49 protein-coding genes (1 of these 49 only partly in view) are annotated in these 57,108 nt (G+C 71.9%); 27 read left to right on the top strand and 22 right to left on the bottom strand.

Features of this window, described 5'->3' with window-relative positions; genetic code table 11:
- A protein-coding gene (locus CF165_RS17215; RefSeq protein ID WP_093948547.1) for a helix-turn-helix transcriptional regulator crosses the window boundary here: on the bottom strand, positions 1-313 show its 5' portion. The gene continues 386 nt to the left of window position 1, outside the view; the window shows 313 of its 699 coding nt (coding positions 1-313); it begins with the start codon at positions 311-313; its stop codon lies beyond the left edge, outside the window.
- A 114-nt stretch (positions 314-427) separates the two neighbouring features.
- Between CF165_RS17215 and CF165_RS17210 the strand changes: the two genes are divergently transcribed.
- Entirely contained in the window at positions 428-952 is a 525-nt protein-coding gene (locus CF165_RS17210) for a DUF2231 domain-containing protein (RefSeq protein ID WP_093948546.1), read from the top strand.
- A 57-nt stretch (positions 953-1,009) separates the two neighbouring features.
- Here the strand turns inward: CF165_RS17210 and CF165_RS17205 are convergent, their stop codons facing one another.
- Both CF165_RS17205 and CF165_RS17200 read right to left on the bottom strand, forming a co-directional pair.
- Complete coding sequence (locus CF165_RS17205) at positions 1,010-1,291, bottom strand: hypothetical protein (protein ID WP_093948545.1); 282 nt, start codon at positions 1,289-1,291, stop codon at positions 1,010-1,012.
- A gap of 150 nt (positions 1,292-1,441) precedes the next feature.
- Positions 1,442-1,978 carry a helix-turn-helix domain-containing protein gene (locus CF165_RS17200; RefSeq protein ID WP_093948544.1) on the bottom strand — a complete coding sequence of 179 codons (537 nt, stop codon included), beginning with the start codon at positions 1,976-1,978 and terminating at the stop codon, positions 1,442-1,444.
- A gap of 61 nt (positions 1,979-2,039) precedes the next feature.
- Here CF165_RS17200 and CF165_RS17195 point away from each other — a divergent pair, with 61 nt between their 5' ends.
- From CF165_RS17195 to CF165_RS17175, 5 genes are all read left to right on the top strand, one after another.
- A complete protein-coding gene (locus CF165_RS17195) occupies positions 2,040-3,335 on the top strand; it encodes an alpha/beta hydrolase (RefSeq protein ID WP_093948543.1) in 1,296 nt (431 codons plus the stop codon).
- A gap of 217 nt (positions 3,336-3,552) precedes the next feature.
- Positions 3,553-5,055, top strand: coding sequence for a cellulase family glycosylhydrolase (locus CF165_RS17190; RefSeq protein ID WP_093948542.1), 1,503 nt, complete (start codon positions 3,553-3,555; stop codon positions 5,053-5,055).
- A 140-nt stretch (positions 5,056-5,195) separates the two neighbouring features.
- Entirely contained in the window at positions 5,196-6,011 is an 816-nt protein-coding gene (locus CF165_RS17185) for a serine hydrolase (protein WP_093948541.1), read from the top strand.
- 275 nt (positions 6,012-6,286) lie between these two features.
- A complete protein-coding gene (locus CF165_RS17180; protein WP_093948540.1) occupies positions 6,287-7,441 on the top strand; it encodes a thioester domain-containing protein in 1,155 nt (384 codons plus the stop codon).
- Positions 7,442-7,536: 95 nt separating this feature from the next.
- A complete protein-coding gene (locus tag CF165_RS17175; protein ID WP_093948539.1) occupies positions 7,537-8,283 on the top strand; it encodes a thioesterase II family protein in 747 nt (248 codons plus the stop codon).
- 39 nt (positions 8,284-8,322) lie between these two features.
- On the opposite strand, the gene CF165_RS17170 is transcribed toward CF165_RS17175, so the two are convergent.
- Positions 8,323-9,393 (bottom strand): glycoside hydrolase family 19 protein, encoded by a 1,071-nt coding sequence (locus tag CF165_RS17170; protein WP_205660884.1) that lies wholly within the window; start codon positions 9,391-9,393, stop codon positions 8,323-8,325.
- Positions 9,394-9,699: 306 nt separating this feature from the next.
- The gene (locus CF165_RS17165) at positions 9,700-9,948 is read right to left on the bottom strand and encodes a hypothetical protein (protein ID WP_093948538.1); all 249 of its coding nucleotides are present in this window, start codon (positions 9,946-9,948) and stop codon (positions 9,700-9,702) included.
- Positions 9,949-10,264: 316 nt separating this feature from the next.
- Between CF165_RS17165 and CF165_RS17160 the strand changes: the two genes are divergently transcribed.
- The gene (locus CF165_RS17160) at positions 10,265-10,441 is read left to right on the top strand and encodes a zf-HC2 domain-containing protein (RefSeq protein ID WP_093948537.1); all 177 of its coding nucleotides are present in this window, start codon (positions 10,265-10,267) and stop codon (positions 10,439-10,441) included.
- A gap of 83 nt (positions 10,442-10,524) precedes the next feature.
- On the opposite strand, the gene CF165_RS17155 is transcribed toward CF165_RS17160, so the two are convergent.
- A complete protein-coding gene (locus CF165_RS17155) occupies positions 10,525-11,472 on the bottom strand; it encodes an Lrp/AsnC family transcriptional regulator (protein WP_093948536.1) in 948 nt (315 codons plus the stop codon).
- Positions 11,473-11,581: 109 nt separating this feature from the next.
- On the opposite strand from CF165_RS17155, the gene CF165_RS17150 reads away from it, so the two are divergent.
- Positions 11,582-12,919 carry an MFS transporter gene (locus CF165_RS17150; RefSeq protein ID WP_093948535.1) on the top strand — a complete coding sequence of 446 codons (1,338 nt, stop codon included), beginning with the start codon at positions 11,582-11,584 and terminating at the stop codon, positions 12,917-12,919.
- Here the strand turns inward: CF165_RS17150 and CF165_RS17145 are convergent.
- The 5 genes from CF165_RS17145 to CF165_RS17125 form a co-directional block, all read right to left on the bottom strand.
- Positions 12,897-13,304, bottom strand: a complete 408-nt coding sequence (locus tag CF165_RS17145; protein WP_093948534.1) for a hypothetical protein — start codon at positions 13,302-13,304, stop codon at positions 12,897-12,899. The two genes, CF165_RS17150 and CF165_RS17145, sit on opposite strands and share 23 nt — an antisense overlap.
- 44 nt (positions 13,305-13,348) lie before the next feature.
- A complete protein-coding gene (locus CF165_RS17140) occupies positions 13,349-13,942 on the bottom strand; it encodes an aldo/keto reductase (RefSeq protein WP_093948533.1) in 594 nt (197 codons plus the stop codon).
- Positions 13,943-14,243: 301 nt separating this feature from the next.
- The gene (locus CF165_RS17135; RefSeq protein WP_093948532.1) at positions 14,244-14,957 is read right to left on the bottom strand and encodes a MerR family transcriptional regulator; all 714 of its coding nucleotides are present in this window, start codon (positions 14,955-14,957) and stop codon (positions 14,244-14,246) included.
- A gap of 33 nt (positions 14,958-14,990) precedes the next feature.
- A complete protein-coding gene (locus CF165_RS17130) occupies positions 14,991-16,415 on the bottom strand; it encodes a serine hydrolase domain-containing protein (protein WP_205660882.1) in 1,425 nt (474 codons plus the stop codon).
- Between the two features lie 57 nt (positions 16,416-16,472).
- Positions 16,473-17,663 carry a glycoside hydrolase family 3 N-terminal domain-containing protein gene (locus CF165_RS17125; RefSeq protein ID WP_093948530.1) on the bottom strand — a complete coding sequence of 397 codons (1,191 nt, stop codon included), beginning with the start codon at positions 17,661-17,663 and terminating at the stop codon, positions 16,473-16,475.
- Positions 17,664-17,812: 149 nt separating this feature from the next.
- Here CF165_RS17125 and CF165_RS17120 point away from each other — a divergent pair, with 149 nt between their 5' ends.
- The 5 genes from CF165_RS17120 to CF165_RS17100 are packed head-to-tail and all read left to right on the top strand — an operon-like array spanning position 17,813 to position 22,796.
- A complete protein-coding gene (locus tag CF165_RS17120; protein ID WP_093948529.1) occupies positions 17,813-18,391 on the top strand; it encodes a helix-turn-helix transcriptional regulator in 579 nt (192 codons plus the stop codon).
- Positions 18,392-18,400: 9 nt separating this feature from the next.
- Entirely contained in the window at positions 18,401-19,669 is a 1,269-nt protein-coding gene (locus tag CF165_RS17115; RefSeq protein ID WP_093948528.1) for an ABC transporter substrate-binding protein, read from the top strand.
- A 6-nt stretch (positions 19,670-19,675) separates the two neighbouring features.
- A complete protein-coding gene (locus CF165_RS17110; RefSeq protein WP_093948527.1) occupies positions 19,676-20,581 on the top strand; it encodes a carbohydrate ABC transporter permease in 906 nt (301 codons plus the stop codon).
- Entirely contained in the window at positions 20,578-21,402 is an 825-nt protein-coding gene (locus CF165_RS17105; protein ID WP_093948526.1) for a carbohydrate ABC transporter permease, read from the top strand. Before CF165_RS17110 ends, CF165_RS17105 begins: the two co-directional genes overlap by 4 nt.
- Entirely contained in the window at positions 21,399-22,796 is a 1,398-nt protein-coding gene (locus tag CF165_RS17100) for a GH1 family beta-glucosidase (protein WP_093948525.1), read from the top strand. Before CF165_RS17105 ends, CF165_RS17100 begins: the two co-directional genes overlap by 4 nt.
- Here CF165_RS17100 and CF165_RS17095 read toward each other — a convergent pair.
- A complete protein-coding gene (locus CF165_RS17095; RefSeq protein WP_240521642.1) occupies positions 22,755-26,384 on the bottom strand; it encodes a BTAD domain-containing putative transcriptional regulator in 3,630 nt (1,209 codons plus the stop codon). The genes CF165_RS17100 and CF165_RS17095 overlap by 42 nt on opposite strands.
- A 200-nt stretch (positions 26,385-26,584) precedes the next feature.
- Entirely contained in the window at positions 26,585-29,839 is a 3,255-nt protein-coding gene (locus CF165_RS17090) for an ATP-binding protein (protein ID WP_093948523.1), read from the bottom strand.
- Positions 29,840-30,014: 175 nt separating this feature from the next.
- Here CF165_RS17090 and CF165_RS17085 point away from each other — a divergent pair, with 175 nt between their 5' ends.
- Genes CF165_RS17085 through CF165_RS17070 form a run of 4 tightly spaced genes read left to right on the top strand, consistent with a single transcriptional unit; the run spans position 30,015 to position 32,544 of the window.
- On the top strand, positions 30,015-30,272 hold the full coding sequence (locus tag CF165_RS17085; protein WP_093948522.1) for a WXG100 family type VII secretion target: 258 nt from the start codon (positions 30,015-30,017) through the stop codon (positions 30,270-30,272).
- On the top strand, positions 30,269-30,532 hold the full coding sequence (locus CF165_RS17080) for a WXG100 family type VII secretion target (RefSeq protein WP_093948521.1): 264 nt from the start codon (positions 30,269-30,271) through the stop codon (positions 30,530-30,532). The genes CF165_RS17085 and CF165_RS17080 overlap by 4 nt, the downstream gene beginning before the upstream one ends.
- Before the next feature lie 35 nt (positions 30,533-30,567).
- Entirely contained in the window at positions 30,568-31,170 is a 603-nt protein-coding gene (locus CF165_RS17075; RefSeq protein ID WP_093948520.1) for a helix-turn-helix transcriptional regulator, read from the top strand.
- Between the two features lie 48 nt (positions 31,171-31,218).
- A complete protein-coding gene (locus tag CF165_RS17070; protein ID WP_093948519.1) occupies positions 31,219-32,544 on the top strand; it encodes an amidase in 1,326 nt (441 codons plus the stop codon).
- A gap of 145 nt (positions 32,545-32,689) precedes the next feature.
- On the opposite strand, the gene CF165_RS17065 is transcribed toward CF165_RS17070, so the two are convergent.
- The 4 genes from CF165_RS17065 to CF165_RS17050 all read right to left on the bottom strand — a co-directional run bounded on the left by CF165_RS17065 (position 32,690) and on the right by CF165_RS17050 (position 38,373).
- Positions 32,690-33,889, bottom strand: a complete 1,200-nt coding sequence (locus CF165_RS17065; RefSeq protein ID WP_093948518.1) for a coiled-coil domain-containing protein — start codon at positions 33,887-33,889, stop codon at positions 32,690-32,692.
- A 105-nt stretch (positions 33,890-33,994) separates the two neighbouring features.
- Entirely contained in the window at positions 33,995-35,989 is a 1,995-nt protein-coding gene (locus tag CF165_RS17060; protein ID WP_093948517.1) for an SDR family oxidoreductase, read from the bottom strand.
- Between the two features lie 102 nt (positions 35,990-36,091).
- On the bottom strand, positions 36,092-36,904 hold the full coding sequence (locus CF165_RS17055) for a class F sortase (RefSeq protein WP_093948516.1): 813 nt from the start codon (positions 36,902-36,904) through the stop codon (positions 36,092-36,094).
- Positions 36,905-36,909: 5 nt separating this feature from the next.
- Positions 36,910-38,373 (bottom strand): MSCRAMM family protein, encoded by a 1,464-nt coding sequence (locus CF165_RS17050; RefSeq protein WP_093948560.1) that lies wholly within the window; start codon positions 38,371-38,373, stop codon positions 36,910-36,912.
- Positions 38,374-38,691: 318 nt separating this feature from the next.
- On the opposite strand from CF165_RS17050, the gene CF165_RS17045 reads away from it, so the two are divergent.
- The gene (locus tag CF165_RS17045) at positions 38,692-39,525 is read left to right on the top strand and encodes a Bax inhibitor-1/YccA family protein (protein WP_093948515.1); all 834 of its coding nucleotides are present in this window, start codon (positions 38,692-38,694) and stop codon (positions 39,523-39,525) included.
- 155 nt (positions 39,526-39,680) lie between these two features.
- Positions 39,681-40,478, top strand: coding sequence for an LppU/SCO3897 family protein (locus CF165_RS17040; protein ID WP_240521641.1), 798 nt, complete (start codon positions 39,681-39,683; stop codon positions 40,476-40,478).
- A 60-nt stretch (positions 40,479-40,538) separates the two neighbouring features.
- Here the strand turns inward: CF165_RS17040 and CF165_RS17035 are convergent, their stop codons facing one another.
- The gene (locus tag CF165_RS17035) at positions 40,539-41,759 is read right to left on the bottom strand and encodes an acetyl-CoA C-acetyltransferase (RefSeq protein WP_093948513.1); all 1,221 of its coding nucleotides are present in this window, start codon (positions 41,757-41,759) and stop codon (positions 40,539-40,541) included.
- Positions 41,760-41,946: 187 nt separating this feature from the next.
- Here CF165_RS17035 and CF165_RS17030 point away from each other — a divergent pair, with 187 nt between their 5' ends.
- The 7 genes from CF165_RS17030 to CF165_RS17000 all read left to right on the top strand — a co-directional run bounded on the left by CF165_RS17030 (position 41,947) and on the right by CF165_RS17000 (position 51,428).
- Positions 41,947-44,571, top strand: a complete 2,625-nt coding sequence (locus CF165_RS17030) for a hypothetical protein (protein WP_143268604.1) — start codon at positions 41,947-41,949, stop codon at positions 44,569-44,571.
- Between the two features lie 45 nt (positions 44,572-44,616).
- Positions 44,617-45,561 carry a pentapeptide repeat-containing protein gene (locus CF165_RS17025; protein ID WP_093948511.1) on the top strand — a complete coding sequence of 315 codons (945 nt, stop codon included), beginning with the start codon at positions 44,617-44,619 and terminating at the stop codon, positions 45,559-45,561.
- Positions 45,562-45,901: 340 nt separating this feature from the next.
- Positions 45,902-47,272, top strand: a complete 1,371-nt coding sequence (locus tag CF165_RS17020) for a cystathionine beta-synthase (RefSeq protein WP_093948559.1) — start codon at positions 45,902-45,904, stop codon at positions 47,270-47,272.
- A gap of 190 nt (positions 47,273-47,462) precedes the next feature.
- Positions 47,463-48,974, top strand: coding sequence for a hypothetical protein (locus tag CF165_RS17015; protein ID WP_240521640.1), 1,512 nt, complete (start codon positions 47,463-47,465; stop codon positions 48,972-48,974).
- 346 nt (positions 48,975-49,320) lie between these two features.
- Positions 49,321-49,773: a hypothetical protein gene (locus CF165_RS17010; RefSeq protein ID WP_093948558.1), complete on the top strand. Its 453-nt coding sequence runs from the start codon at positions 49,321-49,323 to the stop codon at positions 49,771-49,773.
- The gene (locus tag CF165_RS17005; RefSeq protein WP_093948509.1) at positions 49,774-50,220 is read left to right on the top strand and encodes a hypothetical protein; all 447 of its coding nucleotides are present in this window, start codon (positions 49,774-49,776) and stop codon (positions 50,218-50,220) included.
- A gap of 50 nt (positions 50,221-50,270) precedes the next feature.
- Positions 50,271-51,428, top strand: coding sequence for a cystathionine gamma-synthase (locus tag CF165_RS17000; RefSeq protein ID WP_093948508.1), 1,158 nt, complete (start codon positions 50,271-50,273; stop codon positions 51,426-51,428).
- 58 nt (positions 51,429-51,486) lie between these two features.
- Here CF165_RS17000 and CF165_RS16995 read toward each other — a convergent pair whose 3' ends face one another.
- Entirely contained in the window at positions 51,487-51,759 is a 273-nt protein-coding gene (locus CF165_RS16995) for a hypothetical protein (RefSeq protein WP_093948507.1), read from the bottom strand.
- A 95-nt stretch (positions 51,760-51,854) separates the two neighbouring features.
- On the opposite strand from CF165_RS16995, the gene ilvA reads away from it, so the two are divergent.
- Complete coding sequence (gene ilvA / locus CF165_RS16990) at positions 51,855-53,057, top strand: threonine ammonia-lyase (protein WP_093948557.1); 1,203 nt, start codon at positions 51,855-51,857, stop codon at positions 53,055-53,057.
- Here the strand turns inward: ilvA and CF165_RS16985 are convergent.
- The 3 genes from CF165_RS16985 to CF165_RS52650 form a co-directional block, all read right to left on the bottom strand.
- Positions 53,054-53,881, bottom strand: coding sequence for a ferredoxin (locus CF165_RS16985; RefSeq protein WP_093948506.1), 828 nt, complete (start codon positions 53,879-53,881; stop codon positions 53,054-53,056). The two genes, ilvA and CF165_RS16985, sit on opposite strands and share 4 nt — an antisense overlap.
- Positions 53,882-53,910: 29 nt before the next feature.
- Positions 53,911-54,771, bottom strand: a complete 861-nt coding sequence (locus CF165_RS16980; protein WP_093948505.1) for an immunity 49 family protein — start codon at positions 54,769-54,771, stop codon at positions 53,911-53,913.
- 27 nt (positions 54,772-54,798) lie between these two features.
- The coding region (locus tag CF165_RS52650) for a DUF8616 domain-containing protein (protein WP_500676262.1) at positions 54,799-57,108 on the bottom strand (2,310 nt) is incomplete at its 5' end.

Below are 57,108 nucleotides of genomic sequence, written 5' to 3'. Positions count from 1 at the left end.
CCAGCAGGATCTCGGCCAGGACGTCGTGCCGGCGCGGCGGGACGCTGACGCGCACCTCCAAGCCGGAGGGCTCGTACACCTTGGGGGCGCGCCCGACCTTGCGGATCCCGCCGACGAACTCGTAGCGGGTCCGGAGCAACCCGGCCGCGACCAGCTTGTCCAGGTGGAACGCGGCCAGCTTGCGCGAGATGCCGACCACTTCGGCGGCTTCGTCGCGGGTGACCGGGTGGCGGGCGTGCCGGATGTGCTGGTACATGCCGCGCCGCAGGGGGTCGTCCAGCGCGGCGAGCGCGCTGATCGGCTCCGCTTCCATGGCGGCAGGCTACACCGAACTTCCTGGCCGCAACTCCGTTCGGGTAGTGCTCACCAGCTCAGCTTGACCCGCCGGGGTAATAAGACCAAACTTTATTGGCGAAAAGGAGGCGCCATGGCCAACGACATCGAGCAGGCGAAGCGGCCGGTGAGCGCAGTACTGGCCGGCCCGTACGGGCACCCGTTCCACCCGATCCTGGTGACCGTCCCGATCGGCGCCTGGGTCAGCGGCCTGGTGTTCGACATCGGTTCGCGGATCGTCGACGACCCGGGTTTCCTGGCCAGGGGATCGCTCTGGCTGAGCGCCATCGGCGTCGTCGGGGCGCTCGCCGCGGCGCTGGTCGGCACGCTCGACCTGCTGGCGATCCCCACCGGCACGCCGGCGTTCCGCACCGGGCTGACGCACATGAGCCTCAACGTCGCGGTCACGGCCGCCTACGCCATCGGGTTCTTCTGGCGCCGGGCGGCCGCGGACGGGCCGGGGCCGGTCGGGGCCGGCCCGCTCGTGCTGTCGGCGGTGTCGCTGGTCGTGCTGGCCGCGTCGGGGTACCTCGGCGGGAAGCTGGCCTACCACTACGGCGTCCGCGTCGCGGCCGAATCCACCCAGGCGGAGGGCTACCGGTCCGCGGCCGGAAGCTGATCCCGCGCGTTCGAGCCATCGCTGGGCGCCGGAAAGGGAATTCGCGGTTTCCCTGTCTCACGTCGCTTCGCGGGAGAGCCGTTCGACGATATTCGCCAGCTCTTGCCAGATCGCGGCATTGCGCCGGGCGATATCCGCGACGAGATTCGCGTACTGCGGAGGAACGGCGTCGAACACGTCGGTGTCCTCGGGACTCAGCGCGTGCGAGGCGAGCCACCGCAGAAGGGCACGGCCGGAATCGGTGAGTTTCACGGCCGGATCCTGGCCGAGCGAATCCAAGATGGCCGCCAAGCCGTCCGGATCCTCGTCGACCGCGTCCGGGCGCCAGTCGTTTTCCACGTTGAATCCCCCCACCGGACCCAGACATCGCAAACGAACGTGGTTACGTTAGTCGGTGGGGCATAGTCGGTGTCAAGCTGGCTTGAGCAAGAATTGAGTGCGCTCCCACAATGTTATCTCGCCGTAGTGGCTCGGCGCGTGGGTCCGGGCTCAGTTTTCCGCCTCTTCGCTGGGAAAGAGGATCGGGCTCAGCAGATACCGGGTACGGCCGGGCGCGGACGGGTTGGCCAGCCGGGGCAGGATCGCCGCGCGCAGTTCGCCGACCATCGCCGTGAGCTCGTCTTCGTTCAGCCAGACGGCGTGTTGCTGATAACCGACGGGATCGGTGGCCGGGTCGGCGGATTCGCGGTCGAGGTAGGCGGTGAACTCCGCCACCAGCGCGGCCACCGCCACGGTGAACGCGCGCCGGTGATCGTCGCGTGACAGGGACGCGGCCGTCGCGGGGTCGATGGAAGCCCGTTCGCGGCGCAGCCGGTAATGGCGCTCGACCGCGCCGCGTACGCGGCGTTCCTCCGCCACCTCCAGGACTTCGCCGGCGGCGAGCAGGTCGACGTGCCGGTACACCATGGCCTTCGAGACGTCCGGCAGCAGCGCGCAGAGCTGGGCGGTGGTGAGTGTCCGGCCGCCGCGCATGGCGTGCACGATCCGCAGCCGCACGGGGTGACCCAGCAGTTCCAACGTGTCCACTACCGAACGATCTCATACCGTGATACCTTTCGCAAAATACGAGAAAGGTTGGTGGGGGAGCATGCCGGAATCGGGGATGGTGGCCAGGACGGTCGTCGACATGGCGGCCGAGGGGCGCTTCGAGGACGTCGAGGCGCTGTTCGCGCCACGGCTGCGGGCGGCCGCGTCCGCCGGGACGCTGAGGGTCGGCTGGGAGACGGAGATCGCCAAGGCCGGGCCGGTCACGGCGGTCGGGGAGCCGGTGAGCGAGCCGGTCAAGGCGGGTCTGGTCCGGGTGAGCGTCCCGGTGACCTGCCGGCGCGGCGGGCTCACCGTCGTCATGTCGGTCGACAGCGACGGCCTGCTGCACGGCTTGCGGCTCGCGCCGCCGTCCGGCCTGACCTGGGAGCCGCCGGCCTACGCCGCCCCGGACCGGTTCACCGAGCACGAGGTCACCGTCGGTTCCGGCCCGCTCGCCGTGCCCGGCACGGTCACCCTGCCCAGGGGTCGCGGTCCCTGGCCGGCGGTGGTGCTGCTCGGCTCTGGCCCCTTCGACCGCGACCTGACGACCGGGCCGGGCAAGCCGTTCAAGGATCTGGCCTGGGGCCTGGGCAGCCGCGGCGTCGCGGTGGCCCGGTTCGACAAGGTGACCCACGTCCACCCCGGCGCCGGCTCCGAACCCGGCTTCACGATGGCCGGCGAATACCTGCCGCACGCCGTCGCCGCCGTTCACCTGCTCCAGCGCGAGCCGGACGTGGACCCCGCGCGGGTGTACCTCCTCGGCCACAGCGGCGGCGGCAAGGCCGCCGTGCGCGTCGCGGCCGCCGAGGCCTCGGTCGCCGGGCTGATCAGCCTCGCCGGGGACACTGTGCCGTTGAGCCGGGCCGCCGTCCGGGTCGCCCGCTACCTGGCCGAGCTGGACCCCGGCCCGGCCACGACGGCCGCCCTCGAGACGGTCTCGCGCCAGGCCGCGCTCGTCGAGAGCCCCGGTCTTTCACCCTCGGCCCCGGCGGCGGACCTGCTCTTCGGCTGGCCGGCCTCGTACTGGCTGGACCTGCGCGAGTACGACCCGGTCGCGACGGCGGCCGGGCTGGACAAGCCGATGCTCATCCTGCAGGGCGGGCGCGACTACCAGGTGACCGTGGCCGACGACCTCGCGCGCTGGCGAGCGGGCCTGGCGCACCGGCCCGACGTCACGATCCGCGTCCACGACGCCGACGACCACCTGTTCTTCCGCGGCGAAGGGTCGTCCAAGCCCGGATACTCCTCGCCGCAGCACGTTGACCCCGCCGTGGTCGCCGACATCGCCGATTGGCTGTCACCCCGCCGGCGCGGGATCGCCCGGTTCTTCTCCCGGCGGCGTCCGGTCGCCGGCTGACCCGGGGCGCGCAGCCGCTTGCGGTAGATGGCCGAACCCGCCGGGCGCTGTTCGCGTGAATCGGCACCCTTTCCCGACGTTGGTGATTGACAACCCGGGGCCGGGAAGCGACGGTGTGTCGGGCGACTGGGAACGCTCCCAGAATCTGCCGCCCGTGGCCGCCGTCAGTGTGCACAAGGGAGTGCCGATGTGGGTAAGAGCCGGAAAACGTCCTGCCGTGCTTGCGGTCGCGGGTCTCGCGGCCGCTGCCGCGTGCGTCGTCACGTCGACGACGGCCGTGTCGGCGGCGAATGAGACGAGTGCGGCGTTCGCCTGCCGCGTCACCTATTCGCCCAACGATTGGGGAAGCGGTTTCAGCCTTGCCGTCGGGATCGGCAACCTCGGTTCGTCGGCCGTCGACGGTTGGACGCTGACCTACTCCTACAGCGGAAACCAGACCCTCCAGCAGGGCTGGAGCGGGACGTGGACGCAGTCCGGCAAGCGGGTCACCGTGACCAACGCGAGCTGGAACGGCACCATCCCGGCCGGCGGAACCGTCAACACCGGCGCGAACTTCTCCTACAGCGGCACCAACACCACGCCGACCGACTTCGCGGTCAACGGCGCCGCGTGCACCGGGACGCCGCCGACCACGGCCACGACACCCATCACGCTCCCGACGACGCCCACCACGACCACGACCACGACGCCACCGCCGCCCGGCCCGGCGCCCGCGCTGCACGTGTCGGGCAACAAGCTGCTGACCGCCGACGGCAAGACCTACCGGCTGCTGGGCGTCAACCGGTCCAGCGGCGAGTTCGCCTGCGTGCAGGGCAAGGGCATGTGGGACAGCGGCCCGGTCGACCAGGCGTCGGTCGACGCGATGAAGGCCTGGAACATCCACGCGGTGCGGATCCCGCTGAACGAGGACTGCTGGCTCGGCCTGTCCGGCACGCCCAGCGGAGCTCCCTACCAGCAGGCCGTCAAGGACTACGCGAAGCTGTTGGAGGCCAACGGGATCAACCCGATCCTCGACCTGCACTGGACGCACGGCCAGTACACCGGCACCTCCTCGGCCTGCACCGACGTCAACGCGACCTGCCAGAAGCCGATGCCCGACCGGCAGTACGCGCCGGCCTTCTGGACGCAGGTGGCGACCGCGTTCAAGGGTGACGACGCCGTGGTGTTCGACCTGTTCAACGAGCCCTACCCGGACGCGGCCGACAACTGGGCCAACGCGGCCGCCGAGTGGAAGTGCCTGCGCGACGGCGGCACCTGCACCGGGATCGGCTACCCCGTGGCGGGCATGCAGGAACTGGTCGACGCCGTCCGCGCGACGGGTGCCAAGAACGTCGTGATGACCGCCGGGCTGACGTGGACGAACGACCTCACGCAGTGGCTGACCTACCGCCCGAACGACCCGGCGGGCAACCTGGTGGCCTCCTGGCACTCGTACAACTTCAACGCCTGCGTCACAGTGTCCTGCTGGGACAGTCAGATCGGGACGGTCGCCGCGCAGGTGCCGGTGCAGGCCGGCGAAATCGGCCAGAACAGCTGCGCGCACGACTACATCGACCAGCTGATGGCGTGGCTGGACGCGCACAACCTCGGGTACACCGCGTGGACGTGGAACCCGTGGGGCTGCAGCGGCGGCAACGTGCTGATCGAGGACTACAACGGCACCCCCACCAAGACGTACGGCGAGGGTTTCCGGGCCCACCTGCTGACCGTCAAACCGTGAAAGGCCAGCCGAGCTGCCGCCGCGGCGGCGGCTCGGCTCACGGCGTCCACAGTCGGGTGTGACGGCGATCACGGCAACCTTGATCCACGGTGAACGCCTTCAGGTAGGTAAAGATCGTCTTACCTTCACCTGGGGAACTCATGAGGAAAAGACTGTTCGCCGTCCTGACGGCGGTACTGATGGCCCTCGCGCTGGCGCCGGCCGAGGCCGGCGCGACCGGCCGATTCGACCGGGAGCTGCGGGCGCGGATCGCGCAGGCGCAGGCCTACGCCGACAGCCGGCCCGGCGAGACCGGCATCGTGCTGCGGGACCGGTGGACCGGTGCCGTCTACCGCAGCCCGGCCGCCGGCACGCTGATCTGGGCGTGCTCGACACCGAAGCTGGCCATGGTCGTGGATCTGCTGCTGCGCAACGACTCGGGGGCCGTCACGCTGACCGCCGAGGACCGCGACCTGATGCACCGGATGCTCAACTCCAGTGACGACGCGGCCGCCCACACGCTGTGGACCCGCTACGGCGGCGAAGCCGAGTTCGCCAAGCGGTTCCCCTCCTACGGGATGACCGACATGCGGTTCACCGACCAGCACCCGCACCACTGGGGCTGGATCCTCACCACGGCGAACGACCTGGACCGGCTGATCAACTACGTGCTGACCCGCCTGCCCCGGCGGCACCGCGACTACATCGTGCGCGAGATGCGCGCCGTGGACGTCAACCAGCAGTGGGGTGTCTGGGGTGCCGGCGCGGCCGCGCGGCCGGGCAACAAGGACGGCTGGTCCGACGACAACGACGACGGCTCGTGGATCATGAACTCGGTCGGCTTCGTGGGCCCGCACGAGCGGTACACCCTGGCGCTGATGAACAACACGAAGGTGATCCAGAACGGCTACGAGACCGGCATGGAGACCACCACCAAGATCAGCGAGATCCTGTTCAAGGGGTACTTCCGGGGCTGATGTCGTGAGTTCGGCGGGGCCCGGCGTGGATTCGCCGGGCCCCGCCGCGCACGCCGGACAAAACGTCGTTTCGAGACTTCCTGACTGCGCCATTCAGCGGAATTCTGCGCACTTTCGTGTTTGTGGGGGCACCCTGCGTAGCACTTGTGTGGTCTGTGTATGCTCCGATCTCGCTTGACCGGGTGATCACTCACCTGAATCGGTGGCCGCCGTGGTCGGGGATTTTCATCCCACGCGGCCCAAACGGCGTGGTTCGGGCTCGGAATAGGAGATTTATGCAGGTCAGGTCAGCACTCGTGCGTGGCGGGATCGCGGTGCTCGCCGCGGCCGCCGCGGTCATGGTCGGCACCCCCTCGGCCCTCGCGGACGACGGCGCCGCGCGTGGCCGGGTCGTCAAGGGCGGCGGCACCGAAGGGTTCAGCGTGAACCTCGGCCCCCACCGGAACTATGTGACCGAGCTGTTCGGGATGAAGCTGTCGGACGGCAAGACGCTCAAGCTCTACTGCGTGCAGATCAAGGTCGGCATGCGCACCGACGTGGACATGGTCGAGCGGCCGTGGAACCAGTACCCCAAGAGCGAAGAATCGAAGAACTTCCAGGAGAACAGCGACAAGATCAACTGGGTGCTGCACCACGGCTACCCGGGAGTCAAGCTGGACGACCTGGGCCAGGTGCTCGCGAAGAAGGGCGCCAAGCTGCACGGCGGCCTGTCCGAGCAGGAGGCCATCACCGCGACGCAGGCTTCGGTCTGGCACTTCAGCGACAACACGAACCTCGACAAGACCAAGCCGCTGCCGTACGAGGACGGCGACGCCTCGGCTGACGTCGTCGCGCTGTACGACTACCTGACCGGTGCGGACAACGCCGGCCTCGGCAAGCAGCCGAAGCCGACGCTGAACATCGCCGCGGACAAGACCGAAGGCGCCGCGGGCACCAAGATCGGGCCGTTCAACGTCGCCACCACCGGTGACGTCACCGCGCTGACCAGCGAGCTGCCCGACGGCGTCAAGATCACCGACACCGAAGGCAAGGAGCTGAAGGGGGCGGACGTCAAGGACGGCAGCAAGCTGTTCGTCGACGTCCCGGCGGGCACCAAGCCCGGCAAGGGCTCCTTCTCGCTCAAGGTGACCGGGCAGCTGGACACCGGCCGCCTGTTCGTCGCCCAGAACTACGAGACCCAGGAAGCCCAGTCGCTGATCGTGGCCGACTCGGAGAAGACCCAGGTCACCGCGAAGGCGGCCGCCAGCTGGACCGAGGCGGGTGCCCCGGCCACGAGCCCGGCGCCGACCACCCCGGGTGGCGCGCAGTCCGGTGGCGGCGAGCTGGCCAACACCGGTGTCGACGCCGCGGTTCCGTTCACCGCCGGCGGCCTGCTGCTCGGTGGCGGCGCGCTGGTGCTGCTGCTGAACCGTCGTCGCAGCCGCGCGTAACGCACGACCAGGAACGGGGCCGGTCCACGCGGACCGGCCCCGTTTTCCGTGCGACAGGGTCGACGCGGGCGCGACGGCCTGACAGATTCGGAAGCATGACGATTTCGCTCGAGGCTTCGGCGTGGATCCGGCGCTTCCACCCGGCACCCGCCGCCGCGGCGCGGCTCGTGTGCTTCCCGCACGCCGGCGGGGCGGCGAGCTACTACCGCCCCTTCTCGGCGGCGCTGGCACCCGCGGTGGAGGTCCTGGTCGTGCAGTACCCGGGCCGGCAGGACCGGTACGGCGAACCCGCGGTGGACGACCTGTTCGTGCTCGCCGACCGGCTGGCCGACGTGCTCCCGGCGGTGCTCGACGAGCCGGTCGCGTTCTTCGGCCACAGCATGGGCGCCAGCCTGGCCTTCGAGGTCGCGCGGCGGCTCGAAGCGCGGGGAACGCGGCTGCACACCCTGTTCGTTTCCGGCCGTCGCGCCCCCGGCCCGCCCCTCGGCGAAGCCGTCCACCTGAAGAACGACGACGAGCTGCTGGCCGAGGTCAAACGGCTCGGTGGCACCGACGCGGCGATACTCGACGACCCGGACATCCGCCGCATGGCGCTGCCCGCGCTGCGCAGCGACTACCGGGCCGCCGAGACCTACCACTACCGCCCCGGCCCGGACGTCGGCTGCCCGATCGTCGCGCTGCTCGGCGACCAGGACCCGAAGGTCGACGAGGCCCAAGCGAGCGGCTGGGCGGACCGCACGTCCGCCGGGTTCGACCTGAAGACGTTCCCGGGCGGCCACTTCTACCTCAAGGACGAGGCGGCGACGATCACCCGGCTGATCGGCGACCGGCTCGCCCGCTGAGCGGAGGCGGGCAGGGCGCGCCGCGCCCTGCCCGCTCGCTCAGCAGTAGAGGTTGGCGCCGGGGTCGACGCCGAGGACCGAGCTGAACTGCCGGTACTTCGAGACGCGGCTCTCGACCTGGGCCGGGTTGCCGCCGTTGCACTCGATCGAGCCGTTGATGCTGCGGATGGTTTCGCCGAACCCACGGCCGTTGACCATCGCGTTGTGCGGGGTCATCGTGCCGGGGCCGCTCTGGGTGTTCCAGTACCAGAGCCCGGTCTTCCAGGCGACGGCCGCGTTCTGCTCGACCTGCCAGGGGTTGCCGAGCAGGTCGATGCCGAGCGCGTCACCGGCGGCCTTGTAGTTGAAGTTCCAGCTCAGCTGGATCGGCCCGCGGCCGTAGTAGGCCGATTGGCCCGCCGGGCAGCCGTAGGGCTGGTTCCAGTCGCAGTAGTGCGGGTAGTTGGCCGTGTTCTGCTCGACGATGTAGACGAGCCCGCCGGTCTCGTGGCTGACGTTGGCGAGGAACGCCGCGGCTTCCTGCTTCTTCACCGTGTCGCTGCCGGTGTTCGCGAAGCCGGGGTACGCCGACAACGCCGCGGTGAGGCCACTGTAGGTGTAGAAGGAGTTCCGGCCCGGGAACATCTGGTTGAACTGGGCTTCGCTGACGACGAACGCGCCCGGGTTGCCGGGGTCGGTGCCGCCGCCGCAGTCGTAGGGCTCCCAGTACCAGGTGCTGATGACGGGGTCGTAGCCCGGGTTGGCGTTTTTGGCGCGGTAGTAACCGCCGTTGGTGTAGCGCACGACCGCGCCGACGTCGTACCACTGGCCGGCGACCCAGTCCGGGTAGCTGCAGGTGGTGCCGCTCCCGCCGTCACAGCTGTAGGGCTCCCAGTACCAGGTGCTGATGATCGGGTCGTAGCCCGGGTTGGCGTTTTTGGCGCGGTAGTAACCGCCGTTGGTGTAGCGCACGACCGCGCCGACGTCGTACCACTGGCCCGCGACCCAGTTCGGCGCGCTGCACGCGGCGGCGGCCGCTTGCGGAGCTTGCCCGGTCAGCGTGGGTACGCCGAACGCGAGCCCGGCTACGGCGGCGACAGCGGACAGGACCGCGACAAGACGTCTTCTCAAGACTCGCTCACTCCTTCGGCCACGACAGGATCCGGGCGCGCGGGCGCCCGGCGTCGAAGATCGGGGGTGCTCATCCGGCCGAGACGAACGTGACAACGGTCACTAGAGCAGATTGGTCTAGTCCAGTCAAGAATGGGGCCGGTCCGGGCAAGGGGTGTGCGCGAACGTCCCCTCGCGGACCGGCCGTGGCCGGGTGGCCAGGACGACCCCGCCGCCCTTGGAGTCCTTGTCGCCCGGGGGACCTGCCGCCCGGAGCCCCTGCGGCCCCGGGAACCCTGCCGCTCCCGGGATCCCCGCCGCCCCCGGTCAGCGCGCCTGCGGAATCCGCACCTGCGCGGCCGGCGCGTACTGCAGGAGCCGCTGCAGCCGGGCCCGGCCCAGCCGGTGGAGCATTTCCCCGAGCTCCTCCGGCGCGATGCTCCCTTCGAGGTCGAGCCGCGTCGCCCGGACGACGCGATCGATCTCCGAGGCGGGGAGCCGCCCCGCGAACTCCCCCGCCAGCCACACCCCGACCTCGTCCACGACGTCGTCCGCCCGGTGGCTCCGTACGGTCATCGCTCTCCTCGTTTCGGATCGCCTGCATGCCCAGGTCGAGGCCGGAAAACTCCGACCCGACGCAGGTCCGACGGGCGAGCCGGGGAGCGATGACGCGGAATCGCCGAAATCGCTCCCAGAAAAGCGTTCCGTGTTCGGACGGGTGAGCTGCGTGACGACCGCTTTCACTCACATGGGCTGTTTGCCGTCCGAAGTTGTCGGCCGATCGGGTAGAAAACCGCGGAACTTCTCCGGTGACGCGTCCCTTTCCGGACCCTGGAGGCATCCCGATAGTGCGGGCGTTCCCTCGGGGGGCGCGGAAACGGAGACGCGATCCATGGGCCGGTACGACCGGACCGACCTCGGGGCCTACAGCCTGGGGCTGCTCGACGCCGCCGACGTGGCACGGGTCGAGCGGCACCTCGACGCCTGCCCGGACTGCCGCCAGGAGGTCCGGGAGTTCGAAGCCGTCCGCGGCATGCTCGACCACCTGGTCGAAGCCAAGTCCACTTAGGACTCCGCGGCCGCGCTCCGGTGTCATGAACGACTCGTTCATGACGCCGGACGACAGGAACGGGTCGTTCATGACGTCCGGGCTCACCGGGACGCGGCGGCCTTGATCGTTCGCAGGACCGGCGCCGTCTCCAGCGTGCGGATGGCCTCGAGCGCGCCCAGCCGGTGGGTCAGGTAGTGGTGCAGCGCGGCCGCGTCCGGGCAGAGCGCGTGCGCGACCAGGGTGGCCGAGCCGGTCGTGGCGGCGACGAGCGCGAGCTCCGGGTGCGTCGACAGCTTCTTCGCGACGCGGTCGAGGTGGGCGGGCGCGACCGCCATCCAGAGCAGCGCCTGCGTCGTGGCGCCCAGCGGCGCCGGGTCGATCTCCAGGTCGAAGAACACCGTGCCGCCGGCCTGGAGGTCCGCCAGCCGCCGCGCGACGGTCGCCGCGGACCAGCCGGTGGCCGCCGCCAGCTCGGCCAGGCTCGCGCGGCCGTCCCGCTGCAGCGCGGCCATCAGCGCGTCGTCTTCCCCGGTCAGCGGCTTGCCCGGGCCCTGGTGCGCCGGCGTGAGCGCCGCGATCTGGGCCGCGTCGAGGGAGTTCGCCCGGCCCAGCCAGGCGCTGGGGCCGCCGAAGTAGCGGTGCAGCAGCTGGTGTGCCGACACCGCGGTGACGCTCACGGTCCGCGGGATGTCCCGCAGCAGCAGCGAATGGTCGCTCGCGGCGGGCGTCTGCACGTTCACGCAGATCTCCGTGCCGCCGGACATGAGCTTGATCCACGCGGTGTCGGCGCGACGGGCGAGTGCGTGGGCGAGGTCCTGCGCGGTGTGCGGCGTCGCGGTCAGCCGGACCATCCATTCGGCCTGCCCGGGGCGTTGCGGGTCCGGCAGGCCGACGACGCCCAGCGAGGCTTCGGCGCGAAGGCGGCGGTAGCGCCGTGCCACGGTCTGCGTCGAGACGCCGAGGACATCGCCGATCTTCGTGAACGGCGCCCGGGCGTCGATGTGCAGTGCGTGGACCAGGGCACGGTCGACAGCGTCCAGCGTGGTCATATCCCGCATTCAACCGCAACACATGGAAGAAATCCGCTATCTGCTCCCTATGGCTGGAACGCCGGTGTGATCACTCGACAAGGTGGCGGCGAACGAAAGGGGGCACCTCTTGCCGACCACGACTCGTTACCGGTGGCGCTGGGCCGCACTGGCCGTCCTGCTCACCGCCGAGGCGATGAACCTGCTCGACGCCACGATCGTGCAGGTCGCGGGGCCGGTGATCCACGCCGCGCTGCCCGGCCCGGCCACCGACGTCCCGTGGTTCAGCGCGGCCTACACGTTGCCGTTCGCGGTCTTCCTGATCACCGGCGGCCGCCTCGGCGACCTCTTCGGCCGGGCCAGGGTCTTCCGGATCGGCGTGATGGGCTTTGTGCTCGCGTCACTGGCGTGCGCGGTTTCCGGCGCGGCCGGCCTGCTGATCGGGGCGCGCGCGGTGCAGGGCGCGGCGGCGGCGCTGATCATCCCGCAGACCATCGGCCTCATCCGCGCGCTGTTCGACGGCGACGAACTCGCGAAGGCCCTGGGCGGCATCGGGCCGGTGATGGGCTTGTCGGCGGTCACCGGTCCGCTGCTCGGCGGCCTGCTGACCCAGGCGGTGTCGTGGCGGGCGGTGTTCCTGGTGAACGTCCCGCTCGGGCTCGCGGTGCTCTTCGCCGCGCGGCTGCTGCGGGAGGACAGGGCCGTCACGCGGCCGAGGCTCGACCCGGTCGGCACCGCGCTCGCCGTCGCCGGTGCCGGGCTGGTCGTGTACCCGCTGATCGAACCGGGCGGGACGAACTGGGCGCTGCTCGCGGCCGGTGCCGCGCTGCTGGTGGTGTTCGGGTTCCACCAGCGCCGCTCGGCCGCGCCGCTGGTCGAGCCCAGCCTGTTCGCCCACCGCGGGTTCCCGGGGGCGCTCGCGGGATCGCTGCTGTTCTTCGCGACGATGACCGGGCTGATGCAGGTGGTGCCGATGCAGCTGCAGCTCGGCCTCGGCGTCGACGTCCGCACCGCGGGCCTGACGCTCCTGCCGCTCTCGGCCGGGCTCGCGGTGTCGTCGTGGTTCGCCGGCGCCCGGCTGGTGCCGAGGTTCGGCGCGCGCGTGATGTTCGCCGGACTGGCCCTGCTGCTGGCCGGGATCCTCGCCGCCACCGCCGTCTACGCCGGTGGGGTGCGTTCGTACCCGTGGCCGCTGCTCGGCGCGCTCGCGCTGTGCGGGCTCGGGATGGGGACGTTCACGGTGCCGTTCTTCACCGCCGCCCTGCACCGCGTCCGGCCGCACGAAACCGGCTCGGCGGCCGGGTTGCTCAACGCGGTGCAGCAGCTCGGCGGCACCCTCGGCGTCGCGCTCCTCGGTGGCCTCTGCCTCGGCACCGGCGGCGCGGCCGCGGCGCTCGGCCTCGGGGCCGGTCTCACCGTGGCCGCGGGCGCCGCGGTGCTCCCGCTCAGTAGTCGTCGCGACCGGTGAACTGCTGCTCCAGCAGCTCAGCCGCGCCGGCGACCAGCTCGAGGGGGTCGATGAACTCGTTGATGTCCAGGTTGATCAGCGGGAGCGAGTGGCGGAGCACGATGTGGTCGCCCATCACGGCGAGCCCGCCCACCACGATCGCCTCGCCGACCTCGGTCAGCACCTCGAGGAGGTCGACCTCGTCGTGCCGGGCGAACGGCGTGGCGATCTGCACCCAGTCCTCGCGCTGGTCGAGGATTTCGCGCGCGATCACGACGATCTGGGCGCGCTGTTCGGTGTCGGGCTCGTCGCCGAAGATCAGGCGGATGCGCAGTTCGTCCGGTTCGTCGCGCACCACCCGGTACGACTGCCTGATGTAAGTGACCAGATCGCCCCACTGCGCCACGCTGTTCTCCGTCCTCGTGCGTGTGTGAGCGCTCAGCGTAGCGATCAGGCGGTGCCGATCCGGTCGAGATCGGCGAGCACGTCGCCGGGCAGTTCGAGGTCGGCGGCGGCGAGGTTTTCGCGCAGGTGCTCCGGCGACGACGTGCCGGGGATGAGCAGCATCGACGGCGACCGCCGCGGCAGCCAGGCCGGCGCCACCTGCATCGGGGTGGCGCCGGCCCGGGCGGCGCAGTCGTCGAGCAGCCCGGACTGCGGCGGGCTGAACCCGCCGAGCGCGTCGACGCCGAGGTTCCGCAGGTCGTCGTGCACGGCCCGGGTGAGGTCCTCGGCCGACAGGGCGGCCGGCCAGCCCTTGTCCGCGCTGCGCCGCGCCCCGACCTTCGTCACGATGACGAGCGATTCGGGGTAGGGGCGGAGGGCCTCCTTGATGAGGGTGTTCACGGTGTGGGGGCCGAAGTAGTTACTGGTGTCGAGGTGGGTGACGCCGCGTTCGACGGCCTCCCGCAGCACGGCGACGGCGGTGTCGTGGTCCCGCGGCGGTCCCCACACCCCGGGGCCGGTCAGTTGCATGGTGCCGTAACCCATGCGGGTCACCGGCAGGTCGCCGCCGAGGGTGAAGGTGCCGCCGGGATTCGCCACGCCGCTCCTTGGTTCCGGGTGCCCTTGCGGAAAGTCCGGGCGCGATCGCCGCCCCCGTTTTGTCGGTGCTCACCGATAGCATGGAAAACGGGGCTGCTCACGTCGGTCGGCCCGGATTTCCCTTGTGCCGCAACATAAATCGGGGGCTCGAAGTTCTTCGGTGGATTCACCTGATTCAGCGATGATGTTCGAACGCGTGTTCGGTAACGTCGTTGGTGTGACTACGACGAATCGCTGGAACGCAACCGAAACCGTGCTGTGGGTGGCCCGCCGGGCGGTCCTTTTCTTACGCCGCGACGGCTCACGGATTCTCCATGAGCCGGGCCAGGCGGTCCCAGGCCGGCGAAGACGCTCCGGGCAAGGATTCCGCGGCCAGCCGCGCGATCGCGGGGTTGCCCGCTGCGCCGGGTCCGGGCCGCTCGGCGAACCAGTTCCGCGTGCGTTCCGCGAGCGCGGGAAGCCGCGGATCGTCCGGCGACCAGTCGTAGGCGGCGTCGTGGTCGAGGCACAGGGCGCGGAACTCCGGATCGGCCAGGAGCTCCCGTTTTTCGGCGACCCACGCCGCGGCGTCCTCGGGCGAAGCCGTCTGCATCAGGATCCAGCCGTCGCGCTCCAGGCGGAGTTGACGCTCGCTGACACCGAGCTCGCGCAGCTCGTCGAGGTAGCCGGCGACTTCCGGCGAGACGAAAAGCCGGTCGCCGCCGCGCAGCTGGGCGAGCTGGCCGCGGGTCCGCCGCAGCTGCGCGATGCGCTCGCGGAGATCGTCGTCGATTTCGGCGATGGCCCCCGCGAGCGTGTCCTCGTCGGCGTCGAGCAGGTCCTTGATGCGGGCCAGCGGCACGCCCGCGGCGGCCAGGGTCCTGATCTTGACCAGGTCGATGGCGTGCTGGGCGGTGTAGCGCCGGTAGCCGGACGAATCGCGGCCGGGCTCAGCCAGGAGGCCGCGCTCGTGGTAGTGCCGCACGGCCTTGACGGTCACGCCGGCGTAGTCCGCGAGCCGGCCGATCGTGATCATGCGGGCATCGTTCCACGTGGCCGGGGAAACCGGTCAGGCTCGCCGGGTCAGGCGCCCACCGCCGTTGCGGAAGCGCGCCCGGCCGTCGCGGACGTCGTGGTAGGAGACCAGCAGGAGACGCAGGTATCCGTCGAACATCTCCGGCGGGTACCCGGCCGGCGCGAAGAGGCCGGGGCGGATCGGCACGTAGCGCTGCGGCGGAGCGGAGGTTGTGCCGCCGGCGAACGCGGTGAAGATCCGTTCCTGCGACTCGTCCGCCGGTTCGTAGGTGGTCCGCTCCTCGAGCCGGCCGTCGACGACGCTGACGTCGATGCGGAGCTGGCCGGAGCGGTAGGTGCCCGCGTACGGGGCGAGGTCGACGTCCGGCTCCGGTTCGGTCAGCACGGCGGGGATCGTCACGCCGAGGTGCTCGCTCAGGAGCATCCGCAGGATCCGGTCGTGCAGCACGATCGCCCCCGGGGTGTTGCCGAAGGCGGTGAAGACCAGGTCGTGCTCCGGGACGACGCACAGGATGGACACGCCGCCGGGCGACGCGCCGGACATGGCCAGCACGGTCGTGTCGCCGAACGGGTAGCGGACCCAGCCCAGGCCCATCGGCGGGACGTTCGGGGTGGCCATGTCGTGCGAGACCCGCTGCATCAGCGCGGTCGATTCGGCCGACAGGACGCGGGCGCCGGACGGCGACACCCCGCCCGCGAGGTGAATGCGCCCGAAGGCGAGCAGGTCGGCGACGGTGCCGATCGGCGTGCCCCCAGCGGGCCCCCAGGTGTCGGGCAGCATGAACATGCCCGTGGGCCGGGGTGTCATGGTGGCGGGGTCCGGGAAGTGGCCGATCGCGGTACTGCGCAGGATGGCCTGGGCGGCCGAGGTGCTCGCGTCCGCCATGCCGGCGGGCGCGTAGACGTCGCGTTCGAGCAGCTCCGGGAAGGACAGCCCGGTCACCACTTCCAGCACGCGGCCCGCGACGATCATGCCGCCGTTGGAGTAGCTGAGCTGCTCGCCGGGCTCGAAAAGCGTGCCGCAGCTGCTCGCGAGGCCTTCGACGTAGGTCTTGAGGGCGTCCCGGCCCCGCGCGTCGGGGAAGTAGAGGTCCGCGTCGATGCCGTTGGTGTGCGAGATCAGGTGCCGGACGAGGATGCCGTCCGCGGCGCCGGGCGTGGTGAGGGCGAATTCCGGCAGGTATTTCGACACCGGCGCGTCGAGGTCCAGGTTCCCGCGCTCGGCCTGCTGGAGGACCAGCGTGGTGGTCAAAACCTTGGTCACCGAGCCGAAGAGGAAGCCGGTGTCATCGCGCATCGGAGCGCCGGTGGCGACGTTCGCGGTGCCGTGGGCGACGACGATCTGTTCGCCGGCTTGGTGGACGCCGGCGACGAAGCCGGGAATGTGGTCGGCCGCGCAGGCGTCGGCGGCCAGGTCGCGGATCCGGGCTTCGGCGGTGTGCAGTGCGTTCTCGGTCATGGGAACCATCGTCGAACCTTGACGCAGGGGCAGGGTCAAGCCCGCTTTCCGGAAAGCTCAGCAGAGGCCCTTGCCCCGCAGCACCCGCGTGACCGATTCCTGCACCCGCGCCTTCGGCAGTTCTCCCGACGCCACCGCCTTGACCAACCGGTCCAGCACCTCGTCGACCCGTCCCCCGGAGGACCACAACGCCTGATCCGCGCCCGCCTGAAGGGCCTTCAGCACCGCCTCCGGCAACGGATACTGCGCGGTGATCGCCTTCATCGCCCCGAGATCGTCGGTGACCACCGGGCCGGTGAACCCGAATTCGCCGCGCAGCAACTGGTACGCGGCCGGCGAAACGGAAGCCGGGACCCCGGCCGTCAGATCCGGCACGTCGAGGTGGCCGATCATCACGGCGACCGGGCCGTAGTCGGCCAAGTCGCGGTAGGGCACCAGATCGACCGCCCGAAGCCGGTCGAGCGGTGGCGTGACCACCGTGCCCTTGTGCGAGTCGCCCGAGCCGTGGCCGTGGCCCGGGAAGTGCTTCAGCACGGGCTGGACACCCGCCTCGCGCAGGCCCGCCGCGAACGCCGTCGCGTACGTCTTCACCCGGGCCGGGTCCGGGCTGAACGACCGGTCGCCGATCACGTCGCCGTCCGGCGCGTCCGTGACGTCGGTGTCCGGGGCGAAGTCCACGGTCACCCCGCGGGCGCGCAGCTGACGACCGCGTTCGGTGGCCAGCGCGCGGACTTCCGCCGGGGACTTCGTCGCGGCCATCGTCCGGGCCGACGGCAGGTTGCCGTCGAGGTCGTCGATGCGCTGGACGCGGCCGCCCTCCTCGTCGACCGCCACCGCCACCGGCACCCGGGCCACGGCCTGGACCGCCGCCAGGGAACGATCTTTCAACAACGCTGTTGCGTTACCGCCGATGAAGATCCCGCCGACCTGGTGGTCGCGAACCAGCGAGACCGTGGCGGCGGGGTTGTCGCCGGACACTCCCACGACGACCAGTTGCGCGACCTGCGCGGGGACGTCGAGACTGGCCGCCAGCGACGCACAGTCACCTGGCCGCGCCAGCCGCGACGTGGGTACCGACGGCCGCGAGGGAACGGGAACCACCGGCGACGAAGGCACCGAGGCCAAGGGCCCTGACGTCAAGGGCACTGCCAGCCCGGAGATGGTTTGCGAGGGCAGGTTCGCGACCAGCAGAAAGCCGGCTGCGAGGCCCAATGCCGCCCCGAAGGCGGCAAGACGTCGGTGGTTCATCGGTCCCTTCACTCGTCGGCATGTCCCCCGACGGTAGTCGACGCCCCGACTGCACGGCGTGAAGAAGGGCAGTAGCTCCGTTAGAGAATTCGTGAAGGCGACCTCAGCAGACTGGAGCGAGTCAGGAAATGGTGTGAAGGGGAGGCTCGATGGACCAGGTGCGAGTGGCGGCGTGGGCGTCCGATCCGATCGCGTTGACCGGGCTGACCAAGCACCTGAAGTCCCGGCCGGAGCTGCTGGTCCTGCCTCGCGCCCGTCGCGGCGAGGCCGCTGTGCTCGTGTTCGCCGTCGGGCAGGTCGACCGGGAGGCCGTCGCCGCGCTGCGGGCCGCGGCCGCCGAGTCGCCCGCCGCGATCGTGCTGGTCGCCGGGCGCGTCGACCCGTCGCACCTGGAGCTGCTCGCCGACTGCCACGTCTCGGCCGTGCTGCCGCGGACCGCGCTCGACCGGCTCACCGAAAGCGTGCTCGCCGCCGCGCGCGGACGCTCGGCGTCGCTGCGCGAGCAGGTCGAGGCCCTCGCCAACGAGGGCGCCGGGGCGGCGCTGACGCCGCGCGAGGTGGATGTGCTTCGCCTGATGGCCGAAGGCTGGGACACTGCCGAGATCGCGGGCAAGCTCTGCTACTCGGAGCGGACCGTGAAGAACGTCATCTACGCCATGACCAACCGGCTCAACCTGCGCAACCGGCCGCACGCGGTCGCTTACGCCGTGCGGGCCGGTGTGATCTGAGGAAGCCTGTTGCGCACGATCGTCCGCCGGACCGCCATCGCGGTCGCCGCGTTGATCCCGCTCGCCGCCTGCAGCCCGGGTGACACCAGCCCTGATGACGCCGGGAAGACGAAGCTCACCATCGCCACCTTCGGGGAGTTCGGCTACGCGCCCCTGATCGCCGAGTACGAGAAGCTGCACCCGGACATCACGGTGCAGAACCGCGTCACCGACTTCGACACCCACCACAAGGGCCTCGCGACGCAGCTCGCCACCGGGCACGGCGCCGCCGACGTCGTCGCGATCGAAGAGCAGTACATCCCGCAGTACCGGAAGGCGAAGGACAAGTTCGCCGACCTCGCCTCGTTCGGCGCCCGCGACCTGGAACACCAGTGGGTGCCGTGGAAGTGGGCGCAGGGCACCGACGGCGCCTTCGTGCTGGGCCTCGGCACCGACATGGGCAGCCTGGCGCTCTGCTACCGGCGTGACCTGTTCCAGGCCGCGGGCCTGCCGGCCGACCGCCAAGAGGTCGCGAAGCTGATGCCCGACTGGGAGGCCTACGCCGCCACCGCCGAACGGTTCACGGCCAAGACGCCGGGCGTGAAGTTCGCCGATTCCGCCGGGACCGTCTACACGGCGATGCTGAACCAGTCGCCGGAGAACTACTTCTCCGCGAAGGACGACTCCTTCATCGCCGACCGCAACCCGAGCGTGCGCGCCGCCTTCTTCCTCTCCGGCGGCATCGCCGCGAAGGGGCAGACGGCGGCGGCGACCACCTTCACCCAGGCGTGGAACGTGGCGATCAAACAGGGCTCGTTCGCCACCGTCGCCTGCCCCGCGTGGATGCTCAGCCAGATCAAGGAAGCCGGCGGTGACGCCAACCGCGGCAAGTGGGACGTCACGACCGTCCCCGGCAAGAGCGGCAACCAGGGCGGCTCGTTCCTGACCGTGCCGAAGCAGGGCAGCCACCAGAAGGAGGCGTACGAGCTCGCCCGCTGGCTGACCGCGCCGGAGCAGCAGAAAAAGCTCTTCCTCTCCGAGGGCATCCTGCCCAGCGAACCGTCCGTCTACCAGGATCCGCAGGTCGTCGCGCACGCCGACCCGTACTTCGGCGACGCACCGATCGGCCGGATCTTCGCGGCCTCGGCCGACCAGCTGCGCCCGAACTACCGCGGCCTGCGCGACGCCGACGTCCGGCCGGAGTTCGGCCGCGCTCTCGGGCGGGTCGAGGACCGGACCGAGGGCGTCGACCAGGCCTGGGCGGAAGCCGTCCAGCAGGCCCAAGCGGCTTTGAAGTAGCCGCGCGTGCAGCACCGGCTCGCCCGTTTCGACCGCAAGGTCACGCCGTTGCTGCTCGTCGCGCCCTTCTTCGCCCTGTTCGTCGTCTTCGGCGCGTTCCCGCTGCTCTACACGGCGTGGGTTTCCCTCCGCGACTGGAACCTGCTCGAAGGTGACCAGGGTGCCGTCGGCCTCGCCAACTACGGCGACCTGCTCACCGATCCGCGGTTCTACAACGCACTCGCCAACACCGTCGGCATCTTCCTGCTCGCCGCGGTCCCGGAGTTCCTGCTGGCGCTGGGCATCGCGGCGCTGCTGGACCGGCCGCTGCGCGCCGCGACCTGGTGGCGCACCGGGGTCCTGCTGCCGAACGTCGTTTCCGTCGTCGCGATCGGGCTGGTGTTCGGGCAGCTGTTCAGCCGCGACTACGGCGTCGTCAACGAGGTGCTCGGCTGGATCGGCGTGGCGCCGGTCAACTGGCAGGCGACGACGTGGTCGTCGCACGTCGCCGTCGCGAGCATGGTGCTCTGGCGCTGGACCGGCTACAACGCCCTGATCTACCTGGCCGCGATGCAGGCCGTCCCCGGCGACCTGTACGAGACCGCCGAACTCGACGGTGCCTCGCGGTGGCGGACGTTCTGGTCGATCACCGTGCCGGGCATCCGGCCCGCGCTGGCCTTCACGGCCATCGCCGGCACGGTCAACGGCCTCCAGCTGTTCGCCGAGCCGCAGCTGTTCGACGCCGGTGGTTCGGGCGGGACCGGCGGCAACGACCGCCAGTTCCAGACGCTGGTCATGTACCTGTACGAGCGAGGCTTCACGCACTTCGACGCCGGTTACGCGGCCGCGCTGACCTGGGTGATGTTCGTGATCTGCGCGGTGTTCGCGCTGGTCAACTACCGGCTGGTGCGCCGGTTCGTGAGGTCGGCGTGACGGCGCGGCGCCGGCCGGGCGGCTGGGTGTACGCCGTGCTGACCGGGGTGCTCGGCGCGTCCGTGTTCCCGCTGTACTGGTCGTTCGTCGTGGCCACCCGCGACAACGCGGCGATCGGCGAGACGTCGCCGGTGCTGCTGCCGGGCGGGCACCTGGCCGAGAACGTGCGGCGCGTTTTCGACACCGTCGACTTCTGGCTGGCCATCGGGAACTCGCTGATCGTCGCGGGCACCGTCATGGTGGCCAACGTCGTGCTGGCCAGCCTCGCCGGGTTCGCCTTCGCGCGGCTCGAGTTCCGTGGCCGCGACACGCTGTTCCTGCTGGTCGTCGGCTCGGCGATGGTGCCGGCGCAGCTGGGCGTCATCCCGCTGTACCTCGTCGTCGGCGACCTCGGCTGGTACGGGCGGCTGGAAGCGGTGATCGTGCCGGCGCTGGTCAGCGCGTTCAGCGTGTTCTGGATGCGCCAGGCGTGCGAAAACGCGATCAGCGCCGACCTCGTCGACGCGGCGACCGTGGACGGCTGCTCGATCCTGCGCACCTATTGGCACGTGGCCGTGCCCGCGCTCCGCGCGCCGGCCGCGGTGCTCGCCATGCTGACCTTCATGGCCACCTGGAACGACTACTTCTGGCCCCTGGTGGTCCTCGACCCCAACGAGACGCCGACTGTGCAGGTCGCCCTGTCGCAGCTGGCCAGCGGCTACTACACCGACTACGCGCTCATGCTCACCGGCGCGACGGTCGGCGTCCTGCCCGTCATCGCGCTGTTCCTGCTGCTGGGCCGCCACATCGTGCGGGGAATCCCGAAAGGGGCACCGGTATGACCTTCCCGGCGGGTTTCCTGTGGGGCGCGGCGACCGCGTCCTACCAGGTCGAGGGCGGTGTCGCCGAAGGCGGCCGCGGACCGTCCATCTGGGACACTTTCGCGGCGGCCGACGGCAAGGTGCTCGGCGGCGCGACCGGCGACGTCGCCTGCGACCACTACCACCGCTACCCCGAGGACATCGGCCTGCTGGCCGGCCTGGGCCTGAACGCCTACCGGTTCTCGGTCGCGTGGCCGCGGGTGATGCCGGACGGCCGCACGACGTCCGCGGCCGGGCTCGCCTTCTACGACCGGCTGGTCGACGAGCTGCTGCGCCGCGACGTCGTGCCGGTCCTGACGCTCTACCACTGGGACCTGCCACAGGCCCTGGAAGACGAGGGCGGCTGGCCGGAGCGCGACACGGCGGCGCGGTTCGCCGACTACGCCGCGGTCGTGCACGACGCGCTCGGCGACCGCGTGAACCACTGGACGACGGTCAACGAGCCGTTCTGCGCGGCCTTCCTCGGCTACGGCACCGGCGCGCACGCCCCCGGCATCGCCGACCCCGACACCGCGCTGGTCGCGGCCCACCACCTGCTGCTGGGACACGGCCTGGCCATGCGCGCGCTCACCGGGCAGGCGCGGCCGGGTCACGAGTTCTCGCTGGCGTTGAACTTCGCCCCGGCGATCCCGGACGGTTCCTCGCCGGCGCACGCCGAGGCGGCGCGGAAGTTCGACGGCATCCACAACCGGTTCTTCCTGGACCCGGTGCTGGGCAAGGGTTACCCGGCCGACGTGTGGGCGGACGTCGAGCACCACGGCGGCCGGTTCGCGGCCTCGGTGCGTGACGGCGACACGGACGTCATCGCCGCGCCGATCGACTGGCTGGGCGTGAACTACTACGCGCCCGCCCGCGTCACCCCGCTCGCCGACCCGCTGGCGCCGGGCAACTGCCCGCTGCCGGGGCTGCGCGGGTTGGACGTCCTCCCGGCACCCGGCCCGCTGACGGCGTTCGGCTGGGAACAGGCACCCGCGGTGCTCACCGATCTGCTGACGTGGATTTCCGCCCGATCCGGCGGGTTGCCGCTGGTGGTGGCCGAAAACGGAGCGTCCTTTGTGGACAAGGTCGTCGACGGCCGGGTGTTCGACGCGGCGCGGGTGAACTACTTCATGGAGCACCTGCGGGCGGTCCACGACGCGATCCGCGACGGCGCCGACGTCCGCGGGTACTTCGCCTGGTCGCTGCTGGACAACTTCGAGTGGGCGATGGGCTACACGCAACGGTTCGGCCTGGTGCACGTCGACTTCGAGACGCAACAGCGGACGGTCAAGGAATCCGGCCGCTTCCTCGGCCGCGTCGCCAAGGCCAACGCGCTAAGCGCGCCGGCGGACGGCGTCGGCGACGCCCGAGCGTGACGGCGTCTCCAGCTTGCCCAGCAGCCGGGCGACGTGGGCCTGGACCGTCCGCCGGGGCAGGGACAGCTCGGCCGCGATGTCCGGGTTGGACCGGCCCTCGGCGACCAGGCTCGCGATGCGGACCTCGATCGGCGTCAGCGAGTCCCAGCCGTGCCCGGGCCGGATCGCCGTGAACAGCGCACCGCGGCGGACGCCAAGTCTGCGCAGCCGGGTTTCCGCGCGCCGCAGATCCCAGCGCGCCGCCAAGGCCGTGTACAGCTCGGCGGCCTCTTCGAACGCCGCGTGTGCCGCGTCGAGGCGTCCCGCGCGAGCCAGCAGCACCGCCGCGTCCTCCAGCGCCGAGGCCAGTTCGGGGCGGCGGCCGACCGCGCGGAAGTGCTCGGCCGTCGCGAGCACCGGTGCCGGGTCCTCGTCGATCAGGCCGCGGCACCACGACGCCGCCGCGTGCGCCCGCGCCGGACGCCGTTCCTTCGCCGCTTCTTCCTCGCACACCGCCAAAGCCCGCCGGGCGCGGACGACGTCGTCCTGCTCCATCGCCAGCCGCACGAACGCCGGCAGCCACTGGTGCCGCAGCATCATCTGCGCGTACGTCGGGTTCAGGATCGGCTCGAGGACGGCCATCGCCCGGACGCGGTCGCCGCGCTGCTCCGCCGCCAGGGCGTCGGCGACCAGCAGGAAGTCGAAGCTCTCGCGTTCGGCGCCGGTCGCCGGGGCGTACTCCTCCGCCGCGTCGAGGTGGGCCGCGGCCTGGGCCCGGTCGTCCCGGCGGCCCGCGATCAGCGCCGCGACGCCGTGCAGCAGCAGAGCCGCCGGGCCGGGCTCGCGCAGGCCGTAGAAGGTGATCGCCGGGCCGTCCTCGATGACCGTGTCCAGTTCGACCAGCGCCTCGTCCCAGCGGCCTTCCCAGTACCGGTGCACCGCGGCGGACACCTGCAGCCCGACCGGCAGCGCGTGCCGTGCCGCGACTTCGCCCGCCGCGCACAGCGTGTCACCCGCTTCGGCCAGGCGGTCGAGGTTCTGCAGCGTGAACACGCGGTTGTCGAGCAGGTCGAGGTGCAGGTCGGCCAGTTCGTGCTCGTCGCCGACCGCTTCGATCGCGGCGTCGACGTGGGTGAGCGCGCGGTCGTGCTCCCGGCGCACCGAATCGACCAGCCACAACGACTGCAGCGCGTGCGCGGTCAGGTACCGGTCACCGCCGGCGAGCGCCTTCGTCTCGTGCGCCGTCTTCTCCGCACTGTCCAAATCGGACAGGTCGCCGCGGCGGAAGTTCGCCAGCAGCTGCCGGTGCTTGACCCGCCAGAGCTCCGGGACGGCCGGGTCGTCGACGGACGCGGCGAGGGTCGCGACCGCGCCTCCGGTGTCGCCTCGGCGGTGCTGCAGCGCCGCGAGGATGTGCCGCATCTCCTCGACGGCGTCCGGCTCGGTGGCGACGTCGAAGGCCTGCCGCGCCAGGGTTTCCGGGCCGCGTTCCAGCCGGAACAGCACCTTGACCAGCGCCACGAGCAGCGTCTCCCGGCGCGGGTCGGTGCCGTCACACGCGGCCAGGGCCCGTTCCAGCAGCTCGACGGCGATCAGCGGCGCCCGGTGCGACACGGCCGCGTGGTGCCCGGCGACCCAGTCCAGCACCCATTCGTCCGCCGTGGCCGGTGCCGCCGCCAGCTGCTCGGCGACGCGCTTGACCGGGGCGCCGATCCCGGCGAGCGCCTCGGCCGCCTGCCGGTGCAGGGCGGCCCGCGTCCCGGCCAGCAACCGGTCGTAGAGCGCCTGGCGCAGCAGGGGGTGGCGGAACGCCAGCTGCGTCCCGGTGTCGATGAGCACGTTCGCCGCGACGGCTTCTTCCAGCGGCTCCAGCAGGTCCGACGGCCGGGTGCCGAGCACCGCGGCGATGTCACCGACGGCGAACTCCATGCCCAGCAGCGCCCCCCAGCGCAGCACTTCCTGCGTCGGCGCCGTCAGGAAGTCCAGCCGCCGGTCGACCGCGGCGACCAGCGACCGCGGCGCCTCGAACTCCGCCGAGTCGTCGACGTCGGCCTCGCCGCCGCTCACCTCGACCGCACCGGCGCGCAGCAGGACGTCGACCATCTCCCTGACGTACAACGGGTTTCCCGCACCGCGGGCGGCCAGCTCGCGCAGTCCCGGCCCGGGCGGCGCCCCGATCTGGTCCTCGATCAGCCTGCCGACGTCCTCCCCGGTCAGCGGCCCGAGGTCGAGGACGACCCCGTCCCGCGCCTGGACGCCGCGCCGCAGCTGGGCGAGCTCGGCGCGGCCGGGTGCCGGGCGGGTCGCGGCCACCAGCAGCAGCGGCAGCTGCCGGGTTGCCGCGCAGAGCCGGTGCCACACCAGCACGGACGCCTCGTCCGCCCACTGCAGGTCGTCGATCACGAGCACCTGCGGGCAGCGCGCGCACAGCTCGTCGACCAGGGCCAGCAGCCGGTCGACGGCGCCGAGCACCGGGTCGGCCGGGCCCCAGCCACGCCGCACCGGGCCCTCGCCCGCGAGCTCCTTCGCCAGCCGCGCGCGCCGCGGGTCGGCCGAATGGACGTCGATCGCCAGGCACTCCAGCACCACCTGCAGCGGGAACCGGGTGCTCAGCTCGTCGGCGGCCACCCAGTGCCGCTCGAAACCGGGGCCGTCCGGCAACGAGCTGGTGAGCAGCTCGGACTTGCCGATCCCGGCTTCGCCTTCGATCCAGACGGCCCGGCCGCGGCCGGCGCGGACGTCGGCGACCAGTTCGGCGAGCTTCGCCGTTTCGGCTTCCCGGCCGTAAAGCCGGTGCCCGGTGACCACGACCGGCGCCGCGGGCGCGTCGAGGGCCGGGTCCTGGGCGAGGATCTGCCGCTGGATCCGCTGCAGTGCCGGGCCGGGCTCCACGCCGAGCTCCGCGACGAGCGTGGCGCGGGCGTCGCGGAAGACGTCGAGGGCGTCAGCGGGACGTCCGCTGCGGTACAGGGCGAGCATGAGCGACTCGCGCAGCGACTCCCGCAGCGGGTGCTCGCCGGCCAGCACCGCCAGTTCCGGCGCCAGATCGAGGTGCCCGCCCAGGGCCAGCACGGCTTCGGCACGCCGTTCGAGGGTGTCCAGCCGCAGCTCGGCGAGGTGTTCGCGGTGCCGCTCGGCGAACCCGCCCGGCACTCCGGAAAGCGCTTCGCCCTGCCAGAGCGCGAGAGCGGCGTCCAGCTCGGTCACCGCCGCCCGCGGGTCACCCTGCTCGAGGTGCCGCCGCGCCCGCTCACGGTGCCGCTCGAACACGGCCGCGTCGAGCGCGTCTTCGCCGAGCAGCAGCGAATATCCCGCCGGGTCCGAGACCAGGACGCTGGCCGCCGACCAGCGCGACCGGTCCGGTTCGAGGGCCCGGCGCAGCCCGGAGACGTAGGTGTGGACGCTGCCCTCGACGCTCGCGGGCGCCGAGTCGCCCCACACGCCGTCGATCAGCTCGGCACGGGGAACCGGGCGGCCGGCGTTGACCGCGAGCACCGCGAAGATCGCGCGCTGGCGGGCAGGGCCGAGGCCGATTTCGGCTGCCCCGCGCCAGGCCCGCAGCGGGCCGAGCACGCCCACCCGCAGGCCGGTGTCCGCATCCCCTCGCATGTCGTTGCCGTCCCCTCTGGGACACCAGCCCCAGACCCCGTTCCCCCAGGGACATCTCGGTACCGACTACTCCGGTGACCTTAGTGACGTGGCAACCCCTCCCGAGGTTGCGCGGCCGGCCGACGTCATGAACGACTCGTTCATGACGTCCGACGACAGGAAAGAGTCGTTCATGACGTTCGCCGCCTCGCCGAGCGCGCTCATTCCCGGGCAGCGGCGCGGGGGCGCGCGGGGATCGCCCGCCGGATGCCGAACGGCCGCATCCGGGCCTCCGCGCGCCGGACGTCCCAGACCGCGCCGATGCCGGTGTAGGCGATCATCGCGCCGCGGAACGCCGTCCGGGCGTCGTCGAGCCGGCCCGCTTCGGCCAGCAGGATCGCCGCGTCCTCCGTCGCCTTGGCCTGCTTGAGGAGCCGCCCGGCGGCGCGGTAGTGCCCGGCCGCGGTGAGGACCGGCTCGGGATCGCCGGTGACCAGGCCGCGGCAGTGCGCGGCCGCCGCGGCGTGCGCGGGCGGGCCGTCACCCTCGGGTTCGAGCAGGCGCAGCGCCTGGTGGGCACGCTGGTGGTCGTCGAGCCGTCCGGCGATCCGGACCAGGTCGGGCAGCCACTGGTGCCGTGCGGCGGGCGGGTAGTCGTCCTCCAGCAGCGGCAGGAGCGCGGCCAGCGCCGCTTCGGGCCTGTCTTCCTGCTCGGCCAGCAACGCCCGCGCCGCGAGCAGGAAGTCGCCGCCGTCGGGCTCGAGCCCCGCTGGCCACTGCTGCCGGTCGGCCGCGTCGAGGTGCGTCCTGGCCAGGGCCGGTTCGCCGCGGTGCCCCGCGATCAACGCCCCGACGCCGTGCACCAGCAGGGCCGAGCCGGGGCTGCGCAGGACGTAGGACGCGGTTTCCGCGCCGTCGCGGATCACCGCGTCCAGCTCGGCCAGCGCCTCGGGCCAGCGGCCCAGCCAGTAGTAGTGCACCGCGCCGGCCAGGTGCATCTCGCCCGGCACCGCGCGCGTCGCGGCGATGCGGCGGGCGGCGTCGAGCGGCTCGGCGGCCTCGTCGAGGCTGTCGAGGTTCGGGACGGACAGCGCCGCGTCGTCCAGCGGGTGCAGCCCGGCCGGCGCCAGGACCGTGTCCTCGCCGAGCCGTTCCAGCGTGGCCAGCAGTGCCTCGTGCCGCCCCCGCCACATCTCCGGGACGTCGGCGTCGTCGAGGGTGCGTTTCAGCTCCGCGGTCGCCTCGGAGAAGTCGCCGCGGCGGTAGTAGACGTAGGCCAGGATCCAGCGCATCTCGGCCGCGCGCCTGCTGTCGGACGTCCGCGCGACGACCGAACGCGCCTCCGCCTCGGGCTCCCGGCCGAGCCAGAACAGCAGCCGGGCCAGGGTCGCGGTCAGCGTCTCCCGCGCGTCCGGCGGCAGGGTGCCCTGCGTGACGGCGTGGCGCAGCAGGTCGACCGCGACGCGCGGGGTCCCGGTGGCGACCGCGCCGATGTGCTCCAGCAGCCACGCGGTGACCCACGGGTCGACCTGCGCGGGGGCGGCGGCGAGCTGCTCGGCGACGCGCTCGGCGGGCGCTCCCGCCGCGGCGAAGGCCTCGGCCAGCTGCCGGTGCAGCGCGACCCGCATCGCCGCGGGCGTCTTTTCGTAGAGCACCCGGCGCACCAGCTGGTGCCGGAACGCCAGCCGGTCGCCGGATTCGACGAGCATCCCGGACGTGATCGCCTCGTCGACCGCGCCGACCAGCGCCGTCGGCGGCCGCTCGGTGGCGACGGCGATGTCGGCCAGCGAGAACTCCTGGCCGAGCAGCGCGGCCCAGCGCAGCGTGTCCCGGCTCCCGCTGGAGAGGAAGCTCAGGTAGAGCGTGATCCTCGAGCCCAGCGCCGTCGAGATGGTCTGGCCGCAGTTGCCGTCGAGATCCGCGTGGACGCCGTCGAGCACGATCGACGACTGCGCCAGCAGCGCCTCGAGGATTTCCCGGACGTAGCGCGGGTTCCCGGCCGCGTGGGACACCTGCGTCTGCAGGCCGGGGCCGGGCGGCGCGCCGGCCAGCTCGGTGGCGAGCTCCCGCGCGGCGGCTTCGGTCAGCGGAGGCAGCGAGATCACCGCGATGTCATCGTTGTCAAACTCGGCCCGCAGGTCGTCGAGCGCGGCCGGCCGCGGCACCGGACGGCAGGCGCCGACGAGCAGGAGCGGCAGCTGCCGCGTCTCCCGGCTCAGGTACCGCCAGACGCGCAGCGTCGTGTCGTCGGCCCACTGCAGGTCGTCGACCACGAGCACCAGCGGGGCTTCCGCGCACAGGTCCCGCACCAGGCCGAGCACGCCGTCGACCGGGTCCTCGCCGGGTTGCCCGGCGAGCCGGGTGGCGAGCGCGGCCCGGCGTTCGTCGTCGGCGCCGGGGTGGACGCCCAGCGCGTCGAGCAATGGGCGCAAGGCGAAGCGCTGGTCCAGCGCGTCCGCGGCGGCGAAGGCGGGCTTCAGGTCTTGGGTCATGGCAAGCACTTCGGCCAGCAGCGCCGTGCGGCCGCTGCCCGGCTCGCCCTCGAGCCACACCGACCGGCCGGCTCCCGCTTCGAGACCGGCGACGGCGTCGCGCAGCCGGGCGAGCTCGGCTTCCCGGCCGACGAAGATCTCCGCCCGCTCCGGCAGCGCCGCGGCCGGGACCCGCGCGGGACGCGGGAACCGCGGCGGTTCCGGTGCCGGGGCGGGTTCTTCCCGCAGTTTGTCGTACAGCCGCCGCAACTGCGGGCCGGGCTCGGTGCCCGACGACTCGACGAGCCGGTCGCGGACGTCGACGTACACCGCGATCGCCTCGATCCGCCTGCCCGACTGGACCAGGGCACGCATGAGCAGCCCCCGCAGCGGTTCACGGAACGGGTGTTCGCGGGTCAGCGCGGTCAGCTCGGCGACGACCTCGGCGTGGCCGCCGGACTCCAGCACGATTTCGGCGCGCCGTTCGATCGTCGCCAGCCGCACTTCGGTGAGCCGCGCGCGCTGGGCGGCGGCGAACGGCCCGGGCAGGCCGGACAGCGGATCCCCGTGCCAGAGCGCCAAAGCCGTGTCGAGGGTTTCGCGGGCGCCGCGGAGGTCACCCGCCGCCTGCTCCCGCTGTGCCTGCTCGCGCAGGCTTTCGAACCGGTGGACGTCGATCGCTTCGGCGTCCAGGCACAGCGAATAGCCGGAGCCGATCGACGCCAGCAGCTGCGGGCCCTCGCCCTTGACTCGACCGGGTTCGAGCGCGCGCCGCAGCCCGGAGACGTAGGTGTAGATGGACCCCTGCGCGCTCTGCGGCGGCGCTTCGCCCCAGACGGCGTCGATCAGCTCCTCGCGCGAAACCGTGCGGTTCGGGTTCATCGCCAGTGCGGCGAGCACCGTCCGCCGGTGCGCGGAGCCGAGATCCAGCTCCGTTTCACCTTGCCAGGCCTTGAGCGGGCCCAGTAGCTGGAGTCTCGGTGCGGAGCCGTCCGCAGCCGACATCGGTCTCCCTTCGTGCGCTGACGAATCGTCACGCGCCGGATGCCTGACGTGAGCATACGCGGGCGCCGTGAACCGGCAGGCAAGGATGGCGGACATTCGGGCAACGGCGGGCGGTGCGGGGTTTCGCGCCGCACCGGCGTGGGTCACCCTGCGGGAGGCTCGAGAGGAGTTCCGCATGGCGACAGCCGCGCAGACCGAAGACATGCAGCGGGCCGCCGCCCGTTTCGCGTACGCCGTCGAAGCGGCCCGCTCCCGGCTTCGCGACGTCAACAGCGAGATGGCGGTGACGCAAGCATCGTGGCGTGGCGAGGCTTCGGTGCGGTTCGGCCAGGCGATGAGCGACTGGGAGCAGGAGTTCGACGTCATCCTCTCGCGGCTGGCGGGGCTGCTGGAGACGACCGGCGGCTCGATGCCGCGGCCGCGGCAGCCGTGACCCGGGACTGCCACCGCGCCGATCTGGTGCTGGACCGGATGGCGGCGATCACGGGGGAGCTGGGCGAGCTGCTCGCCGCGCTGGAGGCGGACGTCGAGCCGGAGCTGGCCGGCTGGACCGGCGAGGCGCGGGAGGAGTACCTGCGCGCCAAGCGCGACTGGGGGCGGGCCGTCGAGCGGATGCCGGAGTGCCTGGAGCGGGCGCGGGAGGCGTTCGGCGAGCTGGCCTATTCCGTCTTCACGGGCGTGAAGACGGAATAGGGAAGGCGTGAAGACCCCCGGTCCACACTGCAATCATGAAGCCCGTCGAAGTGAGTGTCCTCGCCTCGGACCCGATCACGCAGGCCGGCGCGGTGAGCCTCCTGGAAACGCATCCGGACGTCCGGGTCACCGACCTCGTGCCGGACGTGCTGCTGGTGATGGAGGACCACGTCACCGAGGCGGTGCTGGGCCAGATCCGCGCGGCCAAGGCGTCCCACGTCGTGCTGGTCGTCGAGCACTTCCGCGAGAGCGAGCTGATGGCGGCGCTGGAGTGCGGGGTGGTGGCGATCCTGCCGCGCCGCGAGACGGGCGGCGCCGAGCTGGTGACGGCGGTGCTCGCCGCGGGTGACGGCACGGCGAACCTGCCGCCGCGGCTGCAGGGCGCGCTGCTGGCGCAGGTGCAGCGGATGCGCAAGGACGTCCTGGAACCGAACGGGCTCACGCTGTCCGGGCTCGCGGCCCGCGAGTGCGACGTGCTGCGGCTGGTCGCCGAGGGCTTCGGGACCGAGGAGATCGCGGCGAAGCTGTGCTACTCCGAGCGGACCGTGAAGAACGTCCTCTACGGCCTGATGACGCGGTGCGGCCTGAACAACCGCGCCCACGCCGTCGCCTACGCGCTGCGGGCGGGCGCCATCTGAGACGTTTTTGTTGCCACTGTCACCTTTCGGTGGGCTAGTGTCCCGATCATGGTGCTGACCGCAGTGGACATCGCGGCTTCCGTCCGGGCCGGGAAGCTCGACCCGGTGGACGTCGTGCAGGAGGCGCTCGACCGGATCGCGGCGGCGGACGGCGTCGTGGGCGCGTTCCGCCGGGTGCGGGCCGAGGAGGCGCTGAAGGAGGCCGGGGAAGTCGCCGCACGGCTCGACCTCGCGTCGCTGCCGCTGGCCGGGGTGCCCGTCGCGGTCAAGGACGTCACGGAGATCGCGGGCGAGTTCGCTTCGCACGGTTCACTCGCGGGCCCGTCGTCCCCGGCGGATTCGGACGGCGTGATCGCGGCGCGGCTGCGGGCCGCCGGCGCGGTCCTGGTCGGCCTGACGCGCGTGCCGGAGCTGTGCATCTGGCCGATGACCGACACCCCGGACGGCATCGCCCGCAACCCGTGGGACCCGACGTACGCCTCGGGCGGCTCGTCCGGCGGCAGCGCGGCGGCGGTGGCGGCCGGCCTGGTCCCGCTGGCGCACGGCTCGGACGGCCTGGGCTCGATCCGCCTCCCGGCGGCGATGTGCGGGCTGGTCGGGCTGAAGCCGGGCGCGGACCTGCTGCGCGAAGGCGGCTGGTTCGGCATGTCGGTGCACGGTCCGCTAGCCACGACGGTCGCCGACGCGGCGGTCCTGCTCTCGGTGCTGGCGGACGTGCCTTCGCTGGCTTCGGTGCCATCGCCGTCGGCTGTGCGCATCGGGATGTCGACGACGGTGCCGTTGCTGCACACGCCGGTACCGAAGGAGCTGGTGGCGGCGGTCTCCACCGCGGCAGGCCTCTTGGCGTCCGCCGGTCACGTGGTGTCTCCGGCAGCACCGAAGTACCCGGCATCGATGGTCCTGGGCATGACGGCCCGCTGGCTGGCGGGCCCGGCAGCCCAGGCCGAGGACTTCGACTTCGGCCGTCTGCAACGCCGGACGCGGGCGCACGTCCGGGCGGGCCGGTGGATCCAGCGAGCGGGCCTGATCCGCGAACGCACACGGCAGCGCTGGCTGTCGCGGGCGGAGGAGTTCTTCGCGTCGCACGACATCCTGATGACGCCGACGCTGTCGCACTGGCCGGTGAAGGCGGGCCGCTGGCACGAGCGCCGCTGGCTGTCGAACGTCGTGCCGTCGACGCGTCTGGCCGGCTTCACGGGCCAGTGGAACCTGGCGGGCTACCCGGCGATCACGGTCCCGATCGGCCGGTCCGCGGTGTCGGGCCTGCCGACGTCGGTCCAGCTGGTGGCGCGGCAAGGCGGCGAGTCACTGCTCCTGGGCCTGGCGGCCCAGCTGGAGTCGGCCAACCCCTGGCCCCGCACGGCGCGCAACTGAACTACCCCAATGTGGCGTTGGGTGCGTTGGACGCACCGAACGCCACATTGGGGCGCTTGGGCACCCGTCTTGCGCGAGCCCGAAACTGTCGGTGCCCACCGGTAGCGTGGAAAACGGGGGCTGCTCAGACGGCCTCGCGACCGGGTCAGGAACCCGGCTTGCTCCCCGTCGGGGAGAGCGGCTTCGCGCCGTTGCCGTTTCCGTTCGCCGGCTTGGTCGCCGGGCCGTTCTGCTTCGCGGGTGCATTGCCCGGCTTCGGCGCCGGAGTCGCCTTCGCTGCCTGAGGCGCGGGCTTCGGAGCCGAAGCCGGAGCAGCCGCCTTCACCGAAGCCTTCATCGAGGCCGGGATCGACGGCTGGACCACCGGGACCACCGGCGCGGCCGGCGTCGTGGCCGACTCCGCGTCCGCGTCGCCGCCGACCAGCTTCGACGCCTGGGAGATCACCGCTTCCTCCGGCAGCGTCGCGAGCTGCGTCTCGCTGCGGTTGAGGATGTCCTCCGCCATCGCCAGGCTCTTGCGCGCCTGCTCGCGGATCTCCGCCAGCCGCTCGACCTTGCGGTTGGCCACCGTCGTGCGCTGGGCCGCCTGGGTCGTCGCCTCGTCGAGCCGGCGCTTGGCCTCCGCCGTCGCTTCGTCGAGACGCCGCTTCGCCTCGGCCGTCGCCTCCGCGATCCGGCGCTCCGCCTGGTTCTTGCTCGCCGTGCGCTGGTCGGCGATGTGCTTCTCCAGCGACGCCCGCTGAGCCGACTGGGTCGCCTCGAACTCGCGCTCGATCTTCCGCCGCTTCCGCTCCGCCTCGTTGTCCAGCAGCTCGCGCCGCTGGGCCGCCTCGACGGTCAGCCGCTGCACCTCGGCCCGCGTCTCCGCCAGCGCGCTCTCGTGCTCGGAGTGCAGCAGGTCGGCCTGCTTGTCCAGTTCCTCGACCAGCTTCGTGTACCGCTCACGCAGCTTCTTCGACGCCTCGGTCGACGACGCCCACGTCTTCTCCGCGGCGGCCTCGGCGCGCTTGATGATCTCGTCCGCGCGCGCCTGGGCGAGCGTGACCGTGCGCTGCATCCGCTCGTCGAGGTCCTCGAGCCGCTCCGGCGGCTTCTTCAGCTCCTCGATGCGCGCTTCCAGGGCAGCCACCTGCTGCCGGACGGACTCGGCTTCGCGCTTCGCGGCCGCGGCCTGCGCCGCCGCGGCGTCGCGCTCGCTGAGCACCCGGCGCAGCTGGGCTTCGATGTGGTCGAGGTATTGCCGGACCTCGTTGCGGTCGAAACCGTGCCAGGCCTGGGTGTACTCACGACGAAGGGGGAGGAGGCCGTTGAGGGCGGTTGCGGCGGGGTCGCGCTCAGGAACCATGCGCCCGACCGTACCCGGGCACCCGCCGCCTCCGCCGTCCGGCTTAACGAATCACCAACACGTGTCGCCGTGTCGCCGGATTGGCCGCACCCTTGAAACGCAGAGTTACCAGTGGAATCCGCGCGAAAGCCGCGCCAAGGCCATCGCCGCGCGCGAGAGGTGTTTCTCGCCACGTCCGATCTTGAGTTCGCCCGAACCGCCCGCGGCGGTCGAATCCGGGAAGATCCGGAAACCCTGGTACGCGATCGCGTCGGTGAGCCCCGGCGTGAGCGTGTACGCCACCCCGATCGCCTGCCCGGCCGGGGTGCCGATGTGCTTCGGCCGCTCGACGAGCGCCTTCATCACCATGTCCGCGGCCTGTTCCGGCGACTTCGTCGGGAACGCGTCGTAGATCTTCGTCGGGCGGATCATCGGCGTGCGCACCAGCGGCATGTGGATCGTGGTGAAGGTGATCCCGTCGCCGTGCGTCTCGGTCGCCGCGATCCGCGAGAAGTAGTCCAGCGCCGCCTTCGACGCCGCGTACGCCGAGAAGCGCGGCGCGATGCCCTGGACGCCGATCGACGACACGTTGACGATGTGCCCGAACTTCCGCTCCGACATGTGCGGCAGCACCGCGAGGATCAGCCGGACGGCGCCGAAGTAGTTGATCGCCATCGCGCGCTCGTAGTCGTGCATCCGGTCGTAGGACAGCTTGATCGACCGGCGGATCGACCGGCCGGCGTTGTTGACGAGCATGTCGATCCGGCCGTGCTCGGCCAGCATCGCGTCGACGGCCTTGTGCACCGAGTCTTCGTCGGTGAGGTCGGCCGGGTAGACCGACGCCGTGCCGCCGGCGGCGACGATCTCGTCGCGGACCTCTTCCAGCTCGTGCTGCCGCCGCGCGACGAGCAGCGGGACACCGCCCGCGGCCGCCACCTTCAACGCCGTCGCGCGGCCGATGCCGGACGACGCGCCGGTGATGATGACGCGGCGGCCGTCCAGCTCGCCGCGCGGGCCGTGCTTGCGCGCGCGGAACGGGTCGAGGTGCTCGCGCCAGTAGCGCCACAGCGTCGGCGCGTACTCCTCCAGCCGCGGCACGTCGACCGTGCCCGCGAGGGCCTTGCGCGTCTCGGCCGAGGAGAACACCGACGGGAACGCCATGGTCTCCAGCAGCACCGGCGGGATGCCGAACCGTTCCATCACGGCGTCGCGGGCGATGGTGACGCCGGGGATGTGCTCGGTCAGCTTGACCAGCCCGACGATCCGCTTCGAAATGCCTTCGCCCAGCTGGACGGTGATGGTCGGTGCGCCCGCGGCCTTCGCGAAGGCGTTGTACACCGAGACGACCGGCTGCGGCTCGGGGTTGACCAGGTGGAACGCGTGGCCGTCGAGCCCCGGCTTGACCACCAGCTCCAGCAGCGCTTCGGCGACGTAGTCGACCGGCACGATGTTGGTGTCGCCGAGGTCCGGGCCGACGAGCGGCAGCACGTCCGGCAGCCCGGCGAGCCGGTTGATCGCCGGGAAGAGGTAGTACGGGCCGTCGATCTTGTCCATCTCGCCGGTCTCGGAGTGCCCGACGACGACGGCGGGCCGGTACACCCGCCACGGCACCCGCTCCTGCTCGCGGACGATCTTCTCGGCCTCGAACTTGGTCCGGTGGTACGGCGTCACGAGCCGCTGGCCGGCGTCGAACATCTCCTCGGTGAAGACGCCTTCGTGGTCGCCCGCGACGGCCACCGACGACACGTGGTGCAGGCAGCCCGCGCGCAGGTCCGCGGCCAGGTCGACGACGGCCTGGGTGCCGTCGACGTTGGCCTTGACGCTGGCTTCGTCGTCGGCGGTGAGGTCGTAGAGGGCCGCGAGGTGCACGACGTGGTCGACGCTGCCGCGCAGCTCGTCGCGGTCGGCTTCGGACACGCCGAGCAGCGGCTCGGCGAGGTCGCCGGTGACGAGCGTGACGCGGTCGGAGTGCGGCCACTGGTCGACCAGCGCGGCCAGCTTGGCCCGCGAAGACGCGCGCACGACGAGTGCCACGCGGTCGTCGTCGGGACGGGAAAGCAGCAGCCGGGTGAAGTGACGCCCGATCAGTCCGGTCGCCCCGGTCACCAAGAACGTCGCCATCTTCCTCACACCTCTCGCTCCCACAGCCCTGACCCTGGGCATTCTGCTGCATGCGGAGGCGCACGACCACCGGTTCGAAACGTGATGTTACCCACGAGTAACTTAGGCCGGGTCCGCGATGACGACGCGGTTCTCCTCGTAGCCGTCCGATCCGCCGACCCAGCGGCCGCCGCACGTCACCAGCACCACGCGGTGCGGGCCGGACGGGCCGAACAGGTAGTCGGCGCGGGCGGCCAGGTCGCTCTTGTGCACCGTGACCAGCTGCGAGATCCGGTACCGCCACGTCTTGCCCGAACTGTCCACAATGGTCACATCGGTGCCGATCCTGGCGTTCCACAGCTCGGCGAACGGCCCGGTCGCGCCCCGCCAGTTCACGTGGCCGGCGAACACGCTCGCCCCGCCCGCCGCGTCGAGTGACGCGCCCCACCACGTCGCCTGCCCGAGGTCCGTGGGCACCGGCAGCTCGCCGCCCGGGCCGAGGTCCTTGCGCACCAGCGTCGCCGTCCCGCCGGCGGGCAGCCGGACGGTCCCCGGCCGCTGCGGCGGCGGGGACGGTGGTGGCCCGGCCGATGACGGCGTCTGCGCGGCGGGCGCGGCTCCAGGCGCGGGAGCGGTGGCCGTCGGGGATGGGGACGGCACCGGGGCCGCGGCTCCCGCCGCCCCCGCGGCGGGCAACGCCGTGCCGGTCACGACCACAGGTGGCGCGGTGAGCACGGTGGGGCCGAACTGCACGGCGAGCACCGTCGCCGCGCCGAGGGCGAAGCCGGCGAGCAGCCGGCGCCGCCCGGGCTTCGGCGCGGGCGGATCCGGGGCGCCGCCGGGCGGCTCGACGTCGACGGCCGCCCAGCCGATGCCCCGGTGCCATTCGTCGACGAACCAGTCCTCGCCCTGCCAGTCGCCGCCGTGGTTCGCCACGCCGGTTACCGCCGGGACGCTCGCCGCGCGGCGACGCCGATCAGCCCGGCCGCCAGCAGCACGAGCAGGCCGAGCCCGGCCAGGCCCGGCACGGAGTAGCTCGTCTCGACGACACCCTGCGCCCGCGCGACCGGCTGGTCGCCGGCCGGGATCGCGCGCGGGACCTCGTTCGGCTTGTTCGTCACGGTCAGCGCGAGCGTCTCGCCCGGCTGCAGGGTGCCGCACGCCGACGGCGGGTTCTGCGGGTCGTAGGCGTTCGTGTACCCCGGCGGCGGGCTCGCCTCGACGACGCAGATCTCCTGCGGGGCGCGGAGGTTCTCGACCGTCACACCGCCGGTCTTGCCGTCGGTGGTGACGACCGCGGGCTTGCCGTCGGCCCCGGTGAGCGGCTTGCCGTCCTGGTCGAGCGCCGCGGACGTCTTGTCCTTGCCGGTGATCCGCAGGACCGCACCGCCGACGCCCGCGCCGGTCTTCGCGTCCGTCTTGGTCACCTGGACCTTGCCGGGCTTGGCGACGTTGACGACGCCCTGGGCGGTCAGTTCCTTCTCCCCGCCGGTGGAGACCACGCGCTGCACGTCGGTGTCGATCGGCAGCCGGACGTAAGGCCGGTCGGCCGGCGCGGACAGCGAGGCCACCAGCTTCGGCCGGTCGCCGGTCGGAGTCAGCTTCACGCGCACGGTGCCGTCGGCGGCGGTCTTGAGCGTGACGTCCTTCGCGGCGGCCTGCGGGCTCGCGTTGCCCGCGGCGCTGTCCGCCTTCTCACCGTCGAAGGTGGCGGCGGTCGCCGTCAGTTTCACCGCGACGCCCGGGACGCCTTTGCCGTGGGCGTTCTTCACGGTGGCGGTCCACTCGGCCGCTTCGCCGAGGTGCTGGGCGCCCTTGGGCGTGGTCACCGAAGCGGTCCACGGCCCGCGGTTGGTTTCGGCGTCCGTCTTCAGCCGCTCGACGGCGTCGGCCGCGGCCCGGAAGTTGCGTTGCATGAAGTCGAGGTGCCCCCGCGCGTCGTAGGCGATCTTGTCCGCGGACAGGCCCGGGTTGAGGTCGGCCGTCGTGCGCGGCGGCGCGGTCCACGAGTGCAGCAGGTGCGCGAGCGCGGTCGCCTCGTCCGGGTTCTTGGTGCCGCCGTAGCGCAGCAGCAGGTACGAGATGTTCGCGGCTTGGTCGGCGGGCAGCTTCGTGCCCCACTTCGTGAGCAGCTCGTCGCCGGGCTTGTACTGCTGGTCGGTGTCCGGCGCCCGGAGCAGGAAGCTCACGCAGAACACCTGCTGCCCGCCGACGACGTACGACCCCAGCCAGACCTGTTTGTCGTCGTGGCCGTCCTGGCCCCCGACGTGGTGCCCGATGCCTTCCTGGACGGCGGCCGCGGCCGGGGCGGCGCCGGCCGTCACGGAAAGCGTGCCGAGCAGGGCCGCGGCGAGGAGTCCGGTGAGCGCGCGAGCACCCGCGCGCGGGCGTGGTGACCACCCCATGATGTCCATGCTCCTTCGTTCGACGCGCGGCAGCGCCCGCGCGTCTCTGCAGGTCACACGACTGATCAAATCCCCGACGCGCATCCGGTGAACGTCCGAGCACGCGAAGTGAGCGTTGCGCCAAGAGGAAAAACTGTGTACCGCTCTTCGGGTGGCTGTCGCCGAACGGTCGTGACCTCTGTCGCTTACCGTGTCATCCGAGGCGGCCGTCCCGCCGTCGAGTAAAGTGGTCTTTACTCGACGGGAACCGCGCGTCCCCGGCGGTCGTTGAACCCGATGCAGCGATGATCCACGAAGCAGCAGATCCAGGAGGATCAGGTGCGTTCCAGTAGCAACCCGGCGTTCCGCAACCTGCCCGGCGGCGGAACCCAGACATATGGGCAGTACGGGCCCCCGGTGGGCTTCAACCAACCCCAGGGCGGCGTGCCGGGGTACGGTCCGGGCCGGGCCGCCTCCGGTGAGGGCGACCGCCCGATGACCGTCGACGACGTCGTCGTCAAGACGGGGCTGTCGCTCGGCACTGCGCTGCTCTTCGGGGTGATCACGGCGATCTGGGCGCAGGTCCAGCTGTCCGAGACCGGCCGGCTGTCCGGCGCGCTCATCGGCGCGATGGTCGGCGGCCTGATCGTCGGCCTCGTCATTTCGCTGGTGATCATCTTCCGCCAGAAGCCCAGCGGGGCGCTGACGCTGACGTACTCGGCCGCCGAAGGCCTGTTCCTCGGGGCGCTGAGCGGCGTGTTCGAGGTGATCTACCCCGGCATCGCGCTGCAGGCGATCATCGGCACCGTGGGTGTCTTCGTCGGCATGCTGGTCGTCTACAAGACCGGTGCGGTCAAGGTCACGCCCAAGCTGACCAAGTGGATCGTCGGCGCCGTCGTCGGTGCGGCGGTCCTGATGCTGTTCAACCTGATCAGCTCGCTGGCCTTCGGCTTCAACCCGCTGCGCGGCGGCGGCACGATGGCCATCATCTTCAGCATCGTCTGCATCGGCATCGCGGCGTTCAGCTTCCTGCTCGACTTCGACCAGGCCGACCGGATGATCCGCGAGGGCCTGCCGTCGAAGTGGGCCTGGTACACCGCGTTCGGCCTGATGACGACGCTGGTCTGGCTGTACCTGGAGATCCTGCGGCTGCTCTCGTACCTCCGCGACTGACCCTGGCTCACTCTTCCGCGACGAAGGCGCTCCGTAACCAACGGGGCGCCTTTTTCGTCAGTTGTTCGCGCGTTTGTGGACCCCGGTGCGGACCGTGCTCACCCTGCGTGTTTGATGTGCCGGTCGGTTCTTATTTCACATGTGTGAGGTTCACAGTGAGCGTTCCCCCTCCGGCCCCCGGGGGCCAGCAGCCGGTGGGTCAGCCCGATCCCTACGGTCCGCCTCCGGGCGGCCAACCGCAGCAGCCGTACGGCCAGCAGCCGCAGTACGGCCAGCCGCAGCCGCAGTACGGCCAGCCGGGTGCCTACGGCCAGCCGCCGCAGGGCCAGCCCGGCCAGCCCGGACCGTACGGGCCGCCGCCCGGGCAGTTCCCGCCCGGTCAGGGGTTCGCCGGTGGCCAGCCGGGCTTCCCGCCCGCGCCGCCGGCTCCGCCGAAGAAGTCGAAGGCCCTGTGGATCCGCCTCGCCGTTCTCGCGGTGATCCTGGCCGTCGGCGGCACGGTGGCGGTCATCAGCTTCATGAACTCGCCCGAAAGCTCCAACGTCGGTGACTGCCTGAAGATCACCGAGTTCAAGTCCGGTGCCGAGCCGAGCAAGGCCGACTGCAACGACGTGAACGCGAACGTGAAGATCGCCGCCCGGCTGGACGGGGCGGGCGACCAGTGCCCCGGAACCGGGGACGGGGCTTACGACACCTACACCGTCAGCGGCCGCACCTCGTACAAGCTGTGCCTGATGATCAACGCGAAGCAGGGCGACTGCCTGGCGAACTTCTCTTCGCAGACGCAGGGTTACAAGAAGGTCCCCTGCTCCGACCCGAGCAAGGACGCCGAGCTGGTCAAGGTCGTCAACGGCCAGGCGGACAAGAGCGTCTGCGAGGGCACCGACGCCACCCGCGTCGCGATCTACCCCGAGCCGGCGACGACGATGTGCGTCAAGACGAACGAGAGCTGATAGCCGCACCACACGACGAAGGCCACCGCGCGCCGCGGTGGCCTTCGTCGTGCCTGGGGGTCAGGAGAGGCGTTCGAGGACCATCGCCATGCCCTGGCCGCCGCCGACGCACATCGTCTCGAGGCCGAACTGCTTGTCGTGGTGCTGCAGCGAGTTGATCAGCGTCGAGGTGATCCGGGCGCCGGTCATGCCGAACGGGTGGCCGACCGCGATCGCGCCGCCGTTGACGTTCAGCCGGTCCAGTTCGATGCCCAGGTCCCGGTAGGACGGGATGACCTGCGCCGCGAACGCCTCGTTGATCTCGACGAGGTCGATGTCGCCGATGGACAGCCCCGCGCGCGAGAGCGCCTGCTTGGACGCCTCGACCGGGCCGTAGCCCATGATCTCGGGCGAAAGCCCGGTGACGCCGGTCGAGACGATCCGCGCCAGCGGCGTCAGGCCCAGCTCACGCGCCTTCGTGTCGGACATGACGACCAGCGCCGCGGCGCCGTCGTTGAGCGGGCAGCAGTTGGCCGCGGTGACCCGGCCGTCCGGGCGGAAGACCGGCTTCAGCCCGGAGACACCCTCGACGGTGACGCCGGCGCGCGGGCCGTCGTCCTTCGAGACGACCGTGCCGTCCGGCAGCGTCACCGGCGTGATGTCCTTGGCCCAGAAGCCGTCCGCGATGGCCTTCTCGGCGAGGTTCTGCGAGCGGACGCCGAACTCGTCCATCTCCTCGCGCGTCACGCCCTTCAGCCGCGCGAGGTTCTCCGCGGTCTGGCCCATCGCGATGTAGACGTCCGGGACGTTGCCCTCGGTGCGCGGGTCGGTCCAGGTGTCGGTGCCGGACTCGGCGGTCGCCTTAGTGCGGCCTTCGGCGTCGGCGAACAGCGGGTTGTGCGTGTCGGGCCAGGAGTCCGAGCTGCCTTTGCCGAACCGCGAGACGGTCTCGACGCCGGCCGAGATGAAGACGTCGCCCTCGCCGGCCTTGATCGCGTGGAACGCCATCCGGGTGGTCTGCAGGCTGGAGGAGCAGTAGCGGGTGATCGTGCAGCCGGGCAGGTGGTCGTAGCCGAGCTCGACGGCGACCGCGCGGCCCATGTTGAACCCGGACTCGCCGCCGGGCAGGCCGCAGCCCAGCATCAGGTCGTCGATGTCGGCGGGGTCGAGCTGCGGCACCTTGGCCAGCGCCGCCTGGATCATCTGCACGGTCAGGTCGTCGGGCCGCATGCTGACCAGCGAGCCCTTGTTGGCGCGCCCGATCGGCGAGCGCGCGGTGGAGACGATGACGGCTTCGGGCATGACGGACACATCCTCGTATCGGCTGTCACTAAGCGGTTGCTCACATACTGCCGCGTAGCGGGCCGGGGAGAAAGCCGGAGGCGGTGTGAGCTTCGCGGGAAGGCCGCGTAACGCGCACCCGCGACGGCGCGACCGCCTGGGTACAGGGGGCGATCCCGCTGTGGAGGCGACCGGAGGGATGTCCGCCATGAGGGTTCCGCCGCCCGGCAGCGGTGCCGGTCGCAGGCTGCCCCACGCCGGTGAGCTCTTCACCGACCGCGAGAGCGAGTCCAAGGCGTTCAAGAAGTCCTTGGCCGAGTTCCGCCGGCAAATCGAGCGCGACGACGAGGCCGGGGTCGCCCGCCGGAACGTCCTGGCCTTCTACGGCCTGGGCGGCATCGGCAAGACGACCCTCTCCGAACGGCTCGACGCCTGGGTCGGCCGCCGCCTCCCGCTGGTCAACGGCTGGGGGCCACCGCCGCCCACGAAGGTCGACGCCACCGCGCGGATCGACCTGCACGGCTCGGCCGGGCAGCTCGACCTGACCGGCGCCCTCATCGCCCTCCGCGCCGGCGTGGGGAAGTTCCGGAAGCGCTGGCCCGTGTTCGACCTCGCCTTCACCGCCTACTGGTCGGCCGTGCACCCCGGCGAGTCCCTTCCCCGGTTCGCCGCGCGGGAGGACATGGATGCCGCCATCGGGGACATCGTCAAAGACGTCCTCAGCGATGTCGGGTCTCTGGCCGACCTGGCCGTGGGCGCCGGTGCGGGGCTTGCCGTGCGCGGAGCCCGGAAGCTGGTCGGCGAGCTCCGGCGGCGTCGCGACCTGAACCTCGCCATCGGGGCCTTTGCCGGTTTCGAGGACTTCCTTCTGCGGTGCGCCGACGAACCCGGCCCCACGGACCCCCGGCCCGACCTGGTGTGCGAGCTCGCGGCGACCCTGTCGTGGGAGATCGCCACCCGCGAGCCCGGCCGGGTCCTCGTGGTGTTCGTCGACACGACCGAGCGGCTCAAGCTCGATCCCCGGCGGGTGGCCGAACGGCACCTGAACACCCTGGTCCACGGCATGCCGAACGTCCTGTTCGTCCTCACCGGCCGGGATGTGCTCGACTGGCACGACGAGACCAGGACCGAGCTGCCGCACCGCGGGCCGTGGACCTGGCCCGGCCTCGTGCCGGGGGCCGGCGGCGAGCCGCGGCAGCACCTCGTCGGCAACCTGTCCCCGTCGGACACGCGGGAGCTGATCCGGCTGAGCCGCGGTCAGCTCGACTTGCCGATGAGCGACGAGGTCGTCGAAGAGCTGGTCACGGCGTCGCGGGGGCTGCCGCAGTACATCGAAGTGGCCCGCCAGGTGGCCGTCTCCGTCAAGGACTCCGGGCAGGGCAGGCAGGTGCGGGCGTCGGACGTCACCGGCTCCCTGGGGTCCCTCGTCCTGCGCGTGCTCGACGACGTCCCCGCCGACGAGCAGCGCGCCATCCGGGCCGCCTGCCTGTTCCGCGTCTTCGACACGGGCCTGATCGCCGCGGCCGCGGACGTCGACCACGGGTGCGCCGAGCGTGCCGTCCTCCGCCCGATGATCGACCGGCACGAGGGCGAGCGGTTCCCGTACCGGATGCACGACGCGGTCCGCGAAGCCATTCGCCACACCGACTTCCAGGTCTCGGGCGGCTGGTCGGACCGCGACTGGCGGCTCGCCGCCGCGCGTGCCGTCGCGGCGGCCCGCGAACTCCACGACGGCGCCGAACACCGCGAGGACGACGACCGGCTGATGTCGGCCCTCGCGATCGCCATCGGCGTCGTCTGCGACCAGGAAACCGACATCGAGCCGGCCGGCAGCCCGAACTACGAAGACTGGCTCACGCGCGCCATCGTGTTCGCCCCGTCGATCCAGGGGCTGCGGTCCCGGGTGCCCGGTGCCAGCCGGACCGGGTACGGACGGCACGTCCTCGACTTCATTTCCGGCAAGTCCATCGAGGTACCGCTGGAGGAGCGGCTGCGCCTGCTCCGGTCGGTCTTCGACTCGGACCACCCGCTCCGGCTGCCCGCCGGGCGGCACCTCGGGTACACGTTGAAGGTGCTGCGCCGCTGGGACGAAGCGCTCGCCGTGTTCGACGAGGTGGTCCGGCTCGCTCCCACCCGGGTGAACCGGCGGCAGGGTCCCCTGACCCTCAGCTTGGCGAGGCGCTTCGAGGACGCCCGGCAATGCGGCGGCGAGGTGCCCGACCTAGTCCGCCTCGCCGAGTACGCGCACGGCCGTCCCGAGAGCTACTTCGCCGAGATCGGCGAGAAGATCGAGCGGCTCCAGACCGCCCGCCGCCGACGGGAAGCCCTCGAAGACCGCGGCGACCTCCTCGCCCGGAGGGTCTTCTTCCACGCCGAAGTCGGCGGCCAGGAGGTTGCGGACCTCCTGGCCGAGGGCGAGCGGGTAGGGCACGTCCTGGCGATCCGCAACGCCCTGCTCAGCACGGTCCTGCACCACGACGCGGACCCCACGACGATCTCCGTGGCGCTCGAGCGGCTGGAGAACTTGGAGCGGGCCTCGGCGGCGGCCGGGACGATCGAGTTCCGGTACGCGATCGCGGAGTTCTGCGCCGCCGCGATCGCGGGCGACCGGCGCCGCCTCGAAGACCTGCGGACGAAGGTGAGCCAGATCGGCTTCCGGACCCGCTCCTGGATACCCGTGGAGTGCTTCTTCGCCTCGGTCGGCCTGCCGCTGCCCGAAACGCCGACTCAGTGGCTCGAGCCGCCCGAGGAGGTCGGGCGGCGGTGGACCGGCCACTTGGACGCCTACCTCGCCCGGCACGGAGCGACCCGCGAAGAACTCCGGCCGCACTGACCGTTCGCGGGATCCCCGGCGCCCGGAGCTGGCAGGATCAGCCGGGTGGGGACCGAGGACGGCGTGCTGCGGACGAGAACCATCCTGCTGTGGAGTGCCGGGCTGCTGGTGGTGGCCGCGGTCGCCGCGACCCTGCTCCTGGCCCTCCTGGGCGGCGGCCGCCCGGAGGACTCCGCCCGGCTGGACGCCCTGCGCACCGCCGCCAACATCGTCGTCGGTACCGGGGGCGCCGCCGCTCTGCTGCTCGCCGCTCGGCGCCAGCGCTCGGCCGAGCTCGACCTCGTGCAGAAGGACCACGACGCCACCGAGCGCCGGGTCACCGAGATCTACGGCAAGGCCGCCGACCAGCTCGGCAGCGACAAGGCGCCGGTCCGCCTCGCCGGCCTGTACGCCCTCGAACGGCTCGCCGGCGGGTACGAAGAGCACCGGCAGACGATCGTCAACGTCCTCTGCGCCTACCTGCGGATGCCGTTCGAGAACGCCGACGAGAACCTCGAGGAGCTGCAGGTCCGCAAGACCGCCCAGCGCATCCTGCTGCTGCACCTGCGTCCCGGGTCCGCCGAGAAGCCGAACGAAGGCTTCTGGCCGGACATCGACCTCGACTTCTCCGGGGCGACGCTCGTCGCGTTCACCCTCACGCACTGCTCGATCCGGTCGATCACCTGCTACGAGACGAAGTTCTCCGAGCTGACGACCTTCCGCGGCACCGAATTCCGTACCAAAGCCGACTTCAACAAGGCGAGCTTCGAAGACCGCGCCGATTTCCGCGGAACGATTTTCATCGGCGGTTGCGAATCCTTCAACGACGCCGTTTTCGCTGGTCCGGCCGATTTCGGGACGAAGTCCGCCGCCCGGCTCGCCGGTTCCGAAGCGGTGCGAGGATTTCCCCGGAGCTGGCCGCCCGGCTGGGAGGAACGCCCGATCGCCGACCGGCCGGATCGCGCGCAATTGACTCGAAAGGACGATCCGGGGCAACCGGCGCGTCGATAGGATCGTCTCATTGATGCCAGATCGCCATTCCGAGCGGAGGTGAACAGGCGATGTTGAGCCGGCGGGCCGCCTACTGGGCGCCCCTGATCCTGCGGACGGGTTGTCGCACGGTGCCCGGCACCGGGCGGGAGCTCCGGGACGGGATGACGGCTCAGCGTGCGGCGGCCCTCGGGCCGGCACCGGCGTAGACGCGCGGCTTGGTGGCCGCCTCCGGTCTCCGCCGGGCGGTCCGACCCCGCGCTCGCGACCCGTCGCTCCCGACGCGCACCCGGACGACCGCCCGGACCCGGGCCACCCGCGAGTGGACAACGCCACCGGTGGGCCGTTTAGGCTGGTGTCCGTGGAGTACGCAGAGCACATCGCAGACCTCGTGGGCAACACCCCCCTGGTCAAGCTGAACTCGTTGACCAAGGGGCTCAAGCCGCTCGTGCTGGCCAAGGTCGAGTACCTGAACCCGGGTGGCTCGGTCAAGGACCGGATCGCGCTGCGCATGATCGAAGCGGCGGAGCGCTCCGGCGAGCTGCGCCCCGGCGGCACGATCGTGGAACCGACGTCCGGCAACACCGGCGTCGGCCTGGCCATGGTCGCCCAGCGCAAGGGCTACCAGTGCGTGTTCGTCTGCCCGGACAAGGTCAGCGAGGACAAGCGCAACGTGCTCAAGGCCTACGGCGCCCGCGTCGTGGTGTGCCCGACGGCGGTGGCGCCCGAGCACCCCGACTCCTACTACAACGTCTCCGACCGGCTGGTCCGCGAGATCGACGGTGCCTGGAAGCCCAACCAGTACGCCAACCCGCAGAACCCCGAGAGCCACTACCTCTCCACCGGCCCCGAGCTGTGGAAGCAGACGGCCGGGAAGATCACCCACTTCGTCGCGGGCGTCGGCACCGGCGGCACGATCTCCGGCACCGGCAAGTACCTCAAGGAGGTCAGCGACGGCGGCGTGCGCGTGGTCGGCGCCGACCCGGAAGGCTCGGTCTACTCCGGCGGCAGCGGGCGCCCGTACCTGGTCGAAGGCGTCGGCGAGGACTTCTGGCCGGACACCTACGACCGGAACATCGCCGACGAGATCATCGCCGTCTCCGACGCCGACTCCTTCGAAACCACGCGGCGGCTCGCGCTGGAGGAGGGCCTGCTGGTCGGCGGCTCCTGCGGGATGGCCGTCGCCGCCGCGCTGAAGCTCGCCGAGCGGCTCACCGAGGACGACGTCGTGGTCGTGCTGCTGCCCGACGGCGGCCGCGGCTACCTGACGAAGGTGTTCAACGACACCTGGATGTCCTCCTACGGCTTCCTGCCGCCGGACTCCTCGGGCGCGACGGTCGCCGACGTGCTCACGAAGAAGAGCGGCTCGCTGCCGTCCCTGGTGCACTCGCACCCGAACGAGACGGTCGCCGAGGCCATCGCGATCCTCTCCGAGTTCGGCGTCAGCCAGATGCCCGTGGTCAGCGCGGAGCCGCCGGTGATGGCCGCCGAGGTCGTCGGCGCGGTCAACGAGCGCGACCTGCTCGACGCGCTGTTCACCGGCAAGGCGCAGCTGGCCGACCGGCTCGAGCAGCACATGTCCCCGCCGCTGCCGACGATCGGCGGCGGCGAGCAGGTGAGTGCCGCGATGAAGGCACTCGAAGGCGCCGACGGCGCGCTCGTCCTGGTCGACGGCAAGCCCGCCGGGGTCGTCACGCGGCACGACCTGCTGGGGTTCCTGGCCGGTCGCTGACCGAACTTGCTGCTTTTCGGGGGTTCCGGGTGGCGGAGCCCCCGGCCCGGGGCGCAGCCCCGGTTGTTACGCAGAAGGATCCATATCGGCGGACCCGGCAGGGGCGTTACGAGCGCCCTGCCGGGTGATCCGATAGCGTGGACGTGAATAGAACACTTTCGCGTCCTCGTCAAGGGGGTTCAAGACCCACATGAGTGCACCGCAGCCGCCGAACCAGCCGTGGGGTGGCGGCCAGCCACCTCAAGGCCCGCCGAGTGGCCCCCAGCCGCAGCAGGACGATCCGTTCGGCAGCCCGGAACCCACCCAGGTCGTGCAGCCCGGCCAGCCGCCGAGCGGTTCCCCCTTCGGGGAGACGCCGGAGCCGACGCAGGTCGTCCAGCCGGGTGACGGCGGAGCGGGCGCCACCCAGGTGGTCCAGCCGGTCGACGCGAACGCGACCCAGATGGTGCACCCGGTCGGCGGCCCCGTCGCGGAGTCCACTCAGCTGGTGCCGCCGGGTTCGCAGCCCCCGGCGATCCCGTACACCCCGCCGCCGAGCGCGGCCGACAACCCCGCCGCGGCGTTCGGCCGGCAGCAGGGCGGCTTCGGTCAGCAGGGCGGCTACGGCCAGCCCCCGCAGGCCGGGTACGGCCAGCAGCCGGGCTTCGGGCAGCCCGGCCAGCCGCAGCAGGGCTTCGGCGGTCCCGGGTTCGGCGGCCCGCAGCAGCAGCAGCAGGGTTTCGGTGGCCAGCAGCCCTTCGGCGCCGCTCCGGCTTCGGGCGGCAACGCACAGCTGTTCGGCTACGTCGCGGTCGGCCTGCTGGCGGTCTTCGGCCTGCTCGCGCTCGTGTTCTTCTTCGTCGACATGTTCGACTCGAACTTCAGCGACTACACCGACGCGGTCGGCAAGGCCACCGACCAGGAGATCCAGGCGGCGAAGGACGCCGGGCGGTACATCTCCCCGGGGCTGCTGACGATCTACTACATCGCCGCCCTGGTGGGAGCGCTCGCGGCCCTCGCCGCGGCGGTGTTCACGTTCCTGAAGAACAAGATCGCGTCCTTCCTGGCGGCCGGCGGTGGCTTCGTGCTGCTGCTCGCCGGGATCCTGATCATGATCGAGCTCAGCATCGACCTGCCGAGGGGCATCGACCTGAAGTTCGGCAACGGCCAGGCGCTCTACCTCATCGCCGGCGTCTTCGTGCTGGCGATCGGGCTGCTGGGGCTGCTCCCGCAGACCGCGCCGTTCGTCGGCCTCGGCGGTGGCGGCGGCGCCGCGCCGGGCGGGCCGCAGGGCTTCGGTGGCCCGCAGCAAGGATTCGGCGCTCCGCAGCAGGGTTTCGGCGGCCCGCAGCAGCAGGGCGGGTTCGGTCAGCCGGGGCAGCAGCCCGGCCAGGGCTTCGGCCAGCCGCAGCCGGGTTACGGCCCGCCGCCGGGGTACGGGCAGCCGGGCGGACCCAACCCTTCCAGCGGCGGGTTCCCGCAGCCGGGCCCGCCGGGGTACGGCCAGCCGGGCGGACCCAATCCCCCCAGCGGTGGGTTCCCGCAGCCGGGCCAGCCGCCGCAGCCGGGCGGTTTCGGCCAGCAGCCGGGCCAGCCGCCGCACGGCTACCCGCAGCAGCCGGGGCAGCCGCCGCAGGGCTGGGGCACGCCGCCGGGCCAGCAGGGCCCGCCGAGCGGCGGGTTCGGCCAACCGGGCCAGCCGCCGCAGCAACAGCAGTGGTGAACTCCAGACGCGCATTCGTGCCCCGGAGCCGATTCGGCTCCGGGGCACGCTGCATTCACGGCCGGATCCGCAATTGTCCGAAAAGGACAATGGGCTGGGTAGTGCACGCGCCGTGATCGCGTGACAGCATTTCTGCCACTACCGCACATAAATGATCTTGGGTTCCGCCGTCCGGCCGAATTCCGTTCTTTTTCCGGCCTGCTTCCGCCGATTCCGACTAGGGTGAGCGCCGTCGCTCGCGCTCGTCGATGGGGGAGTTGTGCCCGGTCCGCACGGATATCCGGTCTCGCATTCGCATTCGTATTCATCGGCTCGGCCATCCGGAGTAACGGCGGTGCTCGCCGGGGTGCTCGGATTGCCGGCCGCGGTCGCGGCGGGATACGTGCCGGTCAAGATCTTCCTCGACATGCCCGCCGAATTCAGCCTCGGCGCGCTGCCCGGCTGGGTCCTGGCGGACCTCGCCGGCTACCTCGTCGCCGGCCTCGTGCTGCTGCTGGGCTCGCTGGCGACGCTGTTCCGCGCGACGGCGGGCGCGGTCCTGCTGGGCCTGGGCGCGCTGCTGGCCGTCGGCGCGCTGCTGACCGAGCCGCTGTCGGTCGGGGTGCCGCCGGCCCGGTTCGCCGACGCGATGTTCACCCACGGCGGGTTCGCCATGGCCGACCGGGTCGGTCTCGCCGCGCTCGCGGTGCTCGTGCTGGTGCTGGCGTTCCTGCCGCCGACGTTCCGCTACCTGCGCTACCGCACGCCCACGCTGCCGGTCCTGTCCGGCCAGGGCGCGTACTCGTCGCGGAGCTGGTGAGTGGACGTCACGGCCAGGCTGCCCGCGGCCCCGCCGAAGCCCGGCGCGCGAACCGCGGTCGCCGCGGGGATCCTCGCCCTGATCGGCGGGCTGTGGTTCCTGCTGGGCATCTTCTGGGCGAGCCTCGTCCTGGGCTACGGCCAGTCGGACGTGCTGGTCCCCGGCCAGATCACCGACGCCGTCGTCGGCCTGCTGCTCCTGCTCGGCGGAGTCTCGTTGCTTGCGCGCGTGGAGGCGGGCCGGGTGCTGTGCCTGGCGTCCGCGGTCCTCGCGCTGGTCGCGCCGATCGTCGGCACGGTGCTCATCTACCAGCGCATCCTCTTCTTCGTGGGCGGTCCCACGGGGATCGACCCGCTGGTGCCGCGCCGGATCGTCGTGGCGGTGCCGTTCGTGGCCCTGCTGGTGCTCGCGGCGCTGCCGGCCACCCGCCGGTGGACGCGGTACTGAGATCCATCCCACCTGACGGGAATGTTCGGAGCGGCCCGTACGCTGACCCAATGGTGGACGACTACTCCGTACTGGGTTTCGAGACGCGCGCGATCCACGCCGGTCAGAAGCCCGACCCCCGCACCGGCGCCGTGATCGTGCCGATCTACCAGACCTCGACCTACGCGCAGGACGGCGTGGGCGGGACCCGCGAGGGCGACTACGAGTACTCGCGCACCGCGAACCCGACCCGGTCGGCACTGGAGGAGGCGCTGGCCTCGCTGGAAGGCGGCCGGCACGCGCTGGCCTTCGCGTCCGGCATGGCGGCGTCCGACGTGGTGCTGCGCAGTACCCTCCGCCCCGGTGACCACCTCGTGCTCGGCAACGACGCGTACGGCGGCACGTTCCGCCTGATCGACAAGGTGCTCAGCCTGTGGGGCGTCGAGCACACCGTGGCCGATCTCGCCGACCTCGACGCGGTGCGCGCGGCCATCCGGCCCGAGACGAAGCTGATCTGGTGCGAGTCGCCGACCAACCCCTTGCTCGGCATCGCCGACATCGCCGCGCTGGCCAGTGCCGCGCACGAGGCCGGCGCCCGCCTGGTGGTCGACAACACGTTCGCGACCCCGTACCTGCAGAACCCCCTGGCCCTGGGCGCGGACATCGTCCTGCACTCGACGACGAAGTACCTCGGCGGCCACTCCGACGTCGTCGGCGGCGCGATCGTCACGAACGAGGACGAGCTGCGCGAGCAGTTCTTCTTCCTGCGCAACTCCGCGGGCGCGGTGCCGGGGCCGTTCGACGCCTGGCTGACCCTGCGCGGCATCAAGACGCTCGCCCTGCGCATGGACCGGCACAGCGACAACGCCGAGCGCATCGTGCAGGCGCTGGTCAACCACCCCAAGGTGGCGAAGGTCTACTACCCGGGCCTGCCGGAGCACCCCGGCCACGAGATCGCGGCCAAGCAGATGCGCCGCTTCGGCGGGATGGTCTCGTTCAGCCACGTGGACGGCGAGGAGGCGGCGCTGGAGGTGGCGTCGCGCACGAAGCTGTTCATCCTCGCCGAGTCGCTCGGCGGCATCGAGTCGCTGATCGAGCACCCGGGCAAGATGACCCACGCGAGCACGGCGGGCTCGACCTTGCAGGTCCCGGCCGACCTGCTGCGCCTCTCGGTCGGCATCGAGGACGGCCGCGACCTGGTCGCGGACCTGCTGGCCGCTTTGGGCTGAAACCCGGACCAACGAAACGGCGCCGGAGAACTCCGGCGCCGTTTCGTGTTTCCGCAGGTCAGGGGTTGTAGTTGCCGTGCACGACGCCGCCGCTCTTCGGGGTGCCGGCGGCCGGCAGGCTCGAGCCGTCGACGCAGCCGCCGACCAGCTCGACGTGGCTGTCGTGGCGGATGTACTGGGCCGGGGCGCCGCAGCCGGCGCTGTCCACGGTGAGGTACGCCGCGCCGGTCAGCGCGGCCGCCGACGCCAGGCCGATCACGAGCGGGAGCAGGCCGGCGGAGCGGGTGGCGCGAGCCCTTCGGGCCGTCTTCGCGTCGTTCCCCGATGCCATGGTTGCTCCTTGTTTACCGCGTGTTGACGCGACCCAGGGTACCCGGCTCGCGGTCCGGTCAACCTGTGGAGTTCCTGAGTGGCATCATCCCGGCCATGGAACTCGTCACCCTCGAGCGGATCCGCGCCGCCCGGGAGCTCCTCAATGGAGTGACCCGGGTGACGCCGATGGAGCACGCGCGCGACCTGCGCAAGCTCCACGGCGGCCCGGTGCACCTGAAGTGCGAAAACCTGCAGCGCACGGGGTCGTTCAAGATCCGCGGCGCCTACACCCGCATCCACGGCCTCACCGTGGACGAGCGCGAGCGCGGTGTCGTCGCGGCCAGTGCCGGGAACCACGCGCAGGGCGTCGCGCTGGCGTCGTCGCTGCTCGGCATCCGGTCCACCGTCTTCATGCCGCTGCGGGCCCCGCTGCCGAAGCTCGCCGCGACCCGCGGGTACGGCGCCGACGTCCACCTCCACGGCGCGCTGCTGGAGGAGACCCTCGCTGCGGCGATCGAGTTCGGCGAGCGGACCGGGGCGGTGTTCATCCACCCCTTCGACCACCCGGACGTCATCGCCGGCCAGGGCACGGTCGGCCTCGAGATCCTCGAGCAGGTGCCGGGGGTGAAGACCGTCCTGGTCGCCACCGGCGGTGGCGGGCTGGTCGGCGGGGTCGCGTCGGCGGTGAAGGCGCTGCGCCCGGACGTCCGCGTGGTCGGCGTCCAGGCGGAGGAGGCCGCGGCCTACCCGCCCTCGCTGGCCGCGGGCGCGCCGGTGCGGCTCGGGCAGACCGCCACCATGGCCGACGGGATCGCCGTCGGCGAGCCCGGCCTGGTCAGCTTCGCCCACGTCGAATCGCTGGTCGACGACGTCGTGACGGTGACCGAACAGTCCCTGTCCCGCGCGGTGCTGCTCTGCCTGGAGCGGCGGAAACTGGTGGTCGAGCCGGCCGGTGCCGCGTCGGTCGCCGCGCTGCTGCAGCACGTGGGCGCGTTCGAGCCGCCGGTCGTGGCCGTCCTCTCCGGCGGCAACGTCGACCCGGTGCTGCTCCTGCGGATCATCCAGCACGGCATGACGGCGGGCGGCCGCTACCTGCGACTCAAGCTGCGGGTCCCGGACCGTCCCGGCTCCCTGGTCGGCGTGCTGTCCTGCGTCAGCGAACTGGGCGCGAACGTGCTCGACGTCGAGCACTCGCGCATCTCCGGCACCCTCGACCTCGGTGAGGCCGACGTCGAGCTGGCCCTGGAAACCCGCGGCCCGGAGCACTGCAAGGAGCTCGAGATCGCGCTGACGAACGCGGGTTACACCGTGGTCTAGCTCAGCTCTCCGGTGATCGCCGCCAGCGCCAGGTCCCTGGCCGGTTCCGGGACGTCGGCGGGGGCGGTGAAACGGCGGGCCCGGATGTGGGCGAGGAGGTCCGGGTCCGGCGGCACGCCGTGTTCACGCAGGTAGTACGCCACCGCGCCGGGCCAGGCCCAGGCGCCGTCGGTGCGGAAGTTCATCGGGACCGCGTCCGTGCGCTCCGGCGCGAACGCATCCGGGCCGTTGCTGCGCGAAGCGAGGATGACCGGGCCCGCGTCGAGGTACGCCAGCACCCGTTCGGCCTCCGCCGGGGCGAGCGGCTGACGGCGGATGAGCGGACGCCCCGACGCGTCCACGCCGTCGTAGATCCGCGGTGTGCGGACTTCCCCGCCGGCGACCAGCGGCGTCAGCCCGGCGCGCTCCCGCAGCCACCCGGGGATGTGCTCCTCGGCCCGCGGGAAGAACCGCAGCTCGTCCTGGAAGCCGATCGGTGGCGGTGGCCGCCGGAACGGCGGTTCGAGGTCCGGCCGCACGAACTCGGCGTCGGGGGATTCCAGCCCCGGTTCGAACACGAGGATCGCGCCCAGCCAGGTGCCGAGGCCGGGCCGGTACATGCCCGACCGCAGCACGCCGAGCAGCCGCACGGCTTCCGGGTGCGGCGACACCGGCCGGGGCACCCCGTCCGGCCCGGTCACCAGCAGGTCGGTCTCGACGTGCCGGCCCGCGGCGCGGTACTCGATCCGCACCTGCCGCCACCCGGGCGGCAGGGGGGCCGTCAGCACCGCGCCGATCTGCCGGACCAGCTCGTGCTGCTGGTCCGGTCCCGGCGGCTGGGTCATCTACCGGATCCTTTCGGGCGTCGGGTGGCTCACGTCGAGTGCTCGCCGACCCACGAGCCGGTGAGGAGGTTCGCGGGCAGGTACTCCGACTCGACCTCGATGGTGACGCCCACGTCGCGGGCCAGGCAGGCGATGGCCAGCGGCCCGAGCGCGACGTACCCCTGCGGGCTGTTCCGCTCTTCCTCCGTGGACCAGTAGCGCCGGTGCAGCTCCAGGGCGTTGTAGAGGGAGTCGTTGAACTTGGCGTCGTCCCGCTGGGTGAGGTGGTAGAACATCTCGATCGGCGGGTAGTAGCGCTGGAGGACGGCGTCGGGGTCGAGCTGCCGGAGCCCGGCCGGGTCGGTGCCCGCCATCGCGGCCAGGATCCGGTCCACGAGGCCCTCGCCCCGCGTCCAGTACGTCTGCAGCGCGTCCACCCAGGAGTAGACGAACTCGTCGTACTCGATCGTGGACGCGCGCAGCAGGTCCTGCGGGATCGAGGAAAGCAGGTCGATGCGCGGCCGTTCCCGGCAGATCATGGCCAGCCACAGTGCGTCCAGCCACATCGTGGCGTTGCCGTACATGTTCGGCCCGACCGCCGGCCGGCGGAGGGTTTCCTCGCCGAACCGGAACTCGATTTCGCCCTCGGTCCGGCTCGTCGCGAGGAACAGGGCCGCGCCCGCCTGCATGGCGTGCACGGTGGCCTCCCACGTGTCGAGCCAGGCCGCCCGCGGGTCGCCGATCAGGCGGAGCCCCAGCTCTTCGAGCGAGCGGGTCATCGCCATGCGCAAGCCGCCCGAGTGCGGGCTCTGCTCGATCACCTTCGGGAGTTTCCCGAATCCCTGCTCGAGGACCTTGACGCGTTGTTCGGCGGCCGCCTCGTCGACCGGGTGCCTGCTGACGCTACGCACGATTGCGGTCTCTTCCCCTGTCGTCGTTCATCGGCTCGTGACGTTCATGTCGAAGTGCTTGAGGTTGTAGCCACCGTACACGGGCTTTTTCACCGGTTTCCCGTTCTCGATGACCGGCTGCCCATCGGTTCCGACCACCACTTCCTCACGCACCCTGGCCTTCGCCACCGAATAGTCGAGCTGGCCGAGCTCCTTCGCCATCTCCAGGTCGTCGGCGAGCGCTTGTTCCGCGGGCGTCCCGTTCTTCCGCATGTTTTCGATGACGCTGTCGACGTAAAGCGGGTGTCCCTGTTCGTAGTTGGTTTTCCCGTCGAGGCCCTTTCGGGTGCCGAGTTCGGCGTTCGGGCCTTTCGCCTCGACGATCACGTGCCGCGTCTCGCCGGTCGTCCGGTCGGTGACCTCGTAGATCTGGTCGAACCGGCCCGCGCCGGGCTTCTGCCCGCCGCCCGGACGCGTGTCGTCGCCGTGGATCGCCGGGTCGGGCAGTTCCTTGACGTCGTACCGGTCGGGCGGGTACCGGTCGGCCACCGCGTCGCTCGCGGCGTGCTCGCCGAGTTCTTCGCCGTAGTCGGTCCGGGCCTTGTGCGCCGCGGCGCGCTGTTCCTCCAGCTCGTCGGTCAGCGTTTCGGCGTCGCGGTGCGCCCGGTACTCCTTCTCGACGTCCCGCGCGTGCGCGTTCGCCTCGGCCCGGTCGTCTATGAGCTGCTGTGCCCGGTCCTTCTGCGCCTGCGTCGACTTGTGCTCGACCTCCGGGATGTCGTCCCGGTACTGCGCGGGGACGTAGTCGTCGGACTTCGTCTCGAACCGGTCGCCCGGGTCCTTGTCCGTGTCTTCCCGGATCTTTTCGACGCGTTCGCCGTTGTGGTCGTACTGCTCGGCGTTCTTGCGCTTGAACTCGCCGTTGGTGTCCGGCCCGTCGTAGTACTTGTTGCGGTAGTCGGTGTCGTTGATCTTCTCCTTCATCGACGCCGCCGGCTGCCGGGTCTCGATCTCGACCGGCTCGGCCGGAATCGGGCGGCGGCCGCGTTCCACGGCGTCGTCGGCGTCGATGTCGTGCTTGTGCGACTCGTGCGTGTCCGGGGTGAAGCCGTCCTCGCCGGCGGGGTGCACCGAGCCGTCCGGGTGGTGGGTGTTCCACTCGCCGTCCGGCGGGATCCGCGGCCGCATCCGGCCGTCCGGGCCGATTTCGTAGTCGGAGGAGAAGACGCGGCCGTGCGAGTCGGTCCACGCGGGCTTGGTCGGCGCCATGACCTCGGTGTCCAGCTCACGCGACAGCCGGTGCGCGAAGTCGTTGGAACTGGCGTCGCACCCGATCAGGCGGATCGGGCGGCCGTCGTAGTCGGCGTTGCGGCGCAGGATGTCGGCGAACTCTTCCGGCGTGTAGAGCCGGTTGCCGATCCGCGCGTGCCCGTCCGGGGTGACGTGCACGTCGACGGTGTAGCGCCCGTCCGCGTCCGGCCGCACCCGGTGCGGCAGATCGCCCATCTCGGGGTCCCCGGCGTGGTAGGAGCTGCCCGACGGGGTGCTTTCGGCGTGCCGCGCGTTGACCTCGTCCGGGGTGAGCGGCGCGGAGTCACCGTGGTGCGGCGGGGTGCCGTCCGGGTCGTGGGGGCCGTTTTCGTGCGGGCCGTGCCCGGACGCGGGGTCGTGCGGGCCGCCGGGACCGTTGTGTCCTGGGCCGCCGGGACCGGTGTGGCCCGGGCCGTTGTGTCCGGGGCCGCCGGGCCGGGTGCCCGGGCCCGGGGTGCGGGTGTCCGGGCCGTGCGTGCCGGGGCCGAAGCCGCGGGCAGCGGGCGCGGGGGCGTCGGGCGTGCGGGGGCGGCCTTGGGGCAGGTCACCGCCGGTGCGAGGCCGTCCGGGCGCGTCGACGTGCGGTGTGTGGGCCCCGGGACTGCCCGGGGTGCCGGTCCAGCCGCCGCCACCGCCGGTGCGGGGCGAACCGCCGCCGGGTGCGCCACCGGGTGGCATGCCGCCGCCCATCATGGGCTGGCCACCCTGCGGCGGGATGCCGGAGGCGGCGCCGTCGCCACCCCGCGGCGACGGGAACTGGGTGCCGGGATCCCCGGTCCGCGGAGTGGTGGGCGCGGTGCCGCTGGCGGAGGTGGTCCCGTCCGCCCGCGGCGGCGCGGCACTGCTGGGGGTGTCGGCGCCGGCGTGCGAGCCGGGCGCATCGGCCCGCGACGCGGGCGCCGACCCGGAGTGCGCGGGGTTGCCGCCGTCGGCATGGCTTGGTGAGCCGGAGTGAGCCGGGCTGCTGTCGCCGCCGCGGGCCGGAGACGGGCTTGAGTCGCCTGCGTGGGACGGAGTGTTGTCGCCGCCGCGGGTGGGCGACGGGCC

It is taken from the genome of Amycolatopsis vastitatis (genome assembly GCF_002234595.1).
GTDB lineage: Bacteria > Actinomycetota > Actinomycetes > Mycobacteriales > Pseudonocardiaceae > Amycolatopsis > Amycolatopsis vastitatis.
This window is presented reverse-complemented; position numbering and strand designations above follow the sequence as displayed.

What these genes read in the sequence shown, in the direction of transcription:
- CF165_RS17015 (WP_240521640.1), top strand. Translation starts at nt 47,463, where the DNA reads ATGAGTGCACCGCAGCCGCCGAACCAGCCGTGGGGTGGCGGCCAGCCA.
- CF165_RS16995 (WP_093948507.1), bottom strand. Translation starts at nt 51,759, where the DNA reads ATGGCATCGGGGAACGACGCGAAGACGGCCCGAAGGGCTCGCGCCACC.
- CF165_RS17180 (WP_093948540.1), top strand. Translation starts at nt 6,287, where the DNA reads ATGCAGGTCAGGTCAGCACTCGTGCGTGGCGGGATCGCGGTGCTCGCC.
- ilvA (WP_093948557.1), top strand. Translation starts at nt 51,855, where the DNA reads ATGGAACTCGTCACCCTCGAGCGGATCCGCGCCGCCCGGGAGCTCCTC.
- CF165_RS17085 (WP_093948522.1), top strand. Translation starts at nt 30,015, where the DNA reads ATGGCGACAGCCGCGCAGACCGAAGACATGCAGCGGGCCGCCGCCCGT.
- CF165_RS17175 (WP_093948539.1), top strand. Translation starts at nt 7,537, where the DNA reads ATGACGATTTCGCTCGAGGCTTCGGCGTGGATCCGGCGCTTCCACCCG.
- CF165_RS17035 (WP_093948513.1), bottom strand. Translation starts at nt 41,759, where the DNA reads ATGCCCGAAGCCGTCATCGTCTCCACCGCGCGCTCGCCGATCGGGCGC.
- CF165_RS16985 (WP_093948506.1), bottom strand. Translation starts at nt 53,881, where the DNA reads ATGACCCAGCCGCCGGGACCGGACCAGCAGCACGAGCTGGTCCGGCAG.
- CF165_RS17030 (WP_143268604.1), top strand. Translation starts at nt 41,947, where the DNA reads ATGAGGGTTCCGCCGCCCGGCAGCGGTGCCGGTCGCAGGCTGCCCCAC.
- CF165_RS17100 (WP_093948525.1), top strand. Translation starts at nt 21,399, where the DNA reads ATGACCTTCCCGGCGGGTTTCCTGTGGGGCGCGGCGACCGCGTCCTAC.
- CF165_RS17090 (WP_093948523.1), bottom strand. Translation starts at nt 29,839, where the DNA reads ATGTCGGCTGCGGACGGCTCCGCACCGAGACTCCAGCTACTGGGCCCG.
- CF165_RS17060 (WP_093948517.1), bottom strand. Translation starts at nt 35,989, where the DNA reads ATGGCGACGTTCTTGGTGACCGGGGCGACCGGACTGATCGGGCGTCAC.
- CF165_RS17125 (WP_093948530.1), bottom strand. Translation starts at nt 17,663, where the DNA reads ATGAACCACCGACGTCTTGCCGCCTTCGGGGCGGCATTGGGCCTCGCA.
- CF165_RS17130 (WP_205660882.1), bottom strand. Translation starts at nt 16,415, where the DNA reads ATGACCGAGAACGCACTGCACACCGCCGAAGCCCGGATCCGCGACCTG.
- CF165_RS17000 (WP_093948508.1), top strand. Translation starts at nt 50,271, where the DNA reads ATGGTGGACGACTACTCCGTACTGGGTTTCGAGACGCGCGCGATCCAC.
- CF165_RS17155 (WP_093948536.1), bottom strand. Translation starts at nt 11,472, where the DNA reads ATGACCACGCTGGACGCTGTCGACCGTGCCCTGGTCCACGCACTGCAC.
- CF165_RS17095 (WP_240521642.1), bottom strand. Translation starts at nt 26,384, where the DNA reads ATGCGAGGGGATGCGGACACCGGCCTGCGGGTGGGCGTGCTCGGCCCG.
- CF165_RS17210 (WP_093948546.1), top strand. Translation starts at nt 428, where the DNA reads ATGGCCAACGACATCGAGCAGGCGAAGCGGCCGGTGAGCGCAGTACTG.
- CF165_RS17070 (WP_093948519.1), top strand. Translation starts at nt 31,219, where the DNA reads ATGGTGCTGACCGCAGTGGACATCGCGGCTTCCGTCCGGGCCGGGAAG.
- CF165_RS17160 (WP_093948537.1), top strand. Translation starts at nt 10,265, where the DNA reads ATGGGCCGGTACGACCGGACCGACCTCGGGGCCTACAGCCTGGGGCTG.
- CF165_RS17185 (WP_093948541.1), top strand. Translation starts at nt 5,196, where the DNA reads ATGAGGAAAAGACTGTTCGCCGTCCTGACGGCGGTACTGATGGCCCTC.
- CF165_RS17065 (WP_093948518.1), bottom strand. Translation starts at nt 33,889, where the DNA reads ATGGTTCCTGAGCGCGACCCCGCCGCAACCGCCCTCAACGGCCTCCTC.
- CF165_RS17050 (WP_093948560.1), bottom strand. Translation starts at nt 38,373, where the DNA reads ATGGGGTGGTCACCACGCCCGCGCGCGGGTGCTCGCGCGCTCACCGGA.
- CF165_RS17075 (WP_093948520.1), top strand. Translation starts at nt 30,568, where the DNA reads ATGAAGCCCGTCGAAGTGAGTGTCCTCGCCTCGGACCCGATCACGCAG.
- CF165_RS17165 (WP_093948538.1), bottom strand. Translation starts at nt 9,948, where the DNA reads ATGACCGTACGGAGCCACCGGGCGGACGACGTCGTGGACGAGGTCGGG.
- CF165_RS17120 (WP_093948529.1), top strand. Translation starts at nt 17,813, where the DNA reads ATGGACCAGGTGCGAGTGGCGGCGTGGGCGTCCGATCCGATCGCGTTG.
- CF165_RS17195 (WP_093948543.1), top strand. Translation starts at nt 2,040, where the DNA reads ATGCCGGAATCGGGGATGGTGGCCAGGACGGTCGTCGACATGGCGGCC.
- CF165_RS17135 (WP_093948532.1), bottom strand. Translation starts at nt 14,957, where the DNA reads ATGATCACGATCGGCCGGCTCGCGGACTACGCCGGCGTGACCGTCAAG.